The organism is Ochrobactrum sp. C6C9 (genome assembly GCF_022627935.1).
GTDB classification, from domain to species: Bacteria; Pseudomonadota; Alphaproteobacteria; order Rhizobiales; family Rhizobiaceae; genus Brucella; species Brucella teleogrylli.
This window is the reverse complement of the sequence record NZ_JABXGB010000009.1, coordinates 1-57,287: the sequence shown is the minus strand read 5'-3', so window position 1 is coordinate 57,287 and position 57,287 is coordinate 1. Positions and strand designations below refer to the sequence as shown.

The window sequence follows — 57,287 nt, the reverse complement described above, 5'->3', positions numbered from 1 at the left end:
CCCTGCCAGTAGGTCTTATGGTCACCGGCATTCTTCGTATAAAGCGTGCCTTCGCCATAGGTCAGGCCGCCGATGAAAGCGCCGGAACCTTCTTCGCCAAGAACATAGCCGTTCGGCAGGCCGAAGCTCTGGAACGCTTTTTCGACAGCGCTGGCAAGTCCGCCTGAAGCCGAACCGAAAAACCGATGACCGGAATCGACGATTTCCTCGGCGGTGTAGGTGTTCTGCGCCCGTGCCTGATGCGGCAGAGCGAGGATGGAGACAATCAGTGCCGCAAGAAACGCAATAGAATACGCCGCATTGCGGAAACTGGTTTGCGACAGGGATGGTATGGCCATTTTTAATTCCTTCTGGCTACCGCTTCTCTGTCTGACGCCCTGTTAAAAGCATGACGCTGCCTCTTCCGGGCTTTCGCGTCGAATCGCGCATATTGTACGCGCTAATATGTTGTCCAAATCTTTATGAAACGAAATTGGCGTTTGAAAGGCGAAAAGCCGACGCGGAAAACATTAGCGCACGACAGGCGATCCGGCTTTCGAAAAAGACAGCTTTGTTGCGGCTTTCCAGCATGGCGTGTATCCAGTTAAACCGACATTCAGGGCGATTCGCCCGCCATCATGCCGCGCGGGAAACGACAGGTTTACGTGCGGTTTCGTTAACCGATCAGGACGCGACCGTCCGGCCGAAGCGCCGCGGAGCCGGGTCCATCCGCGTTCCGGAGAAAGCGCCATGCCACTACCCGTTACCCTTTCCGCACTCGACCTCGGTGCGCTTCTGTGCAGCCGGATCTGTCATGACATAATCTCGCCGGTTGGCGCGATCAACAACGGTCTTGAACTGCTGGAAGAAGGCGGCGCAGACGAAGATGCGATGGCGCTGATCAAGTCGAGCGCGCGCAACGCTTCGGCCCGCCTCCAGTTCGCCCGCATTGCCTTTGGCGCCGCCGGTTCGGCAGGCGTGCAGATCGACACGGGCGACGCGCAGACTGTCGCCACCGAATATTTCAAGAATGAAAAGCCGGAGCTGACCTGGGAAGGCACCCGCGTACTTCTGCCGAAGAACAAGGTGAAGCTGCTGCTCAACATGCTTCTGATCGCCAATGGCGCGATCCCGCGTGGCGGCTCGCTGGCCGTGCGCCTGGAAGGCGGTGATACAGAGCCGCGCTTTGTCATCACGGTCAAGGGCCGCATGCTGCGTGTTCCGCCGAAGTTCCTGGAGCTGCATTCCGGCGCCACCCCGGAAGAGCCGATCGACGCGCATTCCGTCCAGCCTTATTACACCCTGCTGCTCGCTGAAGAAGCCGGCATGACGATTTCCATTCACGCAACCGCAGAAGATATCGTATTCTCCGCCGAGTAAGCGTATCAGGCGCGCGGGACCGCCCGCGCTCCTGCTGACAAGACAGCAGGCAAATATCGTGTCGCGGTAAGATGTTTCGGCAGCTTCGTTGCCGCTCTGGGGGAAAGTCGATGGGAGACGAAGCGATGGCCGGTTATTGCCTGCTGGTTGACGATTCATCCGTCATCCGCAAGGTCGCGCGCCGTATCCTGACCGATTCCATTGCAGAATTTGCCGAAGTCTCCACCGGACATGAAGCGCTCGACAGTTGCGCATCGCGCATGCCGGATATCATTCTTCTCGATTTCGATCTGCCGGATATGACGGCCCTTGAAGTCATTCCCGACCTGCGCGCCCTGCCCGACGGCCAGCATCCGCGCATTATCGTTTGCCTCTATGAGCTCGACGTCACGCGCATCATGCGCGCCAAGCGTTCCGGCGCCGATGGCTATATATTGAAGCCCTTCGACCGCGCTTATCTCACCGAGCAATTCGCTCTTCTGATGAGCACCGAGCCGCAAAAACGCCCTCGCCCGACTGTTGGCGAAACGCCGCGATAAGACTGCCTGATCCAATAGGACCAAAAGCAAAAAGCTCCGCCGAAGCGGAGCTTTTTTGTTCGTTGACCGTAAGGCCGGGACCGATCAGGCGCTTTCGCGCAGTTCGGCATCCGGCTCGCGCAGCACATAGCCGCGGCCCCAGACGGTCTCGATGTAGCTCTGGCTACCGGAAACCGCATCAAGCTTCTTGCGCAGCTTGCAGATGAAGACGTCGATGATCTTCAGTTCCGGCTCGTCCATACCGCCATAAAGGTGGTTGAGGAACATTTCCTTGGTGAGCGTCGTACCCTTGCGCAAGCTCAAAAGCTCGAGCATCTGGTATTCCTTACCCGTCAGGTGAACGCGCTGGCCGGAAACTTCCACCGTCTTTGCGTCCAGATTGACGATCAGGTCGCCCGTGGTGATGACCGACTGTGCATGGCCCTTCGAGCGGCGAACAATCGCATGAATACGCGCGATCAGCTCATCCTTATGGAAAGGCTTGGTCATGTAATCGTCGGCGCCAAAGCCAAGGCCGCGAACCTTGTCCTCAATGCCGGCCATGCCGGAGAGGATCAGGATCGGCGTTTTCACCTTGGAAAGGCGCAATGTACGAAGAACTTCGTAACCAGACATATCCGGCAGATTCAAATCCAGCAGGATGATGTCGTAGTCATAAAGCTTGCCGAGATCGATGCCTTCCTCGCCCAGATCGGTCGTGTAGACATTGAAACTCTCGGACTTGAGCATCAGCTCAATGCTCTGTGCGATAGCACTGTCGTCTTCAATCAAAAGGACGCGCATCTCTTATCCCCTTTCCGCAGCCGACCAGATGTCCCTCAAGGCGGCACACGGAACCGTCGTTGCCTCTGTATGAAGGTGCCAGCAAATGGTTAACAAAATATGATTCTGGTTGGCAAGCATATTTATGCCCTGTTTAGAAAATTCTTATAGCGATTTGAATCATAAAGAGATTCACGTCTCCCTGACTCTAAAGCATCGCTTTAAGAATCTTCGCTAAGCGATTCATTCGACTCTAGCTTTCACCTGTTGCTCAAAAAGCACATTAGGTTTACCGAGCCTTAAGTCCTAACGCGTATGATTAACCTCGCCGGTAAAGGAATGGTTACCAAACGAGCAAAATCTTAACTTTTTGTTTCGTTGTAAACGGTGATTTCTGACAACGGCCGCGACGCTTTCCCCCTGTAGGGGCTGGATTCGCGGGGGATTCGCGGTGTGAACGGACGTTTTTTGTTTATTCACACCTGTTAATAAAGCCCAATCAGATCGACTTGAAATGAAGTCGATACGATTGTGCTTCAAGTCCGGGGGGAACGCCCCAACACATGGAAGCTGGTTGGTGTTCAAGGAGTATTGCGTATGAAGCCACGTGAAAGCCTGGTGAGGCTTAAACTGTTCCAGGTGAAGGAAAAGCGCCGTCAACTGGGCCAGCTTGACCTGATGATCGGCGAGTTCGAGCGAATGGCGGGGGAACTCGACGCTCAGATCCTGTCGGAAGAAAAGAAGGCTGGCATCACCGATATCAATCATTTCGCCTATCCGACCTTCGCCAAGGCTGCACGCCAGCGGCGTGACAACCTGTTCGGTTCGATCGGCGATCTGATGTCGCAGAAGGAAGCAGCCGAGGCAGAACTGGCCGTGGCCGAGATCGAACTCTCCAAGGCGGAAGCGTTGGAGGAGCGCGACGGCGGCAAGGCGCCACGCGAAGTCGTCGAGCGCCCGGCCAATCAGCGTCGCGCCATGATCGGCTGATCCACGGCAAAACGATTGTTCTTTTTCAGGCGCCGCCCTTCTTGCGAGGGGCGGCGTCTTTTCGTCTATGCATAGCCTGCCCACCGAACGGCAATCCGTTACCAACAAACGCCGTCGCAGTCATGGAAACTTGGTTTGCATCCCGCCTCACCCGCATGTAGGGAAGAAGGGCAATGCAGAAATCCGCCCCCTCAGGGCTTCAACCAGCCCCAGACAAATTCAATTTCAGGAAAATCCCGAAGCTGCTCCAGTGGGGCCTGCTTCTGTTGGTGTCGGCTGTCCTGATTTTTGCAGGCGAAGTTCTGCATCTTCCGGCAGCCCTGCTGCTGGGCGCAATGGTCGGCGGCATCCTGATGGCGGCTGGCGAAAGTACCGTGCGCGTCCACAGCCAGCTTTCGACACTTGCGCAGGCGGTGGTCGGCCTGCTGATTGCCCGCGCCATCACGCCCGAGTTCTTCTCCAATATGGGCAGGCACCTGCCGATTATCCTGGTCTCGATGCTCTTCGTGCTCTTTGCCAGCACACTGATCGGCTATCTGCTGGCGCGGTTCCGCGTCCTGCCGGGAACCACCGCCGTGTGGGGTTCGTCACCGGGTGCTGCCACCGCCATGACCCTGATGGCGGAATCCTTCGGCGCGGATGCGCGCCTCGTCGCCTTCATGCAGTATCTCCGCGTCGTGCTGGTCGCGACCACGGCATCGCTCGTCGTGCGCCTTGGCGCGGGCGTGGAGATGGCGGCCCCTGCCGCGGTAGACTGGTTCCCACCGCTCAACCCGTCCAGCCTCGGCGCAACGCTGCTTCTCGTCCTTGGCGGTGCCTTTTTGGGGCATATCTCGCGCATACCAACGGGCGCCATGCTGGTGCCACTGGTGTTGGGCGCGATCCTGCAAGATACCGGCGTCATAACCATCGATCTGCCGCCATGGCTGCTGGCCATCAGCTATACGTTGATTGGCTGGCGCATCGGGCTTGGCTTCTCACGCGCAATCATCGCCCATGCGGCGCGGGCTTTTCCCGCCGTTCTGGCTTCGACACTGATCCTGATCGCCGTCTGCGGTCTGTTCGGCATGGCGCTTGGCCATATGCTCGATCTTGATCCCCTCACCGCTTACCTCGCGACAAGCCCCGGTGGCGCAGACACAGTTGCCATTATCGCGGCATCCACCAATGTCGACCTGCCCTTCATCATCGCCATGCAGACAAGCCGGTTCTTCGTGGTGCTTTTCGCCGGACCGGCGATTGCCCGCTTCGTCGCCAAACGCGTCGAAAAACGGCTGGAAAAAACTGGCAAATAAAAAACCCGGCTTTCGCCGGGTTTTTTCTTCAACGAACTGATCAGATCAGGCCTTCTTACCGTGAAAACCACGGATGGCGCCGATGATCTTGTCCTGATCGGCTTCCGACAGATAGGGATGCATCGGCAGGCTCAGAATGCGCGATGGCAGAGCTTCAGAAACCGGCAGGCCGCCCGGCGCAACCGGATAATGCTTATAGGCCGTCTGCTGATGCAGCGGCTTCACATAATAGATTACCGACGGTACGCCCTCGGCCTGAAGATGCGCCTTCAACCCGTCGCGGTTCTCACTTTCGATGGAATATTGCGCCCAGGCAGAACGGTTGCCAGCGGGAAGAGCCGGAACCTTCACCACATCCTTCAGCGCTTCGTTGTAACGCTTGGCGATACGATCGCGCGCTTCCATCTCGTCTTCGAGAATCGCAAGTTTTTCCAGCAGAACGGCAGCCTGGATCGTGTCCAGACGCGAATTGATACCAATGCGGACATTGTCGTACTGGGTTTCGCCCTTGCCGTGGAACAGCACCGAACGCAGCGTATCCGCAAGCTCGGCATCGTTGGTGAACATCGCGCCACCGTCGCCATAGCAACCGAGCGGCTTGGCCGGGTAGAAGCTGGTCGCGCCCACATGGCCAAATGCGCCGCACATGACATTGTCGCGCTTTCCGCCGATGGACTGCGCAGCGTCTTCGATGATGAACAGGCCTTCGCGCTCGGCAATCGCGGTGATGCGGTTATAGTCGGCAGCAAGTCCAAACAGATCGACCGGAATGATTGCCTTCGGCTCCAGACGGCCTTCCTTGCGGATAGCGGCAATGGCAGCTTCAAGCTGTTCGACATTCATGTTGTAGCTGTTGGCGTCGACATCGACGAAAACAGGCTCTGCTCCGACCAGCGCCACAACTTCCGCAGTCGCAGCAAAGGTGAAGGACGGAACGAAAACAGCATGGCCGGGACCGATGCCGCGCGCCATCAGAGGCATCTGCAAGGCGTCGGTGCCATTGGCGCAGGCGATCACATGTTCAACGCCCAGATATTCTCCGAGCTTCTTCTCGAACTCCGCCACTTCAGGCCCGAGAATATAGCGGCCTTCCGCAACAACCTTGGAAATGGCGGCATTGAGACGGTCTTCGATACGCGCGCGCTGCGCCCCAAGATCAATAAACTGCATGTTGGCTCCATAGAGTTGGCCTCGCACGAACCAACGTGCGAATCCTTGGCACCTATTTATTCGCTTGCGCGCCGTCCTGCCATGGCCGGGGCGTTCAAAGTTTTGCGAATGCTGTAACACCGCTTGACGAAACGTAAAGCTCCGTCCGCGAACGCCTTATCTGGTGTGCTGCACCGAACCTTCGGTCAAGATCCGCAAGACACTGATGGCTTCCTTGCCGTCAGTCCGCGGGGTTTCACGGGTTTCGATGCAATGCAGGAAATGCTGCAACTCGCGGGTGAGCGGCATGCCTTCCTCGACGGGTATATAGATCGGCTCTGCCGACTTGAAAGCCCACTGGTCGTTTTCCCGCCAGACTTCGTGTTTGTAGAAGGCAAGCTTGCGGTCCCACGGCTCGCCGTCGTCGAAAACGGCCATGCCCTTGGTGCCGGTCACGCTCAGGCGCCGCTCGCGATAGGCATTGAGCCGCGAGGCAAAAAGATGCCCGCGAATGCCGCCCGGGAACTCCAGATGAACATGGGCAAAATCGTTCAGATGGTCGATGATGGCCGTGCCTTCGCCGCGAATGGCGCTGGGCTCTTCGCCGGTGATGGCGAGAATCATCGACAGATCGTGCGGCGCCAGGTCCCACAGCGCATCGAACTGCGCGTGAAACTTGCCAAGACCGACGCGATGCGAATGAACATAGCGGATATCGCCGAGTTCACCGCTCTTGACCATGTCGAGAAGCTTTTCGAAGGCCGGATGGAACCGCAGAACATGGCCGACCATGAAGATGCGACCATTTTCGCGCGCGGCTTCAACTTCGGCTTCCGCCGAAGGGACGTCGAGCGCAATAGGTTTCTCGACGAGAACATCCTTGCCGTTCTTCACAGCTTCGGTCGCATATTGCGCGTGGAACTGTGCAGGCAGGGCCAGAACGATGCCGTCCACGTCGGGACGGGTGAACAATTCATCAACCGGAACATTGGGAACGCCAAATTCGGAAGCGAATCGTTCGGCATTTGCCGGGTTGGCGTCGGAGACCGCCTGAAGGGCGCCGAGGCTCTTCAGGGTACGAATGTGGTTGCCGCCCCAATAGCCGCAACCCAAAACCGCAATACGAGGTGCCATGAAACTATGCCTTTGCTTATGCACAGTTCCTTATCGGTGCAAATGATGGAAAACAAGACGAAACCTGTGCGAAGAGTGCTTGACAGGGTTTCATTCCCCACATATACCGCCGCCATTCCTTGCAGGAACAATGCTTTGTCCCACCGGAAACGGCGACGACAAAACTTCTGCAAAGCGACGCGTGGCGGAGTAGCTCAGTAGGTTAGAGCAGAGGAATCATAATCCTTGTGTCGGGGGTTCGAATCCCTCCTCCGCTACCATTCGCTAACCGCTACCGAAAAATTCTCTTTCTAACATCATCGTAGGTAGTTGCGCTCGCAGCCTTTCGCACGGCTTTAGAGCTGCCGTTGTGATGCCGACTCATCCGATGACAAGTGGCCCGCTAAATATTGATGGGCCTGAAGGCCCGCTCACTGGCTATCGGATATCGTGGTCATAGGGAATGGGGCCCCAACGTCCGGTTTTGGTGAAGTTCACCCATAAGCCGAGGGAATTGCGCATTGTGCGCGTCCCGAACCTTTTCAATTCCCGTATGACCAGTCGAAAAAGCGCCGGCCGCTTTTGCTCACGTCGGTTCTTGCCGATCGTGCTTTCCAATCCTGCCTGTCGGCAAATGGCTGGCGTGATCTGGTAGATATTCAATTCGTCGAAAGGACCATCATTGGGGTCGAACAGGAAATGATCGATGGGAGCAGGCGCTTTCTGCATAAGCGGCAGAAGTTTGCGCGCAGCGTCGCGAGACACGACGTAGCCTCCCGTCAGCAAATGTCTGGAGCGAAGCCGCGCCACCGCATAGGGTCCTTCGCTTGCAACCGAACGGGATATCAAGACCTCATGCCCGTAGGCATCGATTTTGATAATATCCGCGTCTTTCGGTATCCATTTGTCTGAAGGCAACAACTGCGCAGCCCCGCTGCTCAGCTTGATATCATCTTCAAAAATGACCGCGTAAGCATCGATACCGGTCGCTATAATTTCTAGACACTTGCGGTGAGACAGGAAACAGCCAATTTCCGCTGGCGAAAGCGGATCGGGCCAGTTTTTGCTGAACGTGTTAAATGAAGCCAGCTCCTGTTCGGGCATAACCCGACCATTGACAGCCTCAACACGTTCGAATTCTAGACCCATGCGATTAAATTGGGATGCCATATAGGCCAGACGGTCCTGGCTCCGCTCCAGATTTATCAAATAGCACTTCACTTCAGCCCCCTTGTCGCGCACCTCTTAGGACATAGGGGGGTGAAAAACAACCAATGGAGAAAAGCGCCCCCGCGCCATATCTTGTCGTTATCCACGGGGCGATTTTCTGGACTGGACCAGCGCCGGTCCTGCTCGCAGCTACTGCTGGACAGTTTCCGGTGCTATGCCCTGATCGAAGATGAAGGCCGGGCCGACCACCCGCACCTTTCGGTCCGTCAGCGGCGCAAAGGTTGCCGTCGCAACCGTATCGACCATATCGGCATTGCGGCTCGGCCGGCTGTCCGGCATCGGCATCACGACATTGCGCATGGCTCTCGCCGACCGACTGCTGGCGCGCAGTTCGCTGACCTTGGCGACATAACCCGCCCAGTCGCATTTTTTGAAATCGCTGCTCTCGTGATAATTATAGGCCGTCGGCAGTTCCGCATAGGACTTGCCGCTGGTCGCGGAAATCATATCCGCCGTTTCGCCATTCACATCATTGAGAACATAGAGATCGACGCTCTCGTTCTGGCAGATGAAGCGGCATTGAGCCAGCGTTTCCGTTGTGCTTTCCGTTTTGTCGAATTGAGAGTGCGGCGCCGGGAACAGATAACCGTCCGAAAGGCGCACGCAATAGGTCAGTGCGCCTTTGCCGGCCCAGGATTTGGGTTTCTCGGTCGCATTCGACGTGACAGCCGCCGGTGTCACCTTTGGCCGATCCAGTCGCGCGCTGCGTTGTGTCGTGGCCGATGGTTCGGAACATGACCTTGCGGCCAGCCCGGCGGAAATCTGCCGCTGCACTTCCGCAATGCGCACCGACAGATCGCGGCAGGCATTGAACAAGCCCCCGCCGCCATCACCCTTGCAGCCACGCCCGCGCTCCATGGCGCGCAGGGCGGATAGTTGCCTTTGCGCTGCCAGATCGGCAGCGCTGGCAGCACCCGAACAGGCCGCAGCGGCCAGTTGCGGGTAACTCACAAGACCTATCAGAAAAAGCAGGACGTAAAACTTAGTCACGATACTATCCTCAGCCCTGGGGGATGACTTGAGACTTTCTATCGGGGTTACAGAAGATGCACTGGCACTTCCATTGCAGGAGGCGAATGCGTCGCATTCAGCACCTTATCCGGGTCGATTTCCGACAGGAGTGCAGCAAGCGCCAGACGCAGATAAAGGGGGGTATCTGGACGATTGATTGCCTTTAGCGCGATGCGCGATATGCCGAGCGCGTAAGCCAGTTCCTGTTCAGAGGTCTTCAGAGATGCACAAATCTTCGCAAGTTTGTCATAAGCCCGTCTGCCCATTGACGTTTTCCCTCTCCTTCAAAATGCAATGGCGACGCCGTCAGCCGCCACATTAGACGCACATCTGCTCCGAAAACCGTTTCACACTTTTCGGAATGTGCTCTGGAATCACCATTTTACATTCAGTCCGATATTGCCTTCCCAGATCCGCGTTCGCTCTCCTCCGAGATTGGTTGTGTAGTCGGCAGTTGCAAAAAGGCTGGCCTTTTCCGTGATATCGACCGTTATCCCGCCGCCGACTTCCAGCGACGTTCCTTTCAGATCGGTAACAATCGGATCGGTGCCGAAGGATACGGTCTCGTCCGATGAGAAATTCTGCCAGAGATTGGCCTTCAGATAGGGGCGCAGCTTGCCTAACGAGGTTTCTTCCGCGCCCTGCAACCGCATGCCGATACGGCCCGTCCACGCATTGTCGGAATCGAACGTCACCGTGGAATAACGGTCAGCCTGATCGTCCAGCGAGAGATGCTGCCAGATCAGTTGCGCCTGCGGTTCCAGCGTCCAGTTGCCGCCGAGTGCCACCGGATAGCCGCCTTCCAGCGAGGCCGTCACCCCGTGGCCGTCAAGGTCTATGCCCTGCTGCGCATTGGAGCTGGCGCTGCCATCGAACCATGTTCCCATCACCACCGCATCGAGATACCAGCCTTGCGGGCCGATATGGGTCCAATAGCCGCCGAAACTGGTGCCGGTAACGTCAAGGTCGCCGACGGCAAGATCGTTCCAGCCGAGCGCCTGCCCGGTAATATCGCCCGAGGCGCGCGCATAACCGAAGAAGACGCCGAAACGGTCGAAATGGCCGCCGTCGGATTCACGTCCGAACAGGTCCTGCCCGGCCTGAATACCGAGAAGACTGCCATCGACCCCCGGCGCAACGGTGCCCCTCCACTTCATGTGGATGTCCTGACCGAACACCCGCACCCAGCTCGACGGCAGATAGCCACCGCTCTCGAGCAGGTCCTGCTGGCCCCGGCGCTCATGGAATGTGCCGAGCGTAGACAGCGCCAGATGATGCGCGACGGGCGGCAGAGCCGAATAGACCGGCACTTCTTCACGATAGAGATTGACGACATCGCCTTCCACGCGCGTCGCCCCTGCTGACGGCGGCGCGACGCCGTTGCCGGGCAGTGGAGGCTGCATCAAACCATCAACGGAATTGTCTGGCGGGTCGGCAACATCTGCGGCCTGGGGAGCCGGAGGCGCAGTGGGCGCGGCGGAGTTTCCGGCGACCGGCGCAGAATTGTCCTGCGGGTCGGGATCGTTCGGATCGACTGGCAGCACCGCAGCCGGCTGATCCAATGGCGGCGGAGCGGCCACCGTTTCCGGAGCCTCTGGTTCCGGCGCGTCCGACCCCACGGCAGCCGGTTGGCTACCGTTCACCAGCGTTGAGCGCAGATACCAGTTTTCTGTCGTTCCGGCAGAAACACCACCCTTGAACAGATAATATTCATAGGCGCCAGCCGCGACACGGCCATTCAAGGTGAAGGCGCCCGCAGTGGTGGTTGCGCCATTCAGCGTCTCAACGACCATGATGCCATTCGACACTGTCGAAGCACCTGCGCCACCGATATTTTCCACGACAATGCCGGTATTGCCGGAAGCCGAACCGCCATCGATCACCAGCTTGTCCGAAGGCGACGCATCACCCGCAAGCACCGTGTCGAGGAACAGCAGGCCATTTTGCCCGGTATAGTTGCCGCGAATGGTCAGGCTATCGGTCGTGCTGGAGCCGCCATTGGTCAGGTCGATGCGGCCTGCATTAAACACATTGGTCAGTTGCGTTGCGGCATAGGGCTTGATAACCGACTGGGCCGAACCACCATAAATGGTGCTGGTCGCATCGATGTTGAGCGTGCCCTTTCCGGTTCCCGCATCGCCAAGCGTCAGCGGAGCATTGAAAACCAGACGCGTATCGTTGGTGAGATTGATGGTTTCCCATCCGCCGAAGCGATAAACCGCGCCGGTTTTGACATTGCTGAAGCTCAGACTATCGGTGCCTTCGCCACCGGTGATGAACTTGGTCGTCCCCATATTGGCGTCGGTCAGATTTGGTCAGCGTGGCTACGTCGTCATCCGCGCCGAGATCGACATTTCCATACAGAATGCCGCCGCCGTTCCAGCTGAACGTGTCGGTGCCGAAGCTCAGCATGATGTCACCGGCAACCGTACCACCGGTAATGGTCACGCTGTCGGTGCCACCGCTGACACTGATACTACCGCCAATCATGCCGCTGGAGATGATGATCGTATCATTGCCGAAACCGGTCACCAGATTGCGATCGATGGTGCCGCCGGACATGTTGAAATAATTGTTGTCCAGCTTCATGTTGACGCGACCGATGCGCCCGCCAGTCATCACAGCATAATCGCCATCGTCGAAAGCATCGATAATGCGGCCATCGGACATGAAAAACGTGTCGAGCCCGTCGCCCTGATTGAGCGAGATAATCTGGCCGCCCGTCATCTGAAAATCGTCGATGCCCCCGCCCTGTTGCACATTACCGACAACCGAGCCGCCAGAAATAATGAATGCATCCGCGCCATCGCCCTGATCGATGCTTCCCGCAATCGATCCCGAATGTAACTCGACGCGGTCCGTTCCGGCACCGAAGGTCACATTGCCATTGACCGTACCGCTGCCGCCTGTGGGCAGAAGGAGCGTGTTGTTGCCGCTCGTATCGGTCAGACCGGATGCGGATGTACCGCTGTCGCAGATGAAAACGTCATCACCGGCCGTTGGTGAAAACGAACATGCGGCCTGCGCATTTCCAGATGGCAAAAGCACGGCACCCACCGTGAACAGTGCCGTCGTGGAAAGCAGCAGGGTGGCCGAAACCCTGCGAATACCTAAATGCATCGAAACCCCTCAGTTCATTGCATAAAGCCCCCGCGACATTAAAAAACGAATTTATTTTGATGGGCAATACTTAAATTCCCAGTAGAGAATTTCAAAACATCATAAAAGATAAACAAAAATTAGAGGAAATGATTTAACAGCAAATAAGCCGTTGATTTCTTTCGATAAATCCCAATGCCCTCCAGATTCACCATAGCTGACATTTCACTCTGGAAAAGCCAAAAAAACCGTTACATATCAATATCAAGACACCCGCCGCCTTGCGGCATTCGCCGCTCTGAAAGATGATCGCGGGCCCATGCGGAGCGAGTCACAAAAAGCCTATTTAGACGCGCGCCGTGCCGGTTGAATTACTGGTTGACCGCTTCATATATTTCTTCTGAAAAGCATGATCCGGTTGAATTGAGGAGGAAAACCATGGATCAATTTACTGGTGGCTGTCTGTGTGGCGATGTCCGGCTTGTCGCCACGGGGCGTCCCTATCGGGTCGGCCTTTGCCACTGTCTCGACTGCCGCAAACATCATGGGGCGCTTTTTCTGGCATCAGCAATGTTCCCGCAGAATGCGGTCACGATCGATGGCGAAACACGCGATTATGCCGGGCGTCATTTTTGTCCGCGCTGCGGTTCCTCGGTCTTTTCCCGTTCCGATGACGAAATCGAGGTGCATCTGGGTTCGCTCGATGCTCCCGACCAGCTGGTGCCGACCTACGAATTGTGGACAATCCGCCGCGAAAGCTGGTTGCCGCCATTTCCGCTGAAAAAGCATTATGAGCGCGACCGCGAAAATGATGGCCGCTTCGAGGAATAGCGCCGGTATGCGGCAAAGCTGCGCTGGATTAGCAGGTGACGAGCGCCTATATCCGGCTGGAACAACCCGGAAAGCCTCGCCATGACCCTGCTCATCAACCAGCCGCATCCCTCGATTGACCCCGCATCCATTCAGGAACTGGTGGCGACATTTTATGGACGCGCGCGGGCGGACGAGCTGCTCGGGCCGATTTTTGCGGAAGCCGTGCATGGCTGGGATCACCATATCGCGCAGATTGCGCAATTCTGGTCGTCGGTCATCTTGAGAACCGGCGGTTATGACGGGCGACCCATGGCGCCGCATCTGAAGCTCAACCTGAAGGGCGAGCATTTCGACCGCTGGCTTGCCTTGTTCGAGCAAACCGCACGCGAGATTTATCCTGCGGAAGCGGCGATCATTTTCATCGATCGAGCGCGGCGCATTGCCGACAGTTTTGAAATGGCCATTGCAACGCAAGCGGGGCGTATCGCCGCCCCGCGTCATGCGCGCCGTCCGCTCTGATTGATCAGCCTGATCAGGCGGCAGGCTTCGACTTTTCGGCTTCCAGCTGCTTTTCGTGACGCAGCAGCATGCCGAACAGATCGCGCGGCTCATCCGGGTCGGCAAGAAGGTCGAGCTGCTCATACAGGCCCGTATCCTTCAGCTTGTCGCGCACATAACGCAAAGCCGAAAAATCTTCCGTGGCAAAGCCGACGGAATCAAACAGCGTGATCTGGCGCGCATCCTTGCGGCCCCGCGCCTTGCCGGTGATGACTTCCCACAACTCGTTGACCGGATAGTCTGCCGGGAGCTGCTGGATTTCACCTTCGATGCGGGTCTGCGGCGGATATTCGACGAAAATGTCGGAGCGGCGGAGAATATCGCCGTGCAATTCGGTCTTGCCCGGGCAATCGCCGCCCACCGCATTGATATGCACGCCAGCGCCAACCGTATTGTCGGTCAGGATGGTGGCATTGGCCTTGTCCGCCGTGACCGTCGTGATGATATCGGCGCCCTCGACCACTTCTTCCACCGACTTGCAGGCGACAATGTCGAAACCTGCATGGGCAAGATTGCGCATGCATTTTGCGGTCGCTTCCGGGTCGAGGTCGTAAAGGCGAAGCTTGTCCACGCCGAGCAGCGCCTTGAATGCTATGGCCTGAAATTCGCTCTGTGCGCCATTGCCGATGATCGCCATCGTGCGGGCATTCTTGGGCGCCAGATATTTGGCGGCAACCGCTGACGTGGCAGCCGTGCGCAGCGCCGTCAGGATCGTCATCTCGGTCAGGAGCATCGGATAACCGCTGCCCACATCGGCCAGAACGCCGAAAGCCGTGACAGTCTGAAGACCTTCACGTGTGTTCTTCGGATGGCCGTTGACATATTTGAAGCCATAAAGCGTGCCGTCGCTCGTCGGCATCAACTCGATCACGCCTTCGCGGGAGTGGGACGCGACACGCGGCGTCTTGTCGAAATTTTCCCAGCGGCGGAAATCCTCTTCCACATATGCGGCCAGTTCCTTCAGGAAGGTCTCGACGCCGATGGAAAGCACCAGCTTCATCATGTTGTCGACACTGACGAAGGGGACGATGTTGAGTTTCGGCTGGGTCATTCATATTCTCCTTAAACACGCTCCGAAAGGCTGACACGGCCTTCGGAGCGTATTGCGCATTGATACAATGATCGGAGCGTCATTCGGCAAGACGCGCCTTAATAGCTGATCGTCGGACGATCCATGACGCTGCGGCCCAAAAGGCTGGCCATCAGGTCCACCATGACGGTAGCCGTGCGGCCGCGCTCATCCAGGAACGGGTTCAATTCAACCAGATCGAGGCTCGTGACGAGACCGCTGTCATGCAGCATTTCCATGATGAGATGGGCCTCGCGGAAAGTCGCGCCGCCCGGCACCGTGGTGCCGACAGCTGGCGCCACCGACGGATCAAGGAAGTCAACGTCAAGGCTGACATGCAGCAGGCCGTCTTCCGCTTTCACACGGTCGAGGAAACGGCGCAGCAGCGCGGCAACGCCATGCTCGTCAATCATGCGCATGTCGAAAACCGAAACCTTGGTCTTCTGGATAGCCAGACGTTCCGCCGGATCGACGCTTCGAATACCCATCATGCAGACATTGTGCGGATCGATGGCGGCTTCAAGCTTCGGGAAAAAGCCGTCAAAGCCTTTCTGGCCGGTGTAATAGGCAACCGGCGTTCCATGCAGATTGCCGCTGGTTGTCGTTTCCAGCGTGTGGAAATCCGTATGCGCATCGAGCCAGAGCACGAACTGCTTGCGGCCCTTTGCGACGGCGCGGCGCGCAATGCCCGGAACCGTTCCGGCAGCCAGAAGATGATCGCCGCCAAGGAAAATCGGGAAGCCCTCTTCGCTCTCGCGGAAAGCGGCTTCGCTGATTGCTTCAATCCAGGCAACAGCGCTTGGCAGCGCCTTGATCGCATGGTTTGGATGTTCGCGCGACGCTTGCTTGATCTGAGCCGGGCTTGGAACCAGATTGCCGAGATCCGTAAAACCGTGACCAAGCTCGCGTATGGCATCGGCAATGCCTGCGGCACGGTAGGAATCGGGACCCATATTGCAGCCTGCGCGGCCAGTGCCTTCCTGAACGGGTAGTCCCAAAATCTTGCAATGCATAAAACAAGGTTCCTTCTGATTATTGTCATAAGATTCATCATTTTTATTTGGCGATGTGAACCAACCGGATTGGCAATTTTATCGGTTTGGTTTATCAGAATGTCGGATTGGCTTTTCAAATTGGAGAAACTATGGACGATCTGGATGAAAAGCTCATTACGCTTTTGCGCCATAATGGCCGCCGCAGCATTTCCGACATTGCGATCGATCTTGGCGTTTCCCGCGCAACGATCCGCGCGCGCATGGAACGGCTGGAACGCTCCGGCGATATTCTGGGCTATACGGTCATTCTGCGCTCGGACGCCGTGGACCTGCCGGTGCGCGGCATCATGATGATCGAAATCGAAGGTCATGTCGCCGACCGTGTGGTCAAGGCCCTTGGTGGTTTCTCGGAGATTTCCGCCGTCCACACGACCAATGGTCGTTTTGATCTGGTGGTCGAACTGGGCGCCGCGACCCTCGCCGATTTCGATGCGGTGCTGCGCCGTATCCGCCTCGTGCCCGGCATCAAGGCCAGCGAAACAAACTTATTGCTTGCCACACCGCGTTCCACCCGGGCGCGGCTCTAACTATTCACGCATGTGCAAAGAAAAAGCCCGGTCTCGCGACCGGGCTTTTTCATTCTGAGGATTAGGCGAGAGCCGGATAATCCGTATAGCCCTTTGCGCCACCACCATACATATGCTGCTGATCCAGCTCGTTGAGCGGCGCATTTTCCTTCAGACGCCGCACGAGATCCGGATTGGAAATGAACGGCTTGCCGAAAGCAACCAAATCGGCGCGACCGCTGGTGATTTCTTCCTCCGCCAGTTCACGGTCATAGCCATTATTGACCATCCAGGCGGCATCGCCGCCAGCGTCACGATAGACCTGCTTCAGACGCGCATAATCGAACGGCTGCGGGCCCTGCTGGAAGTCACGCGGACCACCGGTTGCGCCTTCGATGACATGAACATAGGCAAGACCGTAAGGCGCAAGCTTGTCGACCACATAGTCAAACAACGGCTGCGGATCGGAATCCGATGCGTCATTGGCGGGCGTAACCGGCGAAAGGCGGATACCGACCTTGCCTGCATCCACCGTCTTGGTGATTGCATCGACCACTTCGAACAGGAAGCGCGCGCGGTTTTCAATCGAGCCGCCATATTCGTCGGTGCGGTGATTGCTGCCAGAACGCAGGAACTGGTCGATCAAGTAGCCATTGGCCGCATGAATTTCGACACCGTCGAAACCGGCAACGTCAATCGCGTCCTTCGCTGCCTTGGCATAGGTGGCAACGATGTCTGCGATCTCGCTTTTTTCCAGCGCGCGCGGCTCGGAGGTCGGTGCGAATTCGCCCGTGCCATCGGGATGGACCAGATAGGTCTTCGACTTGGCGGTGATCGCGGACGGCGCAACCGGCTTGCCGCCATTCGGCTGCAAGGTGTTGTGGGAAATACGGCCCACATGCCACATCTGCACGACGATTTTGCCGCCGGCGGTGTGAACGGCATCGGTTACCCGCTTCCAGCCGGCCAGTTGCTCGGCCGAATAAAGGCCCGGAACATCGGCATAGCCCTGTCCCTGATGGCTGATCGGCGTTGCCTCGGTGATGATGAGGCCAGCGCTGGCGCGCTGCTCGTAATAGGTAACATTGAGATCGTTCGGCACGGCGCGCGGCGAGCGATTGCGCGTCAGCGGCGCCATCACAACGCGATTGGCAAGCTTCAGATCACCAACGGTGACAGGATCGAACAAGGTGGCCATGGGCATTTCCTTCAAGTTGGAAAAGGTGGGCAAGTTGGAAAAGTTGGTCAAAGATCGGATAGGGTTGCGATGAAGGCGGCTATCGCCTCTTCGTCGCGCTTATAAAACGTCCATTGGCCGACGCGGTGGGGCGTGATCAGCCCCGCTTTTGTCAGCACGGACAAATGGGCTGAAACGGTGGATTGGGAAAGACCGCACCGCTCGAACTGGCCCGCGCACACGCCCATCTCCAATGGCATGTGCTGAGCGGAGAAGTGTTTCTCCGGCTCTTTGAGCCAGCTCAAAATGTCGAGACGCACCGGATGACTAAGCGCTTTCAGCATCTCATCCAGGGGCACTGGCAAGGCTGTCTGCTGCTTTATCGATTGAACTTTCGACATTGCACTCACCTCGCTGATCCGATGCATATCGTCATTTCACGATATAGATATCGCTTAGTTTCGATTTAAAAAGAGGCGCAGCGTTCACATGCGCGTGAACGGCCAAACTGCCGCCTTTCCTGTGGAACATCGATATCGCCTTGATTGCGCCGAACAGACATCCGACTATGTTCGCTGCAAATATTTGGGATTGGAATACATATGGCGGACGACAGCAGGCGCATTGCCGCGATTATCGCGGCGGAAATCAACGCAAAGCCGGAACAGGCAATGGCCGCCATCGGCCTTCTGGACGAAGGCGCGACCGTGCCCTTCGTGGCGCGCTACCGCAAGGAAGTCACCGGCGGGCTGGACGACACGCAACTGCGTCAGCTTTCTGAACGCCTCGCTTATCTGCGTGAACTGGAAGCGCGCCGCGCCTCCATTCTGGAATCGATCCGCGGTCAGGAAAAGCTGACGCCCGAACTGGAATTGAAGATTGCCAATGTCCAGACCAAGGCTGAGTTGGAAGATCTTTATCTGCCCTATAAGCCGAAGCGCCGCACCCGTGCGGAAATCGCCCGTGAGCGCGGGCTTGGCCCTCTGGCCGAAGCGATCCTCGCAGACCGCAGCCTTGTGCCCGCCGACATTGCCGCGTCCTATGTCAGCGGCGAAGTTGCTGATGTGAAAGCCGCGCTCGATGGCGCACGCGATATCATCGCCGAAGGTTTTGCGGAAAATGCCGAGCTGATCGGCAATTTGCGCAACTATCTGAAAGATCGCGCTGTTTTGCGCTCGCGTGTCGTGGACGGCAAGCGGGAGGCGGGTGCGAAGTTCTCCGATTATTTCGATCATTTCGAACGCTGGGCCACCGTTGCGGGTCACCGTGCGCTCGCCATGCTGCGCGGACGCAACGAGGATTTCCTGTCGCTCGACATTGAAATCGATGCCGACGACACCTCAGCCGTGAAACCGGTCGAGCGCAAGATCGCCGCCGCCTATGCGATTGGCGGCACGCTTCCGGGCGACCGCTGGCTGATGGAAGTGGCAGGCTGGGCATGGCGCGTGAAGCTTTCTCTCTCGCTGTCTCTCGATCTGATGCGCGACCTGCGCGAGCGCGCCGAAGAAGAAGCGATCAATGTTTTCGCCCGCAATCTGAAAGACCTGTTGCTGGCCGCGCCCGCAGGCTCCCGCGCCACCATGGGTCTCGATCCGGGCATCCGCACCGGCGTCAAGGTGGCAGTGGTCGATGGCACGGGCAAGCTGCTCGACACCACCACGGTCTACCCCTTCCCGCCGAAGAATGATGTGCGCGGCACACAGGCGGAACTGGCAAGCCTTGTCCGCAAACACAAGATCGAACTGATCGCGATTGGCAATGGCACCGGCAGCCGCGAGACGGAACGTCTCGTGGTGGACATGCTGTCGGACATGCCAGCTCCAAAACCGCTGAAAGTCATCGTGTCGGAAGCGGGAGCATCGGTCTATTCGGCGTCTGAAGCTGCCGCCTCCGAATTCCCGCAGTTGGACGTGTCCCTGCGCGGTGCGGTTTCCATCGCGCGCCGCTTGCAAGACCCGCTGGCGGAACTCGTCAAGATCGAACCGAAATCCATCGGCGTCGGCCAGTACCAGCATGACGTCGATCAGATACGCCTCGCCCGTGCGCTCGACGCCGTGGTGGAAGACGCGGTGAATGCAGTTGGTGTTGATCTCAATACGGCTTCCGCCTCGTTGCTTGCCCGCGTTTCGGGACTTGGCGCATCGATTGCGGAGGCCATTGTGGCGCATCGCGATGCCGCAGGCGCGTTCAAGAACCGCAAGGAACTGCTCAAAGTCGCCCGCCTTGGCAACCGTACTTTCGAGCAATGCGCGGGCTTCCTGCGCATTCCGAACGGCACCGAACCGCTCGACGCATCATCGGTTCACCCGGAAGCCTATGGGGTGGCGAAGAAGATCGTTGCCGCCTGCGGTCGCGATGTGCGCTCGCTGATGGGCGACAGCGTGGCGCTGAAAAGCCTCGATCCTCGTGTTTTCGTGGATGAACGTTTCGGCCTGCCGACCGTGCGCGATATCATTGCCGAGCTGGACAAGCCGGGCCGCGATCCGCGACCGGAGTTCAAGACCGCGACCTTTGCCGACGGTATCGACGATATCAAGGACCTGAAGCCCGGTATGATGCTGGAAGGCACCGTGACAAACGTGGCCGCCTTCGGTGCCTTCGTGGATATCGGCGTGCATCAGGACGGCCTCGTCCATGTCTCGCAACTGGCCGACCGTTTCATCAAGGACCCGCATGAAGTGGTGAAAGCGGGCGATGTGGTGAAGGTGCGCGTGGTGGAAGTGGATGTGCCGCGCAAGCGCATCGGCCTTTCCATGCGCAAGGATGGCGGCGAAGCGCCTGCCCCGCGCAACAACGCGCAACGCGATCCAAGGCCTGCCAAGAACTTCACGCCGCAACGCAAACAGGAACAGCCTTCGACCGGCGGTTTTGGCGCAGCGCTACTGGAAGCGATGAAGAAGAAATAAGGCAGTCTACCGGGCGTTGGCTCGCTCTCGCGCTGAGCCTCCGCCCGCCCTCACCCCTCAGCTTCCCCCTCGCCCTCACCCTGGGCTTGTCGAAGGGTCGAAGGGCGAGGGAAAACACAGAAACCGCCCCTCTCCTTCGAGACGGCTCCTTTCGCAAAACTCAAGGAGCCCCTCAGGATGAGGGGCTGGGCTGTGGCTAGGGCTGAGCCAAGCTCACGATCAGTCTGTTGGAGTTAAGTTAGATCTTGTTGCCGATCGGAAAGCCGGTTGAGGCTTTTCTCACCGGCATGTCCTCGGTGGGGATGATCCAGCCGCCGCAAATGGCGATGCGCACCTCGTCGCCCTCTTCCAGCCGGACGGGATCACGCACTTCGAAATGCAAGGAAATCTCTGGCTTGGCGATGACTTCGGCCTCAAGGCGCGAGCCGCCGCCGCGATAGACAGAACGCTTCACGCGGACCGGAATGCCGCCGGTCTCGGTAAGCTTCAGATCGGCCGCACGCACGCAAAGCTGCGCATTGGCGCGCGGCATTTCGATGCCTGAACACCGCACCTTCGCGCGGCTGCCAAGCACCAGCGCTTCGCAATGGCCCGTTTGCGCAAAAGATAGCACTTCGGCAGGCAGAACCATGCCATGCGCAATGAAGGAGGCCACCATTTCACTGGCGGGTTCTTCATAGAGCTTTCGCGGCGTATCGAACTGCTGCAGCTTGCCGTGATCGAGCACCGCGATGCGGTCGGCCAGCGCCATGGCTTCCGCCTGATCGTGGGTGATGTAGATGATCGTCGTGCCGGTGCGCTTATGGAAAGCGGCAAACTCGTCTTCCATCGAAGCGCGCAGATGCACGTCGAGATTGGCCAGCGGCTCATCGAACAGTACCAGCGACGGTGCTGCCACCAGACAGCGGGCGAGCGCCACGCGCTGGCGTTGCCCGCCGGAAAGATTGGCGGGGCGGCGATCACCGAACCCGTCGAGATCGACCAGCGCCAGTGCTTGCCTCACCCGGCGTTCACGCTCGGCCTTGGCGACCTTGGCCACGCGCAGACTGTAACCGACATTTTCCGCCACGTTCATATGCGGCCAGAGCGCATAATTCTGGAAGACGATGCCGACCTGCCGCTTTTCCGGAGGCACATTGCCGCTCGCATGGGAAACGCAGCTGTCACCAATATGGATTTCGCCGCCGTCCACTTCTTCGAAGCCCGCAATCATGCGCAGCAATGTGGTCTTGCCGCAGCCGGAAGGCCCGAGAATGGCAACGAACTCGCCGTCATTCACATCCAGCGTCACGCCGGACAGGGCCTGAAACCCGTTGAACGTCTTGGATACCTGGTCGATCTTCAGTCGCGCCATGGCAGGACTCCGTTTGGAAGACGCCGCGCAAACAGATTTGTTGCAAGCATCAGCATGAATGTCACCGCAACGGCCAGAATGGATATGGCAGCCGCATAGGCGGAATCACCCGCCTGTTCGAAAGAAAACATCACCACACCCAGCGTTTCCGACCCCGACGCCCAGAGAAGTGCCGAAACCGTCAGCTCGCAAAACGCGGTCATGAAGATGAGCACGCCGCCTGCAAGCGTCGCCGGTGCGACAAGAGGAAATATAATCGTGCGCAGCCGATAGAAAAGCCCTGCGCCCGCAACCCGTGCCGCTTCCTCCATCGCACGGTCGATCTGGTGCAGACCGGCAACCGTCGGCCGCAGTGCCAGCACGAAGAACCGCGCCAGATAGGCAAAAAGGATGATCCAGAGCGTGTTGTAGATGCTGACGCCGATCACGGGCAGCGGCTTCAGGAACATCAACAGGCAGGCAATCGCCAGCACGACGCCCGGAAGCGCATAGGGAAGCTCGGCTGCGAAATTGAGCACCGGCGTCCAGCGCCGTTTGCGCCATGCCAGCATATAAGCGAGCGGTACGGCGATCAGAACCGCAAAGAGTGCTGCGATCAGCGACAGCAGAATGCTGTTGCCGAAGGCCCGTGCCGCACCACCATGTTCCATGAGCACAAAGCGGAAATTTTCAAATGTCGCGGTGGCAAAAGTCAACGGTACGCCATAGGCCGGGACCAGCGCCGAAAGCGTCAGTCCGATCAGCGGCAGCAGCAGCACGATGACGATCATCAGCCATGCCGCCACTTCCGCCAGAAGTCGCCAGCGTCCGAGCGCAAAGGGCGCTGCGGGCAGCGATGTGGAGACGATGCGGAAATCGCGCCTGCGTGACGCATAGTCCTGCGCCGCGATGCCCGCCATGGCGATCAGCCCAATCAGCACCGACAGCACAGCAACGCTCGACAGAACCGATGGCCCGCCACCGGCAAGGCGTTGATAAATAAGCGTCGGCAGGACGAGATAATTCGACGGAATGCCAAGAAAGGCCGGAATGCCGAAATTGCCGACACAGGATACAAAGGCCAGAGCGGCAGCGCCGATGATCGACGGCGTCATCAGCGGCAATATGATGGTGCGCAGCACGGTCCATTTGCCGGCACCGGCACTCAAGCCCGCCTCGACCAGTTCACGCGGTAGCTTGCGCAGACCCGCCCGCACGATGAGGAAAACCAGCGGCCCATATTGCACGCCGAGCAGAAAGATAATGCCCCAGACGGAATAGAGCGGATTGCGGCTGCCAAGCGGCGGCGCCATGCCGAGAAGTTTGAGAAACTGGCTCGACGGGCCGAAAAGCTGGAGCCAGGCCAGCGCCGTCACCTGCGGCGCGATCAGAAGCGGCGTCACATAGAAAAGCACGAAGACATTGCGCCCGCGCATATTGGTGAGGCCCACCAGCAAGGCCGCGGTAATGCCAAAGGCAAGCGCCAGCACCGTGCCGCCAATGCCGATTTGCAGGGAATGCCAGGTTGCAACCCATGTCGACTGGCGGCCCAGTGTCTCCACCAGAACGGAAGTCGAAAACTGCCCCTGCGGCACAACAAGTTCCACCAGCAGTCGGCCCATCGGCAGAAGCGACAGAACCGCCACGATCAGCGTTACGCCAACAATCAGGGCCGCATCGCGGCCCTGAAGGTCTTTTTTGATACGCATCGAAATGCCTTATCCGCCAAACAGCTCGGAGAACTGCTTCTTGTCGGCATCAGTCTGATCGAGAACCTTCTGGGTGTCGATGGACATGATGTTGATCTTGGTGCCTTCCGGCAGCCAGGCAGGACGGCCAACGCCTTCCTTGGCAGGCAGATAGCCCTGTTCCAGCGCCAGCTTCTGACCGTCGTCGGAGAGGATGAACTCAACGAACTTCTTGGCACCATCGACATTCTTGGCGGTGGCCATAATGGCGACCGGCTCGGTCACGGCTGGCACGCCTTCCGACGGGAACACGAACTCGACCGGCGAGCCCTTGGCCTTGGCGTTGAGCGCCATGAAATCGACGAGGATGCCATAAGGCTTTTCACCGCTGGCAACCGACTTCAGTACCGCGCCGTTGCCCTTCACGCTTGCCAGTTCATTGGCCTTGAGGCCCTTGAAATAATCCCAGCCCAGATCCTTGTTGAGCGCAAAGCCGCTGAGGAGATAGGCCGCAGCCCCCGAATAAAGCGGGCTCGGCATCACCACCTGCCCCTTATACTCGGCCTTGGCGATATCGGCCCAATGTTCCGGCTTCTGCGTAGCGCCGGTGTTATAGGCAATGCCGGTGGTAATCAGCTTGGAACCGAAATAGGTCTTGTCGGCGTCATAGGAGTCGACGGCAAAACCATCGACCTTGGCTTCCGGATAGGCGAGCAGGCGCTTGTCCTTCTTCAGTCCTTCCATGGTCACGGCATCGGCGATCAAAAGCACATCGGGCTGCGGCGCACCGGCGGCGAATTCGGCGGCAAGCTTGGTGAGGAGTTCACTGGTGCCGGAGCGGAAAATCTGCACTTCCGTTTCCGGATTGGCCTTGCGGAAAGCCTCGACGGTCTTGGTCGCATCCGCTTCGGGCTGCGAGGTATAAAGCGTCAGCGTGTCGGCCTGTGCCACAGCGATGGATAGAGCAAGAAGCGCAGGTACGGCAACGGCCCGCTTCAGCATCTTGTTCATGGGATTTGCTCCTCGGATTTCGGTGTAATGCTCGCCAGCATGGCCGGCAATGCCAGCGCAGCCCTGCCGCGTGCGAACTGATAGCGCGCAGATACTGTTATGGCGATAGGCACGATCATTTCCATTCATGGTGCACCTGTCAAACATCCTGCGATCTGGTCTGCGGAAAACAAAAAGCCTTCCGGCGGATTCACGTCCATCGGAAGGCTTATAAGGCATTGAATATTTTTGCCTATCAGCGATCCGCATCCCTTCGACATGAAGGCGATGCGCACCGCAATAGAGGATTTGCGCTGCGGTTTTATGACAAGCCGCAGAGGGGCAAAAAAATCAGATGACCATTTCTGCGACATGCGCGATCTGTGCGCCCGCCTCGTAATAGGCTTCGCGAACACCCCGGAAATTCTGCGCCTTCGGATCGCTGACCGGCAGCGGCAGATCGTCTTCGGTGATTTCGCCCGAAACGAGCTGCGACAGTATCTTGCCGAACACGGTGCCCGGCACGATGCCGCGACCATTATAGCCGGAGAAACCCACCACATTGCGCGCCAGACGATGGAACTTTGGCAGGCTGTCATTGGTCATGCCGATCTTGCCATACCATTCCGCCTCGAACTCGACATTGCCGATCTGCGGGAACAGGCGCTTGAGCGACTTCTTCGCCCATGCCTTGTGCACGGCAGCGCCCGTATTGCGCAGCGCGCCGACGCTGCCAAAAACCAGACGCCCCTGTTGATCGAAACGGAAGGACGACAGAACTTCTTTCGTATCCCATGCGCCCTGACGTTCCGGCAGAATGGTCCTCTTCAGATTGTCCGAGAGCGGCGTGGTCGCGAAATTGAAATAGGGCAGATGCACCAGTTCGGCTCGGACTTCGGCCCATGGCGCGTTGGTATAGGCATTGGTGGCGACGACCACCCAATCCGCCGTGACCGAACCCTTGGCGGTCTTGACCGTCCACTTGCCGTTCTGCTCGCTTGCGCCGACCACCGGGCTGCCCGTGAAAATCTGTGCGCCTGCAGCAACGGCCGCATGGGCCAGACCGCGCACATAGGCCAGCGGCTGGATTGTTCCGGCGCGCAGATCAAGCAGCGAACCCGCATAGGCCCTGGTGCCGACCTTGGCTTCCGTTTCCTTCGCGTCCAGCAACTTCACATTGGCGCCACGGCGCGCCCATTGCTCACAGCGGTCTTCCAGTTCCTTGAGACCCTTCGCGCCCACAGCGCAATGAAGCGTGCCCTGCTTTTCGACTTCGCAGGCAATCTTGTTTTTCTCGATTATTTCGAAAACCAGCTTCGGGCCATTGCCTAGAACATCGAGCAGGCGCGCACCGTATTTTTCGCCGAGAACGCCCGGCAGATCATCGGGCATCACCCACATGCCCGCATTGACCAGACCGACATTGCGGCCTGAACCGCCATAGCCGATCTCGATGCCTTCAAGGACGATCGCCTTGACGCCCTTTTCCGCCAGATGCAAGGCCGTGGAAAGACCGGAGAAACCGCCGCCCACAATCACCACATCCGCCGTCAGATCGCCTTGCAGCGAGGTCGTCTTCGGAGCAGCCGGAGCGGTCTTTTCCCAAAGACCATGAGAGCGCGGATCGTTCAACATTGAGAGCAACAACCATTTCGTATCGTGGAAGGCACATCGCGTGCCGGACTGCATCTATTTCACGCCGCGAAAGCCGGTTGGACAGCGCTAATTGCGCAACAATTCATTCCGGTTTGGAATGAACCAGTGCCGAATAGTCCGTATTGCCGACTTGGCCGGCAATCCACTGGCAGAATATCTGCGTCAGCGGATTTTCCAGTTTTCCTTCCGGCACGACGAGATAATAGTCATTCTCGGTCCGCATGGGCTTCTCGAAAAGCAGCACCAGCTCGCCATCGCGCAATTCCTGCTCGATCAGGTAAAGCGGCAGAAGCGCAAAGCCGAGACCGGCCAAAGCCGCGCCAATCACCATCGAGAACTGGTCGAAACGATGCCCCCGATAGGCCGACTGCCCCTCGACACCGCAGCTTTCAAACCATTGCGCCCACATTTTCGGTCGCGTCGCCAGATGCAGAAGCGGTTCGCTTTCAAGTTCTTCCGGCGCGGAAGGATGGCGGGTTTCCAGCAGGCGCGGGCTTGCAACCGGCACAATCACCTCGCTGCACAAAAAGCTGCAGGTCGCATGCGCCCAGACTGGTTGGCCGTAATGGATGGCAAGATCGTGCGGCTCTTCCTCGAAATCGAACACGCCGGAACGTGACGCGACATTGATAGCAATCCCCGGGTGCTTCTCGACAAAATCCGGAATACGCGGCATCAGCCAGCGCGAGCCGAATGTCGGCAAGGTCGCGACGCTGAACGAAGACGTGGACTGCGCTGAAGCCATCGCGCGCAACATCGTATCTTCGGTCTGGTTGAGAAGACGCCGCACTTCCGGCAGAAACTTGCGCCCGGCATCGGACAGGAGAATGCGCTGGCGGATACGCTCGAACAAAAGCACGCCGAGCTGGCTTTCCAGATCCTTGATCTGGCGGCTGACGGCGCTCTGGGTGAGATTGAGTTCATTGGCTGCCTGGGTGAAACTGCCATGGCGCGCAGCACATTCAAAGGCTTGCAAAGTGGCGATGTCCGGAATCAGTCTCCTGCTTAGCTTCATTCCAATCTCGCATTAACATAGTTGCTTTCAGCGCGATCATAACCGGAAAACGGCTGATATGATACATTTTCATCATAATCCCGTCATGTTTTCGCATTGCTGAATATGACCCCTACAAAGACAGTTTAGGTTCCACGGAAGCATACGCCATGAACGCGCAGAAATTCGTATCGCCAGACGCCATTCGTTCCGCTTTTTCAGCTGCGATGTCCGGCATGTACAGGGAAGAAGTGCCTGCCTACGGCACGCTGATGGAACTCGTCGCGGATGTGAACGCCAGGGTTCTGGCCGACGACAGGCATCTGCATGAACGCCTGACGGAAACTGACTCGCTGGAGCGTATTTCCGAAGAGCGCCATGGCGCCATCCGTCTCGGCACCGCCGCCGAACTTTCCATGATGCGCCGCGTCTTCGCGGTGATGGGCATGTTCCCTGTCGGCTATTACGATCTGAGTGCGGCTGGCGTTCCCGTGCATTCCACCGCTTTCCGTCCGATCGACGACGCCGCGCTGAAACACAATCCGTTCCGCGTCTTCACGTCGCTTCTGCGTCTCGACCTTATTGCCGACGAGCAGCTGCGCGCAGAGTCTGAAGACGTTCTTGCCAAGCGCAACATCTTCACCGCAGGCGCCGTTGCTCTGGTCGAGAAGGCTGAAGCCAATGGCGGCCTCGACGATGCCGACGCCAAGGCTTTCGTGGCTGAAGTGCTGGAAACCTTCCGCTGGCACGACCACGCCAATGTTTCCGCCGAGCTTTACCATCGCCTGCATGATGCGCATCGCCTGATTGCCGACGTTGTGTCGTTCAAGGGTCCGCACATCAACCATCTGACGCCGCGCACGCTCGACATCGACGCCGTGCAGGACCAGATGCCGGAACGCGGCATCAATCCGAAGGCTGTCGTCGAAGGTCCGCCGACTCGCAACTGCCCGATCCTTCTGCGCCAGACCTCGTTCAAGGCTCTGGAAGAAGAAGTCTCCTTCATCGGCAGCGACGGTCAGTGGACCGCCGGTTCGCACACTGCCCGTTTCGGTGAAATCGAACAGCGCGGCATTGCGCTGACGCCCAAAGGTCGCGGCCTTTATGACAAGCTTCTCAACGACACACGCGCCATTGCCCGTCCGGCCCCGGATGGCTCCAATGCAAGCGCTTACGTCAAAGCGCTGAGCGACACCTTTGCGGCTTTTCCGGACACCTGGGCTGGTATTCGCGAAGCGGGTCTCGGCTACTTCGCCTATTCGGTCAAAGATGCCGCGAAGCTTGCAAGTTTCAAGCCGAACACCGATATCGAGCTTCTCGTCGCCGCTGGCGCGGTGCAGTTCGACCCGCTGACCTATGAAGACTTCCTGCCGGTCAGTGCAGCCGGTATATTCCAGTCCAATCTGGGCGATGACGACACGCAGGAATTCGTGGAAAGCCCGAACCAGAAGCGTTTTGAAGAAGACCTTGGCGCCAAGGTTCTCAACGAATTCGAGCATTATGCCCGCATCGAACGCGAATCCATCGAAGCCGTACAGGCCCGCCTCGGCGGCCTTGAAGCGGCAGAATAAAGTTAAGACATAGAGAGGAAAGCTATGAACACCGCTGTCAGAAAAGTCGACGTGAAGAAGGAAGCCGCAGAGCTTCTCGCCAAGCTCGGTGTTGACGCTGCCGTTTACACCGCAGGCAACCTTGCCGGTTTCAGCCCGGTCACGGGCGAGCAAATCGCATCGGTCAAGACCCACAGCAAGGACGACGCCGCCAAGATCATCGACAAGGGCGATGAAGCCTTTCGCGTCTGGCGCAACGTTCCGGCGCCGAAGCGCGGCGAACTGATCCGCCTGCTCGGCGAAGAACTGCGCGCTTCCAAGGAAGATCTGGGCCGTCTCGTTTCGATCGAAGCTGGCAAGATCACTTCGGAAGGCCTCGGCGAAGTGCAGGAAATGATCGACATCTGCGATTTCGCCGTCGGTCTGTCGCGCCAGCTTTACGGCCTTACCATCGCAACCGAACGCGCTGGCCATCGCATGATGGAAACCTGGCATCCGCTCGGTGTTGTCGGCGTCATCTCCGCCTTCAACTTCCCTGTGGCCGTCTGGTCGTGGAACGCGGCTCTCGCCATCGTTTGCGGCAACTCGGTTGTCTGGAAGCCGTCTGAAAAGACCCTCCTCACCGCTCTCGCCTGCGACGCGATCTTCCAGCGCGCCCTGAAGCGTTTCGGCGATGCGCCGGAAGGCCTCTCGCAGGTCCTGCTCGGCGACCGCGAAATCGGCGAAGTCCTCGTGGACAGCCCGAAGGTTCCGGTTCTCTCGGCCACTGGCTCGACCCGCATGGGCCGCGAAGTCGGTCCGCGTCTTGCCAAGCGTTTCGCTCGCGCGATCCTCGAACTCGGCGGCAACAATGCCGGTATCGTCTGCCCGTCGGCCGATCTCGACATGGCGCTGCGCGCAATTGCTTTCGGCGCCATGGGCACCGCTGGGCAGCGCTGCACCACGCTGCGTCGCCTGTTCGTTCATGAAAGCGTTTATGACGCCCTCGTCCCACGTCTGCAGAAAGCCTATGCCAGCGTTTCCGTCGGTTCGCCGCTTGAAACCACCGCTCTGGTCGGTCCGCTGATCGACAAGGTTGCCTTCGACAACATGCAGAAGGCCCTCAAGGAAGCTTCCGCTCACGGCGGTAAGGTTCAGGGCGGCGAGCGCGTCGATACCGGCCATGAAAACGCTTACTATGTGCGTCCGGCCATCGTCGAAATGCCGAAACAGGAAGGCCCGGTTCTCGAAGAAACCTTCGCTCCGATCCTTTATGTGATGAAATATTCCGACTTCGACGACGTTCTGGCGAGCCATAACGAAGTTGGCGCCGGCCTGTCGTCCTCGATCTTCACGCTAAACCTGCAGGAAGCGGAACGTTTCCTTTCGGCTGAAGGTTCGGATTGCGGCATCGCCAACGTCAATATCGGCACCTCGGGCGCCGAAATCGGCGGCGCATTCGGCGGTGAAAAGGAAACCGGCGGCGGTCGTGAGTCCGGTTCGGATGCGTGGAAGGGCTATATGCGCCGCGCAACCAACACCATCAACTATTCGAAGGCACTCCCGCTGGCACAGGGCGTTTCCTTCGACATCGACTGATCTTGAAATAAGCTCAAAAGAAAACCCCGCTTCGGCGGGGTTTTTTATCATGTTTCAATCCGAGCTTAGAGGAGATCGACATCACCGCTTAGGAATATGGGAGCACATCCAGCGGTGGCTCGTCTGTAGGCATTGCCCGGCACACTTCGCCTCACAGTCAACTTGCTTATCAAAGAACGTTCCCTCATACGGGTCCTCCTCAGCTGAAGCCAAAAGAAGTGTCTGAGGAATGGCTTGGGAATCGCGATATACAAATGTGTTGCCTATCGATGATGATGCCATCTGTACTGAAGCCTGCTCTCCCGCATAAGCATATCCTGACGCGATAAAAGTCGACAATGCAAAGAAAAATAAGGAATACTTTTTCATAAAACCCTCTAATATTTATTTACATTTTAGATTTTATATTAATTTTTCTTAAAATCCACTCCAAGAACTCACTCACAAATATTGATAAAAAGAAACCCCGCAAAAGCGAGGTTCTTTATTGGCTTTGTATTGGCGACTAGCGAGATTGTCGTTATGGCGAGCCGAAAATCGTGGCTTTTAAGAACCGGCGCGCAACGTACTGAAGCACGTGAGTATCGGAAGCGCAAAAAGACGCGATTTGCAGGCCGCCAGAGCGGTAATATCACCCCATGCGCTCTGAAGCGAACGACCCGGGGCTCGCCGGGAAGACCACCGTGCGATTACCGTTGAGGAACGAACGGTGGTGGATATGCGCATGGACTGCACGGGCCAGTACCTGCGCCTCGACATCGCGACCGATGGAGACGTAATCGGCAGCGCTCTGCGCGTGCGTAATGCGCGCCACGTCCTGCTCGATGATCGGGCCTTCGTCGAGATCGGCGGTGACGTAATGCGCCGTCGCGCCGATCAGCTTTACGCCACGCTCATAGGCCTGCTTGTAGGGGTTCGCCCCCTTGAAAGATGGCAGGAACGAGTGGTGGATATTGATGATCTTGCCAGACATCTGCTTGCAAAGCTGGTCGGACAGAACCTGCATGTAACGCGCCAGCACGACCAGTTCCGTGCCGGTATCGTTGACAATATCCATCAGGCGCTGTTCGGCTTCCGGCTTGTTGGTCTTGGTGACGGCCACATGATGGAAGGGAATATCGTGGTTCACCACCACCTTCTGATAATCGAAATGGTTCGACACCACGCCAACAATATCGATCGGCAGTGCGCCAATCTTCCAGCGATAGAGCAGATCGTTGAGGCAATGGCCGAAACGCGAGACCATCAGAAGCGTCTTGGTACGCTTGGCGTTGTCGTGGAAATCGAAATCCATTTCGAATGGTGCCGCAACCGGCTGGAAGCCTTCGCTAAGGGTTTCGAGCGCCACGCCTTCTTCCGAAATGAAGCTGACGCGCATGAAGAAACGACCCGTATCGAGATCGTCGAACTGGGCGCTATCAATGATGTTGCAACCCTTAGCCGCAAGGTAACCCGAAATTGCGGCAACGATGCCGCGGGTGGACTTGCAGGTGACGGTCAGGACAAAATTATGCATCGGACTTCCTCAGTTTTCGAAGGCGCAGGCCAAAGCGCGCGCCTTGAAACTAGTTCACGATGCGGTCTCCGCCATGCCAGAATGCGTAATGCACTGACCGGATTGCGCTATCAAGCAACTTTGGAGGAAAGATTGCTCTTATTTGATCAAAGATGCGGATTGCGGTCCCTGTACCGCGCGACCAGTTCCCGGTTCACGTCGCTTGCCCCCGGCATATTGGCGCTGAGATAGATCGGCGCACTGCCGTCATCCACGAGGCGGGACGCAACATCGGCAAAGATCGCATTCAGGATCGTAACGCCCAGTGCCGTTGAAACCGGCCCGACTTTCAGGGCGCTGCCCTCCACTTCCAGCACGGCATCGCCCGCAGGCGCATCATTGTCGAGAACGACATCGGCCAGCGAAAGCAATTGCGTGCGTCCTTTGGCAATCGCGCTGGAATAAGTCACCGAAGTGACTGCGATCACCGCAGCGCCCTTCTCGCGGGCATAGCGCGCAGCTTCGATCGGCGCGGCATTGACGCCGGAATTGGACACGACGATCAGCACATCGCCTTCCTGAATGCCGTAGCGGTCGAGGATCGGCAGCACCGCGCCTTCGATGCGCTCGAAATGCGAGCTGGCTACGGCCCCATCCTGCAGCATGATCGCGCCGCAAAGGATCGGCACGGTGATCGCCAGACCACCGGCGCGATAATGCAGCTCTTCCGCCATCATGTGGGAATGGCCGGTGCCGAACACATAGACCCGACGGTCCGCCCGCGCGGCGGTGGCAATCAGGTCAGCGGCCTTTTCCATCGGTTCGGCCAGGCGGTCACGCAGGCTCGCCAGACGGGCAATCAGATCGTTGAAATAACGGTCGGTAATAGCTGTCATCGGTCTGCCCCTTACCCGGCTGCCTGTTTCACGCCGGAGCGCCAGGTTGTCTTGGCAAACAACCCGTCATCAAGATGCACCGCATCCATGCGCGTGCCGGGACGCAGCAATCCGCGATCAGCGAGCCGCAAATAACGTGCCGGATAAAGGCTTGCCATGCGCAGGGCTTCGGCTAGCGTCAATTCCAGTTCCGCCACGCCGAACCGAACCGCCGAGGCCATGTCGAGGTCGGAACCGGCAATGGTGCCATCGGACAGGATCAGCTTGGAGCAGATGCCACCCGGTACGCGCCGCACGGCGCGACCGTTGATCTCAAAGCTCTCCGCATTGGAGCCGACCAGCGCCATGGCGTCGGTGACGAAGAACAGATGCGCGTCGCCGCGCTTGGCGCGCAGCGCGAGCCGCAGCGCCATCGGATCAACATGGTGGCCATCGGCAACGATCCCGCACCATATATCCGGATGGTCGAGTGCAGCCCCCGCCAGACCCGGCGCGCGATGGCCGATCTGGCTCATCGCGTTGAAGAGATGGGTAACGCTGCGCGCACCGGCATCGAAACGCTTGAAAGCTTCTTCCGCCGTCGTGTCACTGTGGCCAATGCTGACCACCACACCGGCATCGCTCAAACGGCGCACCTGTTCCGGCGTCACCTGTTCGGCGGCCATGGTCACCAATAATGTACCGATCTGTTCGACCGTATGGATATAAAGAGCGATATCGGCGTCATCGACCGGACGCATCAGTTCGGCCAGATGCGCGCCCTTGCGTGCAGGCGCCAGATGCGGCCCCTCAAGATGCAGGCCTGCGACACCCTTGTCGGCTTTCACCGCTTCAACGGCCGCCTCAATGGCGCGGTCACGCACGACAGTCGTATCGGTAATGAGCGTCGGCAGCAGGCTGGTCGTGCCATATTTGCGATGCCCTTCGGCAATCACGAACATGGTTTCCGGCGTCGGCTGATCGTTGAGCATCCGCCCGCCGCCGCCATTGACCTGCGCATCGATAAAACCCGGCGCAATGACGCCACCCTTCAGGCGCTCGACCTGATGGGCCTCGCCAAGTGCCGCCTCCGGTACAATGGCCTCGACCTTGCCGTCGCTGAAAACAAGGGCAGACTGATCGTGAAACCGCTCGCCGTCGAAAATCCGCGCACCGGCTATTGCTGATTTTTTTGTCATACCGTCACCGTCACCTTGTTGAGATTGCGCGGCTTGTCGGGATCAAAACCCTTGCGGCGCGTCACCGCTTCAATGACACGATAGTAATTGATGAGCGAAACCAGCGGATCAAGATGCGGGCTGCCCGTGCTGGCCGATGGCAGACGGAAGCCCGGCGTTTCGGCATCGGACAAGGTCACGATGCTGGCGCCGAAGGAATGCAACCGCTTCAAGGCCGCAATATTGGTGTCGAAAGCCTCGTCGCGCGGCAGGAAGGAGATAATCGGGAAACCTTCTTCCACCAGTCGCATCGGGCCATGCATCAGTTCGGCCAGCGAAAAGGCTTCCGCATGAATATTGGCGGTTTCCTTGGCCTTCAGGGCGGCTTCCAGCGCGATGGCATAGGCCGTGCCGCGACCGCCCGTGTAAAGCGAGCGCGCATTGAAAAGAAGGTTTTCGACAGCTTCACGCCCATCGGGGCGGGTTGTGGCAAGCGCTTCCGGCAGACGCTCTAAACCGGCGCGCAGATCGGCATCGCCGCTTGCAGCCGCGACCACGCCCGACAGGGCAGCCACTGCGGCAATGAAGGACTTTGTGGCCGCGACGCTCTTTTCCTCACCGGCATTCAGCGCAAGCACGAGATCCGCCTCTTTGCCGAGGGGGCTGTCCACCACATTGACCACGGCAATCGTCGTCGCGCCGCCCTTTTTGGCTGCGGCCTGTGCTGCCACGATGTCGGGGCTGGCACCGGACTGTGAAACGGTAAAATGCACGCCGCGCGCAAGCTTCAGCTTCGAGCCGTAGACCGAAGCAACCGAAGGCCCGATGGAGGCGACCGGAATACCGAGCGTGATTTCCATCAGATATTTGAAGAATGTCGCCGCATGATCGGAAGAACCGCGCGCCGCCGTGGTGATGACTGCCGGTTCATTCTTCGCGAAAATCTTTGCGATCTCGGCCAGCGTGCCGGCTTCCTTTTCCAGAAGCGTTGCAACCACCGCAGGCGATTGCTCGGTTTCCTGCAACATCAGGGATGGTTGGCTTACCATGGTCATTCTCCAATTTTCAGTTCGGCGACAAAGTCATAGGCGTCGGCGCGATAATGCGAGCGGGTGTATTCGACGATACGGTCGTCATCGAGATGCGAGATGCGTTCAATCAAAAGCGCCGTAGCGCCGCGATGCACGCCGAGAAGGCGCGCGGTGCCGGGATCGAGAGTCACGGCGGTCAACCGCTGCAAGGCGCGCACCGGCTTGTAACCGCGCCGCGCCAGCGCGCCATAAAGCGACGCTTCATCGACACGATCCGTATCCAGATAATGGCGCGGCACCACGGCGCGTTCAAAAGCCATCGGCACGCCATCGGCAAGACGCAGGCGGTCGAGCCGCACAATGGACGTATCCACGCCGACGCCGAGCCGAAAGGCTTCATCCGGCGACGGCTTGTCGAGGCGGTTCGTCACCACGCGCGCGCCCGGCTCCTTGCCACGCGACAGCATGTCTTCCGAAAACGATGTCAGCCGCCACAAATGCTGGCTGATGCGCGCGGGGCGCTCCGCAACAAATGTACCGCTGCCGCGCCTTGATTCAACCGCACCCTGCGCCAGCAATTCCTTATAGGCATTGCGCACCGTGATGCGCCCCAGCCCAAGCTCCTCGGCCAGGTCGCGCTCCGGCGGCAGACCGACAGCGGGGGCCAGTTTCCCCTCTTCAATCAGTTCACCGAGAATACGCGCCAGATTGCGATAAAGCGGCCCCGTCCGCTGCGGATCGTGCAGGCCGCGCTCTTCGATGGATGTGATTAAGGTGGTTCTATTCATGCCCGACATAATAGAACCTATATAGAACCAATAGCAAGTGATGTTTTTATGAAATACGCAAGCGCCCATTCCCGCTGGCTATTTTTGCAAACGCTTGGCGCAATAGGGCCGCGTCAAGCAGGACGCACCCGAAGGACTGTTTAAATTGGAAGCGGATTGGTTCTAGATTTTATCAACCAGCTGCCGACCAACAGGGCTGAGTTCGTAGCGTGTGCGCTGGGTTCGCGGGTCGCGCTGCGTAATCAGGATATAGCCACCGTCTGCGCCCAGCAGATTCACCTCACGCAGCACTAGCGCATGCTCGATACCCAGCACCCGGCCAAAAGTCCGACTGTCGGCGGCAACGCCCAGCGCCAGTGCGGCGATGATGCCCGCGCCAAATGGTGAAAGATTTTCGGACGTGGCAACCAGCCTTTCGACCAGCGCCATATAGTCGGCAGCAGCTTCATCCATCAAGCGGCGACGGGCTGTACCGGTCGGAACGAAACGATCACCGATTTCGAGGTCGGCGTGAAACTCTCGTCGCCGGAGCTGCCAAGCGGCACCAGCACATTCATTTCCGGATAATAGCCAGCGATGCAGCCGCGCGGAATATCATAGGGTACGAAACGGAAATCGCGCGCGACCCGTTCCAGACCATCGACGAATTCGCCGACAATATCGGCGCGGTCGCCCGCCTCGACACCGATATCAGCCATGTCGAGCGGGTTCATGAACACGACTTGCCGCTCGCCATAGACACCGCGATAGCGGTCGTCCATGCCGTAGATGGTCGTATTGTACTGGTCGTGGCTGCGGAAGGTCTGCAACACATAGCGGCCCGGCTTGCCCCGCGCCTGCTGATGCTCGATGGCTTCCGGCAGCGCGCCGGTCCAGAACGTGGCCTTGCCGTTCGTCGTATTCCATTCCAGTTCACGCGCCGTGTTGCGCAGGTGGAAACCGCGCGGCACACGCACACGCTTGTTAAAATCGTAGAAATCTGGCAGCACCCGCGCAATGCGGTCGCGGATCAGGTCGTAATCATCAGCCATTTCCAGCCAGTTGACGGGCTTTGGACCGAGCGTCGCATTGGCCATGCCCGCAATGATCGCCACTTCCGAACGCAAATGCGGCGAGGCTGGCGAATTGATGCCGCCCGATCCATGCACCATGCTCATGGAATCCTCAACCGTGACGATCTGCGCCACACCCTTGGAATTCAGATCGATTTCAGTGCGTCCGAGACACGGCAGAATGAAGGATTCCTGACCCGGCACCAGATGCGAATGATTGAGCTTGGTTGCGATATGCACGGTCAGACGCTGGCTCGACAGTGCTTTCGCGATGATCGGGCTGTCTGGCGTCGCGCGGGCAAAATTGCCGCCAAGCCCGATAAAGGCCTGTGCCGTTCCGTCCAGCATGGCGCCAATGGCGCCGATGACGTTATGGCCCGGCTCACGCGGCACATCGAAACCGAATTCCTTTTCCAGCGCATCGAGAAATGCCTGCGGCGGATTTTCGTTAATGCCGACCGTGCGGTCGCCCTGCACATTGGAATGGCCGCGCACCGGGCAAAGGCCAGCGCCGGGCCTGCCAATATTGCCGCGCAACAGCATGAAATTGGTGATCTCGCGGATGGTGATCACCGAATGGCGATGCTGGGTCACGCCCATGGCCCAGGTGCAGATGACCTTTTCCGCCTGCATATAAATCTCTGCCGCCCGCTCCAGCGATTGCGGCAACAGACCGGACTGATCCTCGATCTCCTCCCACGTCGTCGCATCCACGGCAGTGCGATAGGCTTCGAGCTCGGCGGTATGGGCGCTCAGAAATTCCCGGTCGAGAATGGACGGCTCACCTGCGGCGAGCGCCGCGTCATCGGCTGCGAACACTGCCTTCGCCATGCCGCGAAACGCCGCCAGATCGCCGCCCAGACGTGGCTGGAAATAATCGCTGGCTATCGCTTCGCTGCCGCCATGCAGCATTTCAAGCTTGTTTTGCGGATCGGCAAAACGCTCCAGCCCGCGCTCGCGGATCGGATTGAACACAACGATGCGCGCGCCGCGTTCGGCAGCGCGGCGAAGATCGCCCAACATACGCGGATGATTGGTGCCGGGGTTTTGCCCGACGACAAAAATCGCATCGGCTTGTTCGAAATCTTCCAGCAGCACCGTGCCCTTGCCGACGCCGACCGACTGCTTCAGCGCCACGCCGCTCGCTTCGTGGCACATATTGGAGCAGTCAGGGAAATTATTGGTGCCATAGGACCGCACGAAAAGCTGATAGAGAAAGGCGGCCTCGTTGGAGGCTCGACCCGACGTATAGAACTCTACCCGATTGGGGTTGTCGAAGGCGCGCAGAAGCTCGCCGATGCGGGCGAGCGCAGCATCCCATTCGACGGCCTCGTATTTGTCAGTCGCCGCATTGTAGCGCAGCGGATGCGTCAGACGACCAGTGTTTTCCAGATCGTAATCGGTCCAGTTGCGCAATTGCGAAACCGTATGCTCGCGGAAAAAGGCGGGTGTGGTGCGCCGGTCGGTCGCCTCCCATGCCACCGCCTTGACGCCGTTTTCGCAGAATTCGAAGGATGAGCCATGTTCCGGATCGCCCCATGCACAACCGGGGCAGTCGAAACCATCGGGCTGGTTGGCCTTGAGCAAGGCACGGGCGCCCGTCAGAGGCGCGCCGCTGGCAAGCAACTGCTTGCCGCAGCTTTTCAGAGCGCCCCAGCCACCGGCAGCACTTGAGCTTTTGCCGATGAAACCGGTTTTGGAACCCTTGCCATCCTTGCTCATCTCGAAATCCTTGTTGCACTGCGAACGCATACCATGAAGCAAATAGCATAAGCAGAATTGCCGCTCCCTTCAATTGACGACCAATTGATGTCGGTGTTTTGTAGCTTCGCACTTGATTTCGGTCGCGCGATCCTTCATGCGATTGGTCAAGAAAACTTACCACAAGGGGCAAGAGTCATGTCCAACATCGTTGAAATCGCCGATCTGAAGCGGCTCGCCCAGCGCCGCGTCCCGAAAATGTTTTTCGATTATGCGGATTCGGGCGCCTGGACTGAGTCGACCTATCGTGCCAACGAGGACGACTTCAAGAAGATCAAGCTTCGCCAGCGCGTGCTGGTCGACATGACCAACCGTTCGCTGGCAACGACCATGATCGGTCAGGATGTGGCCATGCCGGTCGCGCTTGCGCCGACAGGCCTTACCGGCATGCAGCATGCCGATGGCGAAATGCTGGCCGCACAGGCTGCGGAAGCTTTCGGCGTGCCCTTCACGCTTTCCACCATGAGCATCTGCTCCATCGAGGATGTTGCCTCGGTGACGAAGAAGCCGTTCTGGTTCCAGCTTTATGTGATGAAGGACCGCGACTTCGTGAAGAACCTGATCGGTCGCGCAAAGGCGGCAGGCTGCTCGGCTCTGGTGCTGACACTCGATCTGCAAATTCTCGGCCAGCGCCACAAGGATATCCGCAACGGCCTGTCCGCGCCGCCGAAGTTCACCCCGAAGCATATCTGGCAGATGGCGACCCGTCCGGGCTGGTGCATGGGCATGATGGGTACGCAGCGCCGCACCTTCCGTAACATTGCCGGCCACGCCAAGAACGTGACCGATCTGTCCTCGCTGTCCTCCTGGACGGCAGAACAGTTCGACCCGCAGATGAACTGGAACGACGTGGCCTGGATCAAGGAACAATGGGGCGGCAAGCTGATCCTCAAGGGCATCCTTGATGTGGAAGACGCGAAGATGGCCGCCAAGACCGGCGCCGATGCCATCATCGTGTCCAACCATGGCGGTCGCCAGCTCGACGGCGCGCCGTCGTCCATCTCCATGCTGAAGCCGATTGTCGATGCCGTTGGCGATCAGATCGAAGTGCATGTCGATGGAGGCATCCGCTCCGGTCAGGACGTGCTGAAGGCCCGCGCGCTTGGCGCTCAGGGCGTCTTCATCGGTCGCCCTTTCCTCTATGGCCTCGGCGCCATGGGAAAGGAAGGCGTCACGCTGGCGCTCGAAATCATCCGTAAGGAACTCGACGTCACCATGGCTCTTTGCGGCAAGCGCGATATCAACACCATTGACGCATCGGTCCTGCACTCGGTCGATTTTTAAACGACCACGCCTCTTCTTCCCTCACCCTGAGGAGCCTCTCCTTCGACAAGCTCAGGAGAGGCTCCTCAGGATGAGGGGGGATGCGTGGCAGCTACATTGATCAGCACATGCGTTGAAAACGCCCGGCGATGCCGGGCTTTTGCATTTTACGCCCGCGATGACGGCGCTTTCGAAAGCAGCACCGTGCGAATGGCGAAGCTGGAATGGATGCGCGCCACGCCCGGCAAGCGCGACAGGATTTCCTTGTGAATGATCTCGTAAGCCGCCGCATTCTCGGCTTCAACGCGCAGAATATAATCTGCATCCCCCGTCATCAGATAGCATTCCTGCACTTCCGGGTGACGGCGCACCGCCTCTTCAAAGCGGTTGAGATATTCTTCCGTCTGCCGGTCGAGCGTGATGCGCACGATTGCGACCAGCCGTTCGTCACCACCCGATGAACCCACAATGGCCGTATAGCCACGGATGACACCGCCCTCTTCCAAAATCTGCACCCGCCGCAGACAGGCGGACTGGGACAGCCCCACCTCGGCGGCAAGCTGGCTGTTGGTCATGCGCCCGTCGCGGCGCAGGCAGCGAATGATGTTCCGGTCTATACTGTCGAGTGCGGCCATGCAGATTCTTCGAATGAAAAGCTAAAACGTGCGCAAGATGTGCCAAAATTCGCATAATCTGCGATAGATAGCAAAAACATTCGAATAGTCTTCGATTAATATATTTCGATACCCTGTCGGGATGCGGCAACGCGTTCGGAGGATAAGGGCAATGACCGTTGCGCAATGGATATGGTTGAAATGTCGATGCATTTTTCGAAAGAGCAAAGCGATCTCGCCGCTGGCGGCGTGTTGACCATCGACCTTGCGGCCTTGCGGCACAATTATACTGCCGTCGCCCGCCATATCGCGCCGACCCGTGCGGCGGCGGTCGTCAAAGCCGATGCCTATGGCCTTGGCGCGCATCGCGTTGCGCCTGCCTTTTATGAAGCGGGTTGCCGCGACTTCTTTGTGGCGCATTTGGGCGAAGCCATCGCGCTGCGGCCTGCCCTGAACCCTGACGCCACACTTTATGTCCTGAACGGCTTGCAGCCCGGAACGGAAGCTGCCTGCGCCCGCGAAGGCATCGTGCCGGTGCTCAACTCGCTGGAACAGGTGGAAAACTGGGCCAGACTCGCGGCCAGCAGCGGCAAGAAACTGCCAGCACTTTTGCAGGTCGATACCGGCATGTCGCGCCTCGGCCTTTCGGCCAAAGAGCTAGACCGGCTGGCGGACAATCTTTCGCTTCTCGACGGCATTGACGTACGCTTCATCATCAGCCATCTGGCGAGCGGCGACGAACCGGAAAATCCGGCCAATGCAAGCCAGCTTGCGACCATGCGCGCCGCTCTGGCTCGGCTGCCGAAGCTGCCGGTGGCCTTAGCCAATTCGGGCGGCAGCTTTCTCGACAAAGCCTATTATTTCGACCTCGCCCGCCCCGGTGTCGCGCTTTATGGCGTCGGCCCCAAAAGCGCTATCGTGCCGGTGCTGACACTGTCGGCCCGCGTCATTCAGGTGCGCGACGTGGATAAGGGCGCGGCCATCGGTTATGGCGGCACCTATATCGCACAAGCGCCCATGCGGATCGCCACCATTGCGGTGGGCTATGCCGATGGCTGGTTCCGCGCGCTCAGCAACAAGGGTTCGGCCTTTTACGGCGGCACCCGGCTGCCCATCGTCGGGCGCGTTTCGATGGATTCCATCACGCTCGATGTCAGCGCGCTGCCGGAAGGCACGCTCAAGCTCGGCAGTCTCGTGGAACTGATCGGCCCGCACCAGCGGCTGGAAGACGTGGCCAGCCAATGCGACACGATCCCTTATGAAATTCTGACTGCGCTCGGTCATCGCTATGCTCGTATCTACGTGGATAGTGCGCTGTCGAGCCAAAACACATAACAATAAGAGGCGAACATGCAGATTACCGTACTCGGCAGCGGCGTTATTGGCGTCACAACGGCTTACTATCTGGCCAAGCTCGGCCATGAAGTGACGGTCATCGACCGCGAGGAAGGTCCGGCGTTGGAAACCAGCTTCGCCAATGCCGGTCAGGTTTCGCCCGGTTATGCCTCGCCATGGGGCGCGCCCGGCATTCCGATGAAGGCAGCAAAGTGGCTGTTCCAGAAACATGCGCCGCTCGTCATTCGCCCGACTTCCGATCCCAAGCAGTATGTGTGGCTGATGCAGATGCTCGCCAACTGCACGGACAGCCGTTACAAGGTCAACAAGACCCGCATGGTGCGCGTGGCAGAATATAGCCGCGATGTACTTGTGGAGCTGCGCAAGGATACCGGCATCGAATATGACCAGCGTATGCAGGGCACGTTGCAGCTTTTCCGCGAGCAATACCAGCTCGACGGCATCGGCAAGGATATCGAGGTGCTGCGTCAGGACGGCGTGCCGTTCGAAGTGCTCGACCGCGACGACTGCGCGAAAATCGAACCGGCGCTAGCCCGCGTGAAGGACAAGTTCGTCGGCGGCCTGCGCCTGCCGCATGATGAAACCGGCGACTGCTTCAAATTCACCAATGCGCTGGCCAAGATTGCCGAAGGTATGGGCGTAAAATTCCGCTTCGGCGTGAATATCAAGTCGCTGGTTCTATCCGGCGGGCGCGTTTCCGGCGTGGAAACGTCAGACGGTATTCTGACAGCCGACCGCTATGTGGTCGCGCTCGGCAGCTATACGCCCGCGCTCATCAAGTCGCTGGGTCTCAACGCGCCGATCTATCCGGTGAAGGGCTATTCGATCACCGCACCGATCATCGACGAAAGCCGCGCACCGGTCTCGACGGTTCTGGACGAAAGCTACAAGATCGCCATCACGCGCCTCGGCGACCGTATCCGTGTCGGCGGCATGGCCGAAGTGTCCGGCTTCACCAAAGACCTTCCGGCAGCGCGCCGCGCCACGCTCGACCTGTCGGTCAGCGATCTGTTCCCCGGGGGCGACCTCAAGGCCGCGACCTTCTGGTCGGGCCTGCGCCCGATGACACCGGATTCCACGCCAATCATCGGCGGAACCCGCTACGACAATGTGTTCATCAATGCCGGTCACGGTACGCTGGGCTGGACCATGTCCTGCGGCTCGGGCAAGCTTCTGGCCGATCTGGTCAGCGGCAATAAGCCCGACATCCGCGCCGACGATCTCGGTATCTCGCGCTACAACTAAAAGACCCGCCTGCGCGCCGTCAGAAACTCGGCGGCGTGCAGGCGCTGACCACCTCGCAGACTGTCGGTCCGATACAGCGAAAGCGATGCGGCAGTTTTGAGGAAAAATAATAGGCGTCGCCCGGTCCCAATATGCGCCGGTCGCTGCCCACCGTCACTTCGATGCGGCCCGATATGACGATGCCGCCCTCCTCGCCCTCATGCATCAGCAGCACCTTGCCCGTATCGGAGCCTGGTTCATACCGCTCCTTCAATATCTGCAACGAGCGCGCAAACAGATGGTCGCCCACCTGCCGGTAGGAAATGGGACCTTTGCCGATTTCCACCAGCTCTTCCGCCTGATAGAATACCTTGTGCGGCGTATCCGGCTCCAGCGCGAAAAACTCGGCCATGCCGATGGGAATACCATCGAGAATACGCTTGAGAGCGCCGACCGACGGATTGGACTGGTTGGCCTCGATCAGCGATATGGTCGAGTTGGTCACACCAGCCCTTTTTGCAAGCTCCCGCTGCGACAGATTCTGCCGCATGCGCACATAGCGTAACCTTCCGCCGATATCGATGCTCATCGGGCATTCCCCTTTGTGTTTATCATGTTCGATATAGCATAATTTTCTGAAACCATCCTCATAAAATCAACAGCTTAAATCCTTGCAGAAAAGGGCTTGTTGCCTTCAAGAAAGCGTGTCCTCCTGCCTGAAAATAGGAGGTTCCCATGCTCACCAAAACCAACGCGCCCAGCCTTGAAAACTTCTGGATGCCGTTCACCGCAAATCGGCAGTTCAAGGCCGCGCCGCGCCTGCTCGCCAGCGCTTCGGGTATGTATTACACCGACACCGACGGCAATCAGGTTCTCGACGGGACGGCAGGTCTTTGGTGCTGCAATGCCGGTCATGGCCGCAAGCGGATCACTGAAGCCGTTGAGCGCCAGATTTCCACGATGGACTTCGCGCCGACCTTCCAGATGGGCCACAATGTTGCTTTCGACTTTGCCGAAAAACTCGCCGCGATTGCGCCGGGTGGTCCGGCTGCGCAGCTTGATCGCGTATTCTTCACCAATTCCGGTTCGGAATCGGTCGATACCGCGCTGAAGATCGCCATCGCCTATCAGCGCGCCATCGGTCAGGGCACCCGCACCATGGTTCTGGGTCGCGAAAAAGGCTATCACGGCGTTGGTTTCGGCGGCATTTCGGTTGGCGGGCTGGTCAACAACCGCCGCGTCTTCCCGCAGATTCCCGCCGACCATATGCGCCACACGCTGGATATCGAGCGCAATGCCTTCTCGAAGGGCTTGCCGGCGCATGGCATCGAACTGGCCGACGATCTGGAACGTCTGGTCCAACTACACGGCGCTGAAAAGATTGCCGCCGTTATCGTCGAACCCATGTCCGGTTCCGCTGGCGTCATATTGCCGCCGAAGGGCTACCTGGAACGCATCCGCGCCACCGCCGACAAGCACGGCATCCTGCTGATCTTCGATGAAGTCATCACCGGTTTCGGTCGTCTCGGCACTCCGTTCGCGGTCGATTATTTCGGCGTCATTCCCGATCTCGTCACCACCGCCAAGGGCCTCACCAACGGTGCCATCCCGATGGGTGCCGTCTTCGCAAGCCGCAAGGTTCACGACGGCCTGATGACCGGCCCGGAAAACGCCATCGAACTATTCCATGGCTACACCTATTCCGGCCATCCGGTCGCTTCCGCTGCTGGTCTCGCAACGCTGGAAATCTATGCCGAGGAAGGCCTGCTGACCCGTGGTGCGCAGCTTGCCGATCATTGGCAGGAAGCGCTGCACTCGCTGAAGGATGCGCCGAATGTCACCGACATCCGTAACCTCGGTCTGGTCGGCGCCATCGAATTGTCGTCGCGCAAGGACGCACCGGGCGCGCGCGCCTATGACGTCTTCGTGGATTGCTTCAAGAAGGGTCTGCTGATCCGCGTCACCGGCGATGTGATTGCATTGTCGCCGCCGCTGATCGTGGAAAAGGAACAGATCGACACGATCGTTTCGGTCATCCGCGACGCCCTGAAGCGCGCCGCTTAAGGCGTAGTGAAACGCGCGGTGTGATCGCCACCCCGATCACGCCGCCTCTTGGCCGCCGCTCCCACTGCGCCGGCTTTTTTCTTTTTGGAATTACCCCTGCGACGGCGTGAATCTGGCCACCAGCGCGTGGCTGTCGCCGGGATAGGTGAAGCGCACATGCGTCACCGGCAGATCGGCATTCCAGGTCTGGCGTTCAATCACCAGACAGGGCGAGCCCGGCGCAATATCGAGCAATGCGGCATTTTCCGGAGAAGCGGCAATGGCGCGAATGGAGTGCTGGGCGCTACTCCACGGCACGCAGGCCACGAGCCATGGACCGGGCGAGTGTTCGGAAAAATCCGCCCCCGCCGCATCCGGCACGGCGGCCAGATTGATGATGCGTTCTTCCAGCGCAAACACCCGCTGCCCGGCATGATGACGGCAGACCAGATCGATGATCTGCGTGTGGCGCGGAATATCGATCTTCTGCGCGTCGGCTGGCCCGCTCAGACGGTCCCAGCGCTTGAGCAGTTCGAACCGGTAGGGCGCACCGAGTGCAGCCACCTCATCGCGAATATCATGAATCTCAAGAATGGCGGCCTGCGAACGAGGAAACGAAACGAAGCTGCCCGATTTGCGCTTGCGCTCGATCAGACCGGCCTTGGCAAGCTGAGTCAGCGCCTTGTTGACCGTCATGCGCGAGCAGCCATATTGCTCGGTCAGTTCATGTTCGAACGGAATACGGTGCCCCGGCGCCCACTCTCCAGACAGGATGCGCGATTCAATATCGTCCAAAATACGCTGATGCAGTGAAAGCACCGGGCCGTCTTTTGCCGCTGAACCGTCATCCGCCATGCTATTCCCCCTTTGTTTCCCACTTTTGCAGGAATTTCTTCAGCCGAGCAATTCGCCAATCGTTTTCTGAAAAGCACGCTCGGCCTGATCCCGCAAGCGGTGACGACCGCCCTCCACCTGTTTCACGCCGCGTACCCACACGTCACTGACCTGGGCTCGACCGGCAAAAATCCAGCCATCCAGCACGGCATCGCCCTTGGCATGGGGCAGCCGCGCCATATCCAGCGCGACAAAATCCGCCGACGCGCCAAGCTTCAACCCGTCATCGGCGCGACCCATCGCGATGTTGCCGCCGCGCACCGCGCCTTCGAACAAGGCGCGCCCCGTGGAGGCTTCGCTTTCGGCCAGCACATTGCGGGCGCGATGTTGGAGGCGCTGCGAATATTCAAGCTGCCGCAACTCGTCGCCAATACCGATCAGCACATTGGAATCCGAACCGACGCCAAACTTGCCGCCTGCTTCCGCAAAAACCGTCGCATTGAAGGTTCCGTCGCCGAGATTGGCTTCCGTCACCGGGCAAAGACCGGCAATAGCACCGGCTGCGGCCATGCGCCGGGTTTCATCGTCGGTCATATGGGTCGCATGGATGAGGCACCAGCGCGAGGACAACTCCTGATTATCGAGAAGCCACTCGACAGGACGCTTGCCCGCCCAGGCAATGCAGTCTTCCACTTCCTTTACCTGTTCGGCCACATGGATATGCACCGGCGCATCGGGCAAAAGCTTCGTCACGACGTCCAGTTCATCCGGCGTTACGGCGCGCAGGCTGTGTGGCGCAACGCCCAAAACTGCGCCGTCGAAATTGGCCAGCGCTCGGCTGCAGCCTTCGATCAGTCGCGCAAAACGCTCGGGATCGTTGATAAACCGCCGCTGGCCTTCATTGGGCGCGCTGCCGCCGAAACCCGAATGCGCATAGAAAACCGGAAGCAGCGTCAGGCCGATGCCCGCCGCGCTGGCAGCAGCCACAATGCGGTCGGCCATCTCGGAGAGATTGGCGTAAGGCGTTCCGTCGCGGTCGTGATGCAGATAATGAAACTCGCCAACGCGGGTAAATCCGGCTTCCAGCATGTCGACGTAAAGTCGCAGAGCCACAGCTTCGGCCTGTTCGGGCGACATGGCGAGCGCGAATTTGTACATGATCTCGCGCCAGCTCCAGAACGAATCGGCAGACGGCCCGCGACTTTCGGCAAGCCCCGCCATCCCGTACTGGAAAGCGTGGCTGTGCAGGTTCGGCACGCCTGCGATGATCGCCGCGTGGCGCTCGTCCCCAGCTCCCGCCGCTTTATCCGCCTCCAACGAGGTGATCTTTCCACCGGCAATGCCAATGCGAACATTCTCAGCCCAGCCATTATCGAGAAGCGCCTGACCGGCATGGATGAAACGCTGTTCAGACTTGGCTGCTGACATGAAAATTAACTCCTCGAATGTTCCCGCGCATTTTTTCTCTTGGCTGCGCCTCTGATATGTATATACATTATCAAAAAACAGGGGAAGCGAGAAAACGCTCATGCTCAAGAATTCAGGCATCGTTTTTATCAATGCGCGGATTGCGACGCTGGAGGAAGACGCGGACGGCCTTGGCCTCATCGAGAATGCAGCGCTTGCCGTTAAGGACGGCAAGATCGCATATGTCGGCCCGCAGTCCGCTCTGCCCGAAGACTATGCGTCTTATGAGAGAATCGATTGCGAAAACCGGCTGATCACGCCGGGCCTCGTCGATTGTCACACGCACCTCGTCCATGCCGGAAATCGCGCGCATGAATTCGAGCTGCGCTTGCAGGGCGCTTCCTATGAAGAAGTTGCCCGCGCCGGTGGTGGCATTGTTTCATCGGTCAAGAACCTGCGCGCGGCCAGCGAAGACGATCTGGTGCGTGAAACCCTGCCCCGTCTCGATGCGCTGATCGCCGAAGGCGCCACCACGGTTGAAGTCAAGTCCGGTTACGGTCTCGACCGCGACAGCGAAATCAAGTCGCTGAAAGCCGCCCGTCGGCTGGGTGCAGAACGCGACGTTGCAATCCGCACCACGTTCCTTGGCGCCCATGCCTTGCCGCCGGAAATGAACGGCGACAAGGCCGCTTATATCGACCGCGTCATCAACGATATGCTGCCCGCCATCGCAGCTGAACAACTGGCCGATGCGGTGGATGGTTTCTGCGAAGGCATCGCCTTTCTGCCGGATGAAATCGCCCGTGTGTTTGATGCGGCCAAGGCGCATGGCATTCCGGTCAAGCTTCACGCCGACCAGCTTTCCAATCTTCATGGCGCAGCCCTTGCCGCATCCTATGGTGCGCTTTCCGCCGACCATCTCGAATATACCGATGCGGATGGTGCCGCCGCCATGGCCAAGGCCGGAACGGTCGCCGTGCTGCTTCCCGGCGCTTACTATTTCATCCGCGAAACCCAGAAGCCGCCAGTCGAAGCCTTCCGCGCAGCGGGCACAAGGATAGCGCTTGCCACCGACAACAATCCCGGCACATCGCCGCTGACCTCGCTGCTGCTCACCATGAATATGGGCGCGACGCTGTTTCGCATGACGGTGGATGAATGCATCGCGGGCGTCACCCGCGAGGCTGCGCGGGCGCTCGGCATTCTCAACCAGACCGGAACGCTCGAAACCGGCAAGGACGCCGATCTCGCCATCTGGAACGTCGAGCGGCCCGCCGAACTCGTTTATCGCATCGGCTTCAACCCGCTGTGGAAGCGGGTTTTCAAGGGCCATATCTAACTATCCGCAACGGAGCCTGTCATGACCATCATCCTCAAGCCCGGTTCTGTCCCGCTTGAAACGCTGGAAACCATCTATCGCGATGCGGTTCCCGTGCGCATTGACCCCGCCTTTCATGCCGGTGTCGAAAAGGCGGCTGCGCGCATTGCCGAAATCGCAGCCGGTGACGAACCTGTTTACGGCATCAATACCGGCTTTGGAAAACTCGCCTCGATCCGCATTGCGGCGGGCGATGTGGCGACACTCCAGCGCAACCTGATCCTGTCGCATTGCTGCGGTGTCGGCGACGCTTTGCCGGAAAATATCGTACGCCTCATCATGGCACTGAAGCTGATTTCGCTCGGTCGCGGCGCGTCCGGCGTGCGACTTGAAATCATCACGCTTCTCGAAGACATGCTGGAAAAAGGCGTGATCCCGATGATCCCGGAAAAGGGTTCCGTCGGCGCTTCAGGCGACCTTGCACCGCTGGCCCATATGACGGCGGCCATGATCGGCGAAGGTGAAGCCTTCTATCAGGGCGAGCGCCTCTCCGGCGCAAAGGCACTGGAAAAGGCCGGTCTGAAGCCTGTCGTGCTTGCCGCCAAGGAAGGGTTGGCGCTGATCAACGGCACGCAGACTTCGACTGCCCTTGCGCTGGCCGGGCTTTTCCGCGCCCATCGCGCCGCACAGACGGCACTGATCACCGGCGCATTGTCCACCGATGCGGCTATGGGATCGGATGCGCCGTTCCATGAGGAAATCCATACGCTGCGCGGCCATAAAGGGCAGATCGATGCGGGCCGGGCATTGCGCAGCCTGCTCGAGGGCTCGGTCATTCGCCAGAGCCATCTCGAAGGCGACCAGCGTGTGCAGGACCCCTATTGCATCCGCTGCCAGCCGCAGGTCGATGGTGCCTGCCTCGACATTCTGCGGCAGGCAGCCCGCACGCTGGAAATCGAAGCCAATGCGGTTACCGACAATCCGCTCGTTCTCTCGGACGGACGTGCCGTATCGGGCGGCAATTTCCACGCCGAACCGGTTGCCTTCGCCGCCGACCAGATTGCGCTTGCCGTCTGCGAAATCGGCGCTATCGCCCAGCGCCGTATCGCGCTGCTGGTCGATCCGGCGCTGTCGTTTGGCCTTCCGGCCTTCCTCGCCCGCAAGCCGGGCCTGAATTCCGGCCTGATGATCGCGGAGGTGACCTCTGCCGCACTGATGAGCGAAAACAAGCAGATGGCGCATCCGGCTTCCGTTGATTCCACGCCGACCTCGGCCAATCAGGAAGACCATGTGTCCATGGCCTGCCACGGTGCGCGCCGCCTGTTGCAGATGACGGCCAATCTCAATGCCATTATCGGCATCGAGGCGCTGACCGGCGCACTCGGCGTCGAGCTGCGCGAGCCGCTGACCACCAGCCCGGAACTGGCCAAGGTCATCGCCGTGTTGCGCGGGCGCGTGCCGACACTGGATGACGACCGCTATATGGCCGACGACCTGAAGAATGCCGCCGAGCTGGTGGCTGACGGTGCGCTTGCCGGGGCGGTTTCGGACCGCATCCTGCCAGCGCTGGAGGCGTGATCATGAGCCCGTTCGAAGTTCGTCAGGGCACTTCGCCCGTCATTCTTGGCCTTCCACACACCGGAACCGATGTGCCGCAGGATATTTTTGCGCGGCTCAACGACAATGGCAAAATTCTTGCCGACACCGACTGGCATATTCACAGGCTTTATGACGGTCTCATCGACGGCGCGACCATGGTGCGCGCCACCTTCCACCGCTATTGCATCGACGCCAATCGCGACCCGGAAGGTGTGAGCCTCTATCCGGGGCAGAACACCACCACGCTGATCCCGGAAACCGACTTTGACGGGCTGTCGATCTGGAAGGATGGAGAAGCGCCGACCGAAGCCGACATTGCCGACCGTGTCGCCCGCTTTCACGCCCCCTATCACGCGGCGCTGGCCGCCGAGATCAGCCGTGTGAAGGCAATCCACGGCGTCGCCATCCTCTATGATTGCCATTCGATCCGCTCGCATATTCCCTTCCTGTTCGAAGGCAAATTGCCTGATTTCAACATCGGCACGGATATGGGCAAGACCTGCGATCCTAAGATCGAGGCGGCGGCTGTCGAAGTGACCGGCGAGGCGGAAGGTTACACGTCGATCCTCAATGGCCGCTTCAAGGGCGGCTGGACGACACGCCATTACGGCAAGCCCGAAACCGGCGTCCACGCCATCCAGATGGAGCTTGCCCAATCGACCCATCTTGCGACCGAAGCCGTTCCCTTCGCCTATAACGAGGCCAAGGCGGACAGGCTGCGCGTCCATCTCAAAACCCTTTTGCAGCGGCTGGAAAAGCTCGCGCACGACCTGAAATCCTGAGGAGAACACCATGTCGAACCCACGCCATAACGAGCGCGAAGTCCGAGCGCCGCGCGGAGACGAACTCAACGCCAAGAGCTGGCTGACCGAAGCGCCGCTGCGCATGCTGATGAACAATCTCGACCCCGATGTGGCCGAGCGTCCGCATGAGCTGGTGGTTTATGGCGGCATTGGCCGCGCGGCCCGCACATGGGACGATTTCGATCGCATCGTCGCGACCCTCAAGACGCTCAATGAAGATGAAACCCTGCTGGTACAGTCCGGCAAGCCGGTCGGCGTTTTCCGCACCCACAAGGATGCGCCGCGTGTTCTGATCGCCAATTCCAATCTGGTGCCGCATTGGGCGACCTGGGATCATTTCAACGAACTGGATAAGAAGGGTCTCGCCATGTATGGCCAGATGACCGCCGGTTCTTGGATCTATATCGGCGCGCAGGGCATCGTTCAGGGCACGTACGAAACCTTTGTCGAAGCCGGTCGCCAGCATTTTGGCGGCAACCTCACCGGCAAGTGGATTCTGACCGGCGGCCTTGGCGGCATGGGCGGCGCGCAGCCCTTAGCGGCGGTCATGGCTGGCGCCTGCTGCCTCGCCGTGGAATGTGACGAAACCCGCGCCGATTTCCGCCTCCGCACCCGTTATGTCGATGAAAAGACCGACAGCCTCGATGAAGCGCTGGCCAAGATCGAAGCCTGGACCAAGGCAGGCGAGGCAAAGTCCATCGCGCTGATCGGCAATGCGGCGGAAATATTCCCGGAACTCGTCAAGCGTGGCGTGAAGCCGGATATCGTCACCGACCAGACTTCCGCGCATGACCCGGTGCATGGCTATCTGCCGCTCGGCTGGACCGTCGCCGAATGGCGCGCGAAACAGGAAAGCGACCCGAAAGCCGTCGAAAAGGCCGCGCGCGCTTCGATGAAACTCCATGTGCAGGCGATGGTCGACTTCTGGAACATGGGCATTCCGACCCTCGACTATGGCAACAATATTCGTCAGATGGCACTGGAAGAAGGCCTTGAAAATGCCTTTGCCTTCCCCGGCTTCGTCCCTGCCTATATTCGCCCGCTGTTCTGCCGTGGTGTCGGCCCATTCCGTTGGGCTGCCCTTTCCGGTGACCCGGAAGATATCTACAAGACCGACGCCAAGGTGAAGGAACTGCTGCCCGACAACAAGCACCTGCACAAATGGCTGGACATGGCGCGTGACCGCATCGCCTTTCAGGGATTGCCCGCGCGCATTTGCTGGGTTGGCCTTGGTGACCGCCATCGTCTCGGCCTCGCCTTTAACGAAATGGTCCGCAATGGCGAGCTGAAAGCGCCGATCGTCATCGGTCGCGACCATCTCGACAGCGGCTCCGTCGCCTCGCCAAACCGCGAAACGGAAGCCATGAAGGACGGTTCGGACGCCGTGTCCGACTGGCCGCTGCTCAACGCCCTCCTCAACACTGCTTCGGGCGCGACCTGGGTGTCCCTGCATCACGGCGGCGGCGTCGGCATGGGCTTCAGCCAGCATGCGGGCATGGTCATTTGCTGCGACGGCACGGAAGATGCGGACCGCCGTCTGGAGCGCGTCTTGTGGAACGATCCGGCCACCGGCGTCATGCGCCATGCCGATGCGGGCTATGAAGAAGCGCTCGACTGGGCGAAAAAGCAGGGCCTGCGCCTGCCCGGCATTCTGGGGAACTGAGGTCGAATGGCCGTCGCTCTTCTAAAAGCTGAAAATCATCGCCGCATGCCGTGGAAAAACGGCGGCGGCGTGACGGTCGAGATCGCGATCCACCCGCAAGGGGCGTCCGTCGATGATTTCGACTGGCGCGTCTCCATGGCGAGCGTCGCAAATGACGGTCCGTTTTCCCTCTTTCCCGGCATCGACCGCAGCTTGTCGGTGCTGGAGGGCGACGGCATTGTGCTTGATGTCGAAGGCCACAAAAGCACCCTCACCCGCGAAAGCGAACCCTTTGCCTTTGCTGCCGACAGCCAGTCGTCGGCGCAGCTGATCGGCTCGGTCATCACCGACCTCAATGTCATGACCCGGCGTGGCCGCTATACACATCACGTCCGCCGCATCACCGGCAACGAAGCCGCGACGACATTGGAAACCGGGGCCACGGGCGAAACGCTGCTTATTTTCTGTGCAGAAGGAGAATTTGCACTCCAGACCGATACCGGGCTCACGCATCTGGGTTCCCATGATGCGGTGGTCCTAGACGGTCTTGCGGCGAGCGCTATCGAAATAAAGGGGAAGGGAGACCTGTTCCTGATTACGATTATTGCAATCGGATCAGGTATTTAAATAATTTCCAACAGAAATGCCCGCAAAGAAATCTTTGTCGGCATCTCTGGACAGGAAGGACGGTCCTGCTAATTTGCTTGGATCGATATGTATAGGCTTATAAACACATAAAAGGGGTACTATTCATGAAGAAATCGTGGTTTGCAGGTGTTGCACTGGCAGCATTCGCTTTTGCTTCCGCCGCTCAGGCCGAGACTGCCGTTTCCATCGGCTTTTCGGGCTGGACGGGTTTTGGCCCGCTGACGCTCGCCAAGGAAGCGGGCATTTTCAAGAAGCACGGACTGGACGTCACGCTGAACAAGATTCCGCAGGCAAGCCGCCATCTGGCGCTGGCATCGGGTGACATTCAGTGCGCCGCCACCACCGTTGAAACCTGGATTGTCTGGAACGCGGCTGGCGTGAAGTCCAAGCAGATTTTTCAGATGGACAAGTCCTACGGTGCCGACGGCATTGCCGTGCGCGCCGACGTCAATTCCTTCGCCGATCTGAAGGGCAAGACCATTGCCGCTTCCGCACCGGGCACCTCGCCTTACTTCCTGCTGGCCTTCATGCTCGCCAAAAACGGCATGACCACCAAGGATGTGAAGGTCGTCAACATGGAGCCGGGACCGGCAGCACAGGCATTCGTGGCTGGCCAGAACGACGCGGCCATGACCTATGAACCTTATCTCTCGACCGTGCGCGCTGCGCCCGACAAGGGCAAGATTCTCGCCACCACGCTCGACTATCCGGCTGTGACGGATACGGTTGGCTGCACGCCTGCCTTCCTCGAAAAGAACCCGGAAGCTGCCAAGGCGCTTGCCGACAGCTATTTCGAAGCGCTGGAGCTGATCGCTGCCGACAAGGACAAGGCCTATGAAATCATGGGCAAGGACGTGAAGCAGTCGGGCAAGGAATTCGGTGCTTCTGCCGAATATCTGCGCTGGCAGGACAAGGCCGCCAATCACAAGTTCTTCGAAGGCGATTTCAAGGCATTCTCCGCCGAAGCGGCTGATCTGCTGTTGCAGGCTGGCGTGATCAAGTCGAAGCCGAACCTCGATGACATCGTGGATACGAGCTTCATCAAGTAAGATCGGTTTCTGCAACAGTTCCGGGCGGCGACGCCCGGACCGACCTCTCCCCTTCCGTCTTCCTGTGAAGACGGGCGCGCGACTGAACGGACAATGTCATGCAGCCTTTGCAGCCGATAGGCAACACGACCCGGATCTTACTGGGCATCCTGTTTTTCATTCTATTTTTTGTGTTCTGGGGCATCGCCACGCTTGGCGGCTTCGTCTCCTCCACCTTCCTCGCCGATCCCATCACCATGATGAAAGACGGCTATGACCTCATTGCCAATCAGGGCTTCCTGTCCGATATCGGCATGACGGTCTGGCGCGTGCTGGGCGGCTTCGTGCTTGCAAGCATCGTGGCCATCCCGCTCGGTGTCGCCATGGGCGCCTATAAGCCCATCGAAGCGCTGCTGGAGCCTTTCGTCTCCTTTGCGCGCTATCTGCCGGCTTCAGCTTTCGTGCCGCTCTTGATCCTGTGGTCCGGCATCGGCGAAACGCAAAAGCTGCTTGTCATCTTCATCGGCGCGGTGTTCCAGATCATCCTCATGATCGCGGTCACCGTCGCCAATACCCGCCGCGATCTGGTCGAGGCCGCCTATACGCTTGGCGCATCGAACAGCGGCATCATCCGCCGCGTGCTTATGCCTGCCAGCGCACCCGACATTGCCGAAACGCTGCGCCTCGTGCTCGGCTGGGCGTGGACCTATGTGATCGTCGCCGAACTCATCGGCGCATCGTCGGGCATCGGTTATATGATCATCAACAGTCAGGCGCTGATGGCCACCGGCCAGATCATTTTCGGCATCATCGTCATCGGCGTGATCGGCCTGATTTCCGACCTCGCCTTCAAATATTTCAACCGCTGGCTCTTTGCATGGAGGTTCGCGTAATGGCTGCCAAGACCGATCAGGAACTGGTTGTTAAGGGCGTCAGCCGCACCTTCCCCGGCGTGTACGGCGGTAAGCCGACGCTGGCGCTACAGGCAACCGATCTCATCATTCCGAAGAACGACTTCGTCACCATTCTCGGCCCTTCGGGTTGCGGCAAGTCCACGCTTCTGCGCATCATCGCCGGTCTCGACAAGCCGACGACGGGCACGGTGACGCTGGAAGGCAAGCCAGTGACCGGACCGGGCGCTGATCGCGGCATGGTGTTCCAGTCCTATACGCTGTTTCCATGGCTCACCATCCGCCAGAATGTCGGCTTCGGCCTGCGCGAAAAGGGTACGCCTGAGAAAGAGGCCCGCGAAATCGTCGATAGCTATATCGACAAGGTGGGGCTGCGCGGCTTTGAAAATCACTGGCCGAAACAGCTTTCGGGCGGCATGCAGCAGCGCACAGCCATTGCCCGCGCGCTGGCCAATGATCCGAAAATCCTGTTGCTCGACGAGCCGTTTGGCGCACTCGACAACCAGACGCGCGGTCTGATGCAGGAATTGCTGCTCGGCATCTGGGAACGCGAGCAGAAGACAGTGCTCTTCGTCACCCACGATATTGAAGAGGCGATCTTCATGGCCACGCGCGTGGTCACGATGACGGCGCGGCCGGGCAAGATCAAATCGATCACGCCGGTCGATATCGCGCATCCGCGTTCCTACCACGTCAAGGCAAGCCCGGAATTTTCCGAACTGCGCCTGAAACTGACGGAAGAAATCCGCAGCGAAGCCATTGAAGCAGCCAGACAGGCTGCCTGAAAATAACGGTTTCTCGAGAAAATCGGGTGGATAGAGCCGTTTCTATTTTACGGAAACGTCGGAACTGCTCTATCCATTTGTTTTCACGCATTATCCTACGCAAAACCGCTTCGCACTTTTGCTGGAAATGCTCTATGAAAGGGCTGCGACATTCGTCGCGGCCCTTTCTTTTCAGGACAAACCCAAATGGCCGTTTCAGCAGAAAACCTTGAAAACCGTATCGTCTACGTCAACGGTGAGTATATCGCCGCGCGCGATGCCCGCATTTCCATCTTCGACCGGGGTTTTCTCTTCGGCGACGGCATTTATGAAGTGACCGCCGTGCTGGAAGGCAAGCTGATCGACAGCGGCCCGCATATGACGCGCCTGCGCCGCTCCACCGGCGAAATCGGCATTCCGATGCCGTTGAGCGAAGACGAAATCGTCGCCATCGAGCGCGAACTGGTGCGCCGCAACAATCTGACTGAAGGCATGGTCTATCTCCAGATCACCCGTGGCGATGGTCGCGACCGCGATTTCGTGGCCGCCAAAGGCATCAAACCGTCCGTGGTTCTGTTCACGCAGGAAGCCAATCTGCTCGACAAGCCTGCGCTGAAAACCGGCGCGCGCGTACTCTCGCTGGGCGACCTGCGCTGGAAGCGCCGCGATATCAAGACGGTGTGCCTGCTGCCGCAAGCGCTCGCCAAGGAAATCGCCAAAAATGCCGGTTGCGACGAAGCCTGGATGATCGAGGACGGCTATGTCACCGAAGGCGCATCGTCCACCGCCTATATCGTGACCGAGGATGATGTCGTCGTCACACGCCCCAACAGCAATGCCATCCTGCCCGGCTGCACGCGCCTGTCGCTGTTGCAACTGATCGCCGAGACCGGCATGAAACTGGAAGAGCGCCTCTTCACCATCGATGAAGCCTATGCGGCCAAGGAAGCTTTTCTCACCAGCGCAGGTACTTTCGTCACGCCGATCACCGTGATCGACGAGAAGACTATCGGCACCGGCAAGCCCGGCCCGGTCGCCCAGCGCCTGCGCGAGATCTATCTCAACCACGCACGCCGCACCGCGATCTGAGGGTTGATGAGTTGAAACAGCGCTTCCGTTTTCCCTCATCCTGAGGAGCCGTTGAAAACGGCGTCTCGAAGGGCTGAGGGAAAACCCACAGCGCCTGCCCTCGTCCTTCGAGGCTCCGCTTCGCTTCGCACCTCAGGATGAGGG

General features: G+C 59.0%; 51 protein-coding genes, 1 tRNA gene and 1 pseudogene (1 of these 53 running past the window's edge). 24 read left to right on the top strand and 29 right to left on the bottom strand.

Annotated features, from left to right (window positions below; translation table 11 throughout):
- Positions 1-338, bottom strand: the 5' portion of a protein-coding gene (locus tag HWD97_RS09220; RefSeq protein ID WP_109369541.1) for a DUF1134 domain-containing protein. The gene continues 259 nt to the left of window position 1, outside the view; the window shows 338 of its 597 coding nt (coding positions 1-338); it begins with the start codon at positions 336-338; the stop codon falls past the left edge of the window.
- Between the two features lie 391 nt (positions 339-729).
- Between HWD97_RS09220 and chpT the strand changes: the two genes are divergently transcribed.
- Both chpT and HWD97_RS09210 read left to right on the top strand, forming a co-directional pair.
- Entirely contained in the window at positions 730-1,359 is a 630-nt protein-coding gene (gene chpT / locus HWD97_RS09215) for a histidine phosphotransferase ChpT (RefSeq protein ID WP_109369542.1), read from the top strand.
- 110 nt (positions 1,360-1,469) lie between these two features.
- Positions 1,470-1,898 carry a PleD family two-component system response regulator gene (locus tag HWD97_RS09210; protein ID WP_109369543.1) on the top strand — a complete coding sequence of 143 codons (429 nt, stop codon included), beginning with the start codon at positions 1,470-1,472 and terminating at the stop codon, positions 1,896-1,898.
- Positions 1,899-1,982: 84 nt separating this feature from the next.
- Here the strand turns inward: HWD97_RS09210 and ctrA are convergent, their stop codons facing one another.
- A complete protein-coding gene (gene ctrA / locus HWD97_RS09205) occupies positions 1,983-2,681 on the bottom strand; it encodes a response regulator transcription factor CtrA (protein WP_078338799.1) in 699 nt (232 codons plus the stop codon).
- 576 nt (positions 2,682-3,257) lie between these two features.
- On the opposite strand from ctrA, the gene HWD97_RS09200 reads away from it, so the two are divergent.
- The gene (locus HWD97_RS09200; RefSeq protein WP_078338800.1) at positions 3,258-3,650 is read left to right on the top strand and encodes a flagellar export protein FliJ; all 393 of its coding nucleotides are present in this window, start codon (positions 3,258-3,260) and stop codon (positions 3,648-3,650) included.
- Positions 3,651-3,823: 173 nt separating this feature from the next.
- A complete protein-coding gene (locus tag HWD97_RS09195) occupies positions 3,824-4,945 on the top strand; it encodes an AbrB family transcriptional regulator (RefSeq protein WP_109369544.1) in 1,122 nt (373 codons plus the stop codon).
- 45 nt (positions 4,946-4,990) lie between these two features.
- Here HWD97_RS09195 and HWD97_RS09190 read toward each other — a convergent pair whose 3' ends face one another.
- Positions 4,991-6,115 carry a DegT/DnrJ/EryC1/StrS aminotransferase family protein gene (locus HWD97_RS09190; RefSeq protein ID WP_109369545.1) on the bottom strand — a complete coding sequence of 375 codons (1,125 nt, stop codon included), beginning with the start codon at positions 6,113-6,115 and terminating at the stop codon, positions 4,991-4,993.
- 156 nt (positions 6,116-6,271) lie between these two features.
- Entirely contained in the window at positions 6,272-7,228 is a 957-nt protein-coding gene (locus tag HWD97_RS09185) for a Gfo/Idh/MocA family protein (protein ID WP_109369546.1), read from the bottom strand.
- A gap of 183 nt (positions 7,229-7,411) precedes the next feature.
- On the opposite strand from HWD97_RS09185, the gene HWD97_RS09180 reads away from it, so the two are divergent.
- A tRNA-Met gene (locus tag HWD97_RS09180) sits at positions 7,412-7,488 on the top strand.
- Between the two features lie 157 nt (positions 7,489-7,645).
- On the opposite strand, the gene HWD97_RS09175 is transcribed toward HWD97_RS09180, so the two are convergent.
- The 4 genes and pseudogenes from HWD97_RS09175 to HWD97_RS09160 form a co-directional block, all read right to left on the bottom strand.
- Complete coding sequence (locus HWD97_RS09175; RefSeq protein ID WP_124915832.1) at positions 7,646-8,428, bottom strand: glycosyltransferase family 25 protein; 783 nt, start codon at positions 8,426-8,428, stop codon at positions 7,646-7,648.
- A 138-nt stretch (positions 8,429-8,566) separates the two neighbouring features.
- Positions 8,567-9,427, bottom strand: coding sequence for a DUF2865 domain-containing protein (locus HWD97_RS09170; RefSeq protein ID WP_235858888.1), 861 nt, complete (start codon positions 9,425-9,427; stop codon positions 8,567-8,569).
- 47 nt (positions 9,428-9,474) lie between these two features.
- Positions 9,475-9,714 (bottom strand): hypothetical protein, encoded by a 240-nt coding sequence (locus tag HWD97_RS09165; RefSeq protein WP_109369549.1) that lies wholly within the window; start codon positions 9,712-9,714, stop codon positions 9,475-9,477.
- Between the two features lie 108 nt (positions 9,715-9,822).
- A pseudogene (locus tag HWD97_RS09160) lies at positions 9,823-12,568 on the bottom strand (autotransporter outer membrane beta-barrel domain-containing protein).
- 417 nt (positions 12,569-12,985) lie between these two features.
- Here HWD97_RS09160 and HWD97_RS09155 point away from each other — a divergent pair.
- Both HWD97_RS09155 and HWD97_RS09150 read left to right on the top strand, forming a co-directional pair.
- Entirely contained in the window at positions 12,986-13,378 is a 393-nt protein-coding gene (locus HWD97_RS09155) for a GFA family protein (protein WP_109369550.1), read from the top strand.
- An 81-nt stretch (positions 13,379-13,459) separates the two neighbouring features.
- Positions 13,460-13,879 (top strand): group III truncated hemoglobin, encoded by a 420-nt coding sequence (locus HWD97_RS09150; protein ID WP_109369551.1) that lies wholly within the window; start codon positions 13,460-13,462, stop codon positions 13,877-13,879.
- Between the two features lie 13 nt (positions 13,880-13,892).
- Here HWD97_RS09150 and HWD97_RS09145 read toward each other — a convergent pair whose 3' ends face one another.
- Together HWD97_RS09145 and rocF are read right to left on the bottom strand one after the other, a co-directional pair.
- Complete coding sequence (locus HWD97_RS09145) at positions 13,893-14,969, bottom strand: ornithine cyclodeaminase (RefSeq protein WP_109369552.1); 1,077 nt, start codon at positions 14,967-14,969, stop codon at positions 13,893-13,895.
- Between the two features lie 98 nt (positions 14,970-15,067).
- Positions 15,068-16,000, bottom strand: coding sequence for an arginase (gene rocF, locus HWD97_RS09140; protein ID WP_109369553.1), 933 nt, complete (start codon positions 15,998-16,000; stop codon positions 15,068-15,070).
- 131 nt (positions 16,001-16,131) lie between these two features.
- Between rocF and HWD97_RS09135 the strand changes: the two genes are divergently transcribed.
- Positions 16,132-16,569, top strand: coding sequence for an Lrp/AsnC family transcriptional regulator (locus HWD97_RS09135; protein ID WP_109369554.1), 438 nt, complete (start codon positions 16,132-16,134; stop codon positions 16,567-16,569).
- Between the two features lie 61 nt (positions 16,570-16,630).
- On the opposite strand, the gene HWD97_RS09130 is transcribed toward HWD97_RS09135, so the two are convergent.
- On the bottom strand, positions 16,631-17,746 hold the full coding sequence (locus tag HWD97_RS09130) for an alkene reductase (protein ID WP_109369555.1): 1,116 nt from the start codon (positions 17,744-17,746) through the stop codon (positions 16,631-16,633).
- 47 nt (positions 17,747-17,793) lie between these two features.
- Entirely contained in the window at positions 17,794-18,126 is a 333-nt protein-coding gene (locus HWD97_RS09125) for a helix-turn-helix transcriptional regulator (protein ID WP_109370283.1), read from the bottom strand.
- A 201-nt stretch (positions 18,127-18,327) separates the two neighbouring features.
- On the opposite strand from HWD97_RS09125, the gene HWD97_RS09120 reads away from it, so the two are divergent.
- Positions 18,328-20,631, top strand: a complete 2,304-nt coding sequence (locus tag HWD97_RS09120; RefSeq protein WP_124915835.1) for a Tex family protein — start codon at positions 18,328-18,330, stop codon at positions 20,629-20,631.
- A 238-nt stretch (positions 20,632-20,869) separates the two neighbouring features.
- Here the strand turns inward: HWD97_RS09120 and HWD97_RS09115 are convergent, their stop codons facing one another.
- The 6 genes from HWD97_RS09115 to HWD97_RS09090 form a co-directional block, all read right to left on the bottom strand.
- The gene (locus HWD97_RS09115) at positions 20,870-21,985 is read right to left on the bottom strand and encodes an ABC transporter ATP-binding protein (RefSeq protein WP_371834959.1); all 1,116 of its coding nucleotides are present in this window, start codon (positions 21,983-21,985) and stop codon (positions 20,870-20,872) included.
- Positions 21,973-23,673, bottom strand: a complete 1,701-nt coding sequence (locus tag HWD97_RS09110) for an iron ABC transporter permease (RefSeq protein WP_124915836.1) — start codon at positions 23,671-23,673, stop codon at positions 21,973-21,975. Before HWD97_RS09110 ends, HWD97_RS09115 begins: the two co-directional genes overlap by 13 nt.
- A gap of 9 nt (positions 23,674-23,682) precedes the next feature.
- Positions 23,683-24,663: an ABC transporter substrate-binding protein gene (locus HWD97_RS09105; protein WP_371834958.1), complete on the bottom strand. Its 981-nt coding sequence runs from the start codon at positions 24,661-24,663 to the stop codon at positions 23,683-23,685.
- Positions 24,660-24,788 (bottom strand): hypothetical protein, encoded by a 129-nt coding sequence (locus HWD97_RS09100; protein ID WP_268967176.1) that lies wholly within the window; start codon positions 24,786-24,788, stop codon positions 24,660-24,662. The genes HWD97_RS09105 and HWD97_RS09100 overlap by 4 nt, the downstream gene beginning before the upstream one ends.
- A 205-nt stretch (positions 24,789-24,993) precedes the next feature.
- Positions 24,994-26,277, bottom strand: a complete 1,284-nt coding sequence (locus HWD97_RS09095; RefSeq protein ID WP_109369561.1) for an FAD-binding oxidoreductase — start codon at positions 26,275-26,277, stop codon at positions 24,994-24,996.
- Positions 26,278-26,380: 103 nt separating this feature from the next.
- Positions 26,381-27,313, bottom strand: a complete 933-nt coding sequence (locus HWD97_RS09090) for a LysR family transcriptional regulator (protein ID WP_121536588.1) — start codon at positions 27,311-27,313, stop codon at positions 26,381-26,383.
- Positions 27,314-27,462: 149 nt separating this feature from the next.
- On the opposite strand from HWD97_RS09090, the gene HWD97_RS09085 reads away from it, so the two are divergent.
- Together HWD97_RS09085 and HWD97_RS09080 are read left to right on the top strand one after the other, a co-directional pair.
- A complete protein-coding gene (locus HWD97_RS09085) occupies positions 27,463-28,863 on the top strand; it encodes a VOC family protein (protein ID WP_109369563.1) in 1,401 nt (466 codons plus the stop codon).
- Positions 28,864-28,887: 24 nt separating this feature from the next.
- A complete protein-coding gene (locus tag HWD97_RS09080) occupies positions 28,888-30,420 on the top strand; it encodes an aldehyde dehydrogenase family protein (RefSeq protein ID WP_109369564.1) in 1,533 nt (510 codons plus the stop codon).
- Between the two features lie 631 nt (positions 30,421-31,051).
- Here HWD97_RS09080 and purU read toward each other — a convergent pair.
- From purU to HWD97_RS09045, 7 genes are all read right to left on the bottom strand, one after another.
- Complete coding sequence (gene purU, locus HWD97_RS09075; RefSeq protein WP_109369565.1) at positions 31,052-31,936, bottom strand: formyltetrahydrofolate deformylase; 885 nt, start codon at positions 31,934-31,936, stop codon at positions 31,052-31,054.
- Between the two features lie 146 nt (positions 31,937-32,082).
- Positions 32,083-32,811 carry an SIS domain-containing protein gene (locus HWD97_RS09070; RefSeq protein ID WP_109369566.1) on the bottom strand — a complete coding sequence of 243 codons (729 nt, stop codon included), beginning with the start codon at positions 32,809-32,811 and terminating at the stop codon, positions 32,083-32,085.
- Positions 32,812-32,822: 11 nt separating this feature from the next.
- A complete protein-coding gene (gene nagA, locus HWD97_RS09065) occupies positions 32,823-33,989 on the bottom strand; it encodes an N-acetylglucosamine-6-phosphate deacetylase (protein WP_371834957.1) in 1,167 nt (388 codons plus the stop codon).
- Positions 33,986-35,017, bottom strand: a complete 1,032-nt coding sequence (locus HWD97_RS09060; protein ID WP_109369568.1) for an SIS domain-containing protein — start codon at positions 35,015-35,017, stop codon at positions 33,986-33,988. Before HWD97_RS09060 ends, nagA begins: the two co-directional genes overlap by 4 nt.
- 2 nt (positions 35,018-35,019) lie before the next feature.
- Entirely contained in the window at positions 35,020-35,787 is a 768-nt protein-coding gene (locus tag HWD97_RS09055; RefSeq protein WP_371834956.1) for a GntR family transcriptional regulator, read from the bottom strand.
- A 162-nt stretch (positions 35,788-35,949) separates the two neighbouring features.
- The gene (locus HWD97_RS09050; RefSeq protein WP_371831114.1) at positions 35,950-36,240 is read right to left on the bottom strand and encodes a hypothetical protein; all 291 of its coding nucleotides are present in this window, start codon (positions 36,238-36,240) and stop codon (positions 35,950-35,952) included.
- Positions 36,240-38,561, bottom strand: a complete 2,322-nt coding sequence (locus tag HWD97_RS09045) for an FdhF/YdeP family oxidoreductase (protein WP_109370285.1) — start codon at positions 38,559-38,561, stop codon at positions 36,240-36,242. Before HWD97_RS09045 ends, HWD97_RS09050 begins: the two co-directional genes overlap by 1 nt.
- A gap of 177 nt (positions 38,562-38,738) precedes the next feature.
- On the opposite strand from HWD97_RS09045, the gene HWD97_RS09040 reads away from it, so the two are divergent.
- Positions 38,739-39,884 (top strand): alpha-hydroxy acid oxidase, encoded by a 1,146-nt coding sequence (locus tag HWD97_RS09040; RefSeq protein WP_109369570.1) that lies wholly within the window; start codon positions 38,739-38,741, stop codon positions 39,882-39,884.
- 146 nt (positions 39,885-40,030) lie between these two features.
- On the opposite strand, the gene HWD97_RS09035 is transcribed toward HWD97_RS09040, so the two are convergent.
- A complete protein-coding gene (locus tag HWD97_RS09035; protein ID WP_109369571.1) occupies positions 40,031-40,498 on the bottom strand; it encodes an Lrp/AsnC family transcriptional regulator in 468 nt (155 codons plus the stop codon).
- A gap of 171 nt (positions 40,499-40,669) precedes the next feature.
- On the opposite strand from HWD97_RS09035, the gene alr reads away from it, so the two are divergent.
- Together alr and HWD97_RS09025 are read left to right on the top strand one after the other, a co-directional pair.
- Positions 40,670-41,812 (top strand): alanine racemase, encoded by a 1,143-nt coding sequence (alr, locus tag HWD97_RS09030; protein WP_109370286.1) that lies wholly within the window; start codon positions 40,670-40,672, stop codon positions 41,810-41,812.
- Positions 41,813-41,827: 15 nt separating this feature from the next.
- Positions 41,828-43,078: a D-amino acid dehydrogenase gene (locus HWD97_RS09025; RefSeq protein WP_109369572.1), complete on the top strand. Its 1,251-nt coding sequence runs from the start codon at positions 41,828-41,830 to the stop codon at positions 43,076-43,078.
- 19 nt (positions 43,079-43,097) lie between these two features.
- On the opposite strand, the gene HWD97_RS09020 is transcribed toward HWD97_RS09025, so the two are convergent.
- Complete coding sequence (locus HWD97_RS09020; protein WP_371834955.1) at positions 43,098-43,646, bottom strand: cupin domain-containing protein; 549 nt, start codon at positions 43,644-43,646, stop codon at positions 43,098-43,100.
- Between the two features lie 146 nt (positions 43,647-43,792).
- Here HWD97_RS09020 and HWD97_RS09015 point away from each other — a divergent pair, with 146 nt between their 5' ends.
- Positions 43,793-45,121 (top strand): aspartate aminotransferase family protein, encoded by a 1,329-nt coding sequence (locus HWD97_RS09015; RefSeq protein WP_109369574.1) that lies wholly within the window; start codon positions 43,793-43,795, stop codon positions 45,119-45,121.
- A 90-nt stretch (positions 45,122-45,211) separates the two neighbouring features.
- On the opposite strand, the gene hutC is transcribed toward HWD97_RS09015, so the two are convergent.
- Together hutC and HWD97_RS09005 are read right to left on the bottom strand one after the other, a co-directional pair.
- A complete protein-coding gene (hutC, locus tag HWD97_RS09010) occupies positions 45,212-45,955 on the bottom strand; it encodes a histidine utilization repressor (RefSeq protein WP_109369575.1) in 744 nt (247 codons plus the stop codon).
- 39 nt (positions 45,956-45,994) lie between these two features.
- Positions 45,995-47,362 (bottom strand): formimidoylglutamate deiminase, encoded by a 1,368-nt coding sequence (locus tag HWD97_RS09005; protein WP_109369576.1) that lies wholly within the window; start codon positions 47,360-47,362, stop codon positions 45,995-45,997.
- Between the two features lie 100 nt (positions 47,363-47,462).
- Between HWD97_RS09005 and hutI the strand changes: the two genes are divergently transcribed.
- The 9 genes from hutI to HWD97_RS08960 all read left to right on the top strand — a co-directional run bounded on the left by hutI (position 47,463) and on the right by HWD97_RS08960 (position 57,143).
- Positions 47,463-48,680, top strand: a complete 1,218-nt coding sequence (hutI, locus tag HWD97_RS09000) for an imidazolonepropionase (RefSeq protein ID WP_371834954.1) — start codon at positions 47,463-47,465, stop codon at positions 48,678-48,680.
- Positions 48,681-48,701: 21 nt separating this feature from the next.
- Positions 48,702-50,237 carry a histidine ammonia-lyase gene (gene hutH, locus HWD97_RS08995; protein WP_371834953.1) on the top strand — a complete coding sequence of 512 codons (1,536 nt, stop codon included), beginning with the start codon at positions 48,702-48,704 and terminating at the stop codon, positions 50,235-50,237.
- Between the two features lie 2 nt (positions 50,238-50,239).
- Positions 50,240-51,040: an N-formylglutamate deformylase gene (gene hutG / locus HWD97_RS08990; protein ID WP_140024327.1), complete on the top strand. Its 801-nt coding sequence runs from the start codon at positions 50,240-50,242 to the stop codon at positions 51,038-51,040.
- A gap of 10 nt (positions 51,041-51,050) precedes the next feature.
- Positions 51,051-52,724, top strand: coding sequence for a urocanate hydratase (gene hutU, locus HWD97_RS08985; protein ID WP_371834952.1), 1,674 nt, complete (start codon positions 51,051-51,053; stop codon positions 52,722-52,724).
- Between the two features lie 6 nt (positions 52,725-52,730).
- Positions 52,731-53,330, top strand: a complete 600-nt coding sequence (locus HWD97_RS08980) for a HutD family protein (RefSeq protein WP_371834951.1) — start codon at positions 52,731-52,733, stop codon at positions 53,328-53,330.
- A gap of 125 nt (positions 53,331-53,455) precedes the next feature.
- Positions 53,456-54,400, top strand: coding sequence for an ABC transporter substrate-binding protein (locus HWD97_RS08975; RefSeq protein WP_109369582.1), 945 nt, complete (start codon positions 53,456-53,458; stop codon positions 54,398-54,400).
- Between the two features lie 98 nt (positions 54,401-54,498).
- Positions 54,499-55,272 carry an ABC transporter permease gene (locus HWD97_RS08970; protein WP_109369583.1) on the top strand — a complete coding sequence of 258 codons (774 nt, stop codon included), beginning with the start codon at positions 54,499-54,501 and terminating at the stop codon, positions 55,270-55,272.
- Complete coding sequence (locus HWD97_RS08965) at positions 55,272-56,075, top strand: ABC transporter ATP-binding protein (protein WP_371834950.1); 804 nt, start codon at positions 55,272-55,274, stop codon at positions 56,073-56,075. The genes HWD97_RS08970 and HWD97_RS08965 overlap by 1 nt, the downstream gene beginning before the upstream one ends.
- 186 nt (positions 56,076-56,261) lie before the next feature.
- Entirely contained in the window at positions 56,262-57,143 is an 882-nt protein-coding gene (locus tag HWD97_RS08960) for a D-amino-acid transaminase (RefSeq protein ID WP_371834949.1), read from the top strand.
- Positions 57,144-57,287: the final 144 nt, after the last annotated feature.

Excerpts from the sequence above, each read along its gene's own strand:
- chpT (WP_109369542.1), top strand. The coding sequence starts at position 730 with ATGCCACTACCCGTTACCCTTTCCGCACTCGACCTCGGTGCGCTTCTG.
- HWD97_RS09210 (WP_109369543.1), top strand. The coding sequence starts at position 1,470 with ATGGGAGACGAAGCGATGGCCGGTTATTGCCTGCTGGTTGACGATTCA.
- ctrA (WP_078338799.1), bottom strand. The coding sequence starts at position 2,681 with ATGCGCGTCCTTTTGATTGAAGACGACAGTGCTATCGCACAGAGCATT.
- HWD97_RS09200 (WP_078338800.1), top strand. The coding sequence starts at position 3,258 with ATGAAGCCACGTGAAAGCCTGGTGAGGCTTAAACTGTTCCAGGTGAAG.
- HWD97_RS09195 (WP_109369544.1), top strand. The coding sequence starts at position 3,824 with ATGCAGAAATCCGCCCCCTCAGGGCTTCAACCAGCCCCAGACAAATTC.
- HWD97_RS09190 (WP_109369545.1), bottom strand. The coding sequence starts at position 6,115 with ATGCAGTTTATTGATCTTGGGGCGCAGCGCGCGCGTATCGAAGACCGT.
- HWD97_RS09185 (WP_109369546.1), bottom strand. The coding sequence starts at position 7,228 with ATGGCACCTCGTATTGCGGTTTTGGGTTGCGGCTATTGGGGCGGCAAC.
- HWD97_RS09165 (WP_109369549.1), bottom strand. The coding sequence starts at position 9,714 with ATGGGCAGACGGGCTTATGACAAACTTGCGAAGATTTGTGCATCTCTG.
- HWD97_RS09155 (WP_109369550.1), top strand. The coding sequence starts at position 12,986 with ATGGATCAATTTACTGGTGGCTGTCTGTGTGGCGATGTCCGGCTTGTC.
- HWD97_RS09150 (WP_109369551.1), top strand. The coding sequence starts at position 13,460 with ATGACCCTGCTCATCAACCAGCCGCATCCCTCGATTGACCCCGCATCC.
- HWD97_RS09145 (WP_109369552.1), bottom strand. The coding sequence starts at position 14,969 with ATGACCCAGCCGAAACTCAACATCGTCCCCTTCGTCAGTGTCGACAAC.
- rocF (WP_109369553.1), bottom strand. The coding sequence starts at position 16,000 with ATGCATTGCAAGATTTTGGGACTACCCGTTCAGGAAGGCACTGGCCGC.
- HWD97_RS09135 (WP_109369554.1), top strand. The coding sequence starts at position 16,132 with ATGGACGATCTGGATGAAAAGCTCATTACGCTTTTGCGCCATAATGGC.
- HWD97_RS09130 (WP_109369555.1), bottom strand. The coding sequence starts at position 17,746 with ATGGCCACCTTGTTCGATCCTGTCACCGTTGGTGATCTGAAGCTTGCC.
- HWD97_RS09125 (WP_109370283.1), bottom strand. The coding sequence starts at position 18,126 with ATGTCGAAAGTTCAATCGATAAAGCAGCAGACAGCCTTGCCAGTGCCC.
- HWD97_RS09120 (WP_124915835.1), top strand. The coding sequence starts at position 18,328 with ATGGCGGACGACAGCAGGCGCATTGCCGCGATTATCGCGGCGGAAATC.
- HWD97_RS09115 (WP_371834959.1), bottom strand. The coding sequence starts at position 21,985 with ATGGCGCGACTGAAGATCGACCAGGTATCCAAGACGTTCAACGGGTTT.
- HWD97_RS09110 (WP_124915836.1), bottom strand. The coding sequence starts at position 23,673 with ATGCGTATCAAAAAAGACCTTCAGGGCCGCGATGCGGCCCTGATTGTT.
- HWD97_RS09105 (WP_371834958.1), bottom strand. The coding sequence starts at position 24,663 with ATGAACAAGATGCTGAAGCGGGCCGTTGCCGTACCTGCGCTTCTTGCT.
- HWD97_RS09100 (WP_268967176.1), bottom strand. The coding sequence starts at position 24,788 with ATGGAAATGATCGTGCCTATCGCCATAACAGTATCTGCGCGCTATCAG.
- HWD97_RS09095 (WP_109369561.1), bottom strand. The coding sequence starts at position 26,277 with ATGTTGAACGATCCGCGCTCTCATGGTCTTTGGGAAAAGACCGCTCCG.
- HWD97_RS09090 (WP_121536588.1), bottom strand. The coding sequence starts at position 27,313 with ATGAAGCTAAGCAGGAGACTGATTCCGGACATCGCCACTTTGCAAGCC.
- HWD97_RS09085 (WP_109369563.1), top strand. The coding sequence starts at position 27,463 with ATGAACGCGCAGAAATTCGTATCGCCAGACGCCATTCGTTCCGCTTTT.
- HWD97_RS09080 (WP_109369564.1), top strand. The coding sequence starts at position 28,888 with ATGAACACCGCTGTCAGAAAAGTCGACGTGAAGAAGGAAGCCGCAGAG.
- purU (WP_109369565.1), bottom strand. The coding sequence starts at position 31,936 with ATGCATAATTTTGTCCTGACCGTCACCTGCAAGTCCACCCGCGGCATC.
- HWD97_RS09070 (WP_109369566.1), bottom strand. The coding sequence starts at position 32,811 with ATGACAGCTATTACCGACCGTTATTTCAACGATCTGATTGCCCGTCTG.
- nagA (WP_371834957.1), bottom strand. The coding sequence starts at position 33,989 with ATGACAAAAAAATCAGCAATAGCCGGTGCGCGGATTTTCGACGGCGAG.
- HWD97_RS09060 (WP_109369568.1), bottom strand. The coding sequence starts at position 35,017 with ATGGTAAGCCAACCATCCCTGATGTTGCAGGAAACCGAGCAATCGCCT.
- HWD97_RS09055 (WP_371834956.1), bottom strand. The coding sequence starts at position 35,787 with ATGAATAGAACCACCTTAATCACATCCATCGAAGAGCGCGGCCTGCAC.
- HWD97_RS09050 (WP_371831114.1), bottom strand. The coding sequence starts at position 36,240 with ATGGATGAAGCTGCTGCCGACTATATGGCGCTGGTCGAAAGGCTGGTT.
- HWD97_RS09045 (WP_109370285.1), bottom strand. The coding sequence starts at position 38,561 with ATGAGCAAGGATGGCAAGGGTTCCAAAACCGGTTTCATCGGCAAAAGC.
- HWD97_RS09040 (WP_109369570.1), top strand. The coding sequence starts at position 38,739 with ATGTCCAACATCGTTGAAATCGCCGATCTGAAGCGGCTCGCCCAGCGC.
- HWD97_RS09035 (WP_109369571.1), bottom strand. The coding sequence starts at position 40,498 with ATGGCCGCACTCGACAGTATAGACCGGAACATCATTCGCTGCCTGCGC.
- alr (WP_109370286.1), top strand. The coding sequence starts at position 40,670 with ATGGTTGAAATGTCGATGCATTTTTCGAAAGAGCAAAGCGATCTCGCC.
- HWD97_RS09025 (WP_109369572.1), top strand. The coding sequence starts at position 41,828 with ATGCAGATTACCGTACTCGGCAGCGGCGTTATTGGCGTCACAACGGCT.
- HWD97_RS09020 (WP_371834955.1), bottom strand. The coding sequence starts at position 43,646 with ATGAGCATCGATATCGGCGGAAGGTTACGCTATGTGCGCATGCGGCAG.
- HWD97_RS09015 (WP_109369574.1), top strand. The coding sequence starts at position 43,793 with ATGCTCACCAAAACCAACGCGCCCAGCCTTGAAAACTTCTGGATGCCG.
- hutC (WP_109369575.1), bottom strand. The coding sequence starts at position 45,955 with ATGGCGGATGACGGTTCAGCGGCAAAAGACGGCCCGGTGCTTTCACTG.
- HWD97_RS09005 (WP_109369576.1), bottom strand. The coding sequence starts at position 47,362 with ATGTCAGCAGCCAAGTCTGAACAGCGTTTCATCCATGCCGGTCAGGCG.
- hutI (WP_371834954.1), top strand. The coding sequence starts at position 47,463 with ATGCTCAAGAATTCAGGCATCGTTTTTATCAATGCGCGGATTGCGACG.
- hutH (WP_371834953.1), top strand. The coding sequence starts at position 48,702 with ATGACCATCATCCTCAAGCCCGGTTCTGTCCCGCTTGAAACGCTGGAA.
- hutG (WP_140024327.1), top strand. The coding sequence starts at position 50,240 with ATGAGCCCGTTCGAAGTTCGTCAGGGCACTTCGCCCGTCATTCTTGGC.
- hutU (WP_371834952.1), top strand. The coding sequence starts at position 51,051 with ATGTCGAACCCACGCCATAACGAGCGCGAAGTCCGAGCGCCGCGCGGA.
- HWD97_RS08980 (WP_371834951.1), top strand. The coding sequence starts at position 52,731 with ATGGCCGTCGCTCTTCTAAAAGCTGAAAATCATCGCCGCATGCCGTGG.
- HWD97_RS08975 (WP_109369582.1), top strand. The coding sequence starts at position 53,456 with ATGAAGAAATCGTGGTTTGCAGGTGTTGCACTGGCAGCATTCGCTTTT.
- HWD97_RS08970 (WP_109369583.1), top strand. The coding sequence starts at position 54,499 with ATGCAGCCTTTGCAGCCGATAGGCAACACGACCCGGATCTTACTGGGC.
- HWD97_RS08965 (WP_371834950.1), top strand. The coding sequence starts at position 55,272 with ATGGCTGCCAAGACCGATCAGGAACTGGTTGTTAAGGGCGTCAGCCGC.
- HWD97_RS08960 (WP_371834949.1), top strand. The coding sequence starts at position 56,262 with ATGGCCGTTTCAGCAGAAAACCTTGAAAACCGTATCGTCTACGTCAAC.